General features: G+C 39.4%; 46 protein-coding genes (2 of these 46 running past the window's edge). 29 read left to right on the forward strand and 17 right to left on the reverse strand.

Annotated elements, in window-relative coordinates:
• Both I6F42_RS00490 and I6F42_RS00495 read left to right on the forward strand, forming a co-directional pair.
• Window positions 1-535, forward strand: the 3' portion of a protein-coding gene (locus tag I6F42_RS00490) for an HlyD family secretion protein (RefSeq protein WP_121953524.1). It extends 530 nt beyond the left edge of the window; only the last 535 of its 1,065 coding nucleotides appear in the window; its start codon lies off the left edge, out of view; it ends in the stop codon at window positions 533-535.
• A gap of 10 nt (window positions 536-545) precedes the next feature.
• Window positions 546-1,595, forward strand: coding sequence for a DUF2955 domain-containing protein (locus tag I6F42_RS00495; protein ID WP_197149909.1), 1,050 nt, complete (start codon window positions 546-548; stop codon window positions 1,593-1,595).
• Between the two features lie 137 nt (window positions 1,596-1,732).
• Here the strand turns inward: I6F42_RS00495 and I6F42_RS00500 are convergent, their stop codons facing one another.
• On the reverse strand, window positions 1,733-2,890 hold the full coding sequence (locus I6F42_RS00500; RefSeq protein ID WP_197149919.1) for a benzoate/H(+) symporter BenE family transporter: 1,158 nt from the start codon (window positions 2,888-2,890) through the stop codon (window positions 1,733-1,735).
• A 379-nt stretch (window positions 2,891-3,269) separates the two neighbouring features.
• On the opposite strand from I6F42_RS00500, the gene I6F42_RS00505 reads away from it, so the two are divergent.
• Together I6F42_RS00505 and I6F42_RS00510 are read left to right on the forward strand one after the other, a co-directional pair.
• On the forward strand, window positions 3,270-3,974 hold the full coding sequence (locus I6F42_RS00505; RefSeq protein WP_182692382.1) for a hypothetical protein: 705 nt from the start codon (window positions 3,270-3,272) through the stop codon (window positions 3,972-3,974).
• Between the two features lie 127 nt (window positions 3,975-4,101).
• Window positions 4,102-4,845, forward strand: a complete 744-nt coding sequence (locus I6F42_RS00510) for a zinc-dependent metalloprotease family protein (protein WP_197149923.1) — start codon at window positions 4,102-4,104, stop codon at window positions 4,843-4,845.
• A 91-nt stretch (window positions 4,846-4,936) separates the two neighbouring features.
• Here the strand turns inward: I6F42_RS00510 and I6F42_RS00515 are convergent, their stop codons facing one another.
• The gene (locus tag I6F42_RS00515; protein ID WP_007583578.1) at window positions 4,937-6,157 is read right to left on the reverse strand and encodes an alkaline phosphatase family protein; all 1,221 of its coding nucleotides are present in this window, start codon (window positions 6,155-6,157) and stop codon (window positions 4,937-4,939) included.
• A gap of 163 nt (window positions 6,158-6,320) precedes the next feature.
• Between I6F42_RS00515 and dgt the strand changes: the two genes are divergently transcribed.
• On the forward strand, window positions 6,321-7,787 hold the full coding sequence (gene dgt, locus I6F42_RS00520; protein ID WP_007583580.1) for a dGTPase: 1,467 nt from the start codon (window positions 6,321-6,323) through the stop codon (window positions 7,785-7,787).
• Window positions 7,788-7,859: 72 nt separating this feature from the next.
• The gene (locus I6F42_RS00525; protein WP_197149926.1) at window positions 7,860-9,497 is read left to right on the forward strand and encodes a cell surface protein; all 1,638 of its coding nucleotides are present in this window, start codon (window positions 7,860-7,862) and stop codon (window positions 9,495-9,497) included.
• Window positions 9,498-9,817: 320 nt separating this feature from the next.
• Here the strand turns inward: I6F42_RS00525 and I6F42_RS00530 are convergent, their stop codons facing one another.
• The 3 genes from I6F42_RS00530 to I6F42_RS00540 all read right to left on the reverse strand — a co-directional run bounded on the left by I6F42_RS00530 (window position 9,818) and on the right by I6F42_RS00540 (window position 11,871).
• Entirely contained in the window at window positions 9,818-10,696 is an 879-nt protein-coding gene (locus I6F42_RS00530; RefSeq protein WP_024591551.1) for a bile acid:sodium symporter family protein, read from the reverse strand.
• An 86-nt stretch (window positions 10,697-10,782) separates the two neighbouring features.
• Window positions 10,783-11,364: a uracil-DNA glycosylase family protein gene (locus I6F42_RS00535; RefSeq protein ID WP_197149928.1), complete on the reverse strand. Its 582-nt coding sequence runs from the start codon at window positions 11,362-11,364 to the stop codon at window positions 10,783-10,785.
• A 150-nt stretch (window positions 11,365-11,514) separates the two neighbouring features.
• Window positions 11,515-11,871: a VOC family protein gene (locus tag I6F42_RS00540; RefSeq protein ID WP_007583589.1), complete on the reverse strand. Its 357-nt coding sequence runs from the start codon at window positions 11,869-11,871 to the stop codon at window positions 11,515-11,517.
• Between the two features lie 232 nt (window positions 11,872-12,103).
• Here I6F42_RS00540 and I6F42_RS00545 point away from each other — a divergent pair, with 232 nt between their 5' ends.
• Genes I6F42_RS00545 through I6F42_RS00555 form a run of 3 tightly spaced genes read left to right on the forward strand, consistent with a single transcriptional unit; the run spans window position 12,104 to window position 14,375 of the window.
• Window positions 12,104-12,445 (forward strand): hypothetical protein, encoded by a 342-nt coding sequence (locus I6F42_RS00545; protein WP_007583591.1) that lies wholly within the window; start codon window positions 12,104-12,106, stop codon window positions 12,443-12,445.
• Complete coding sequence (locus I6F42_RS00550; RefSeq protein ID WP_197149931.1) at window positions 12,442-14,043, forward strand: PepSY domain-containing protein; 1,602 nt, start codon at window positions 12,442-12,444, stop codon at window positions 14,041-14,043. Before I6F42_RS00545 ends, I6F42_RS00550 begins: the two co-directional genes overlap by 4 nt.
• Complete coding sequence (locus tag I6F42_RS00555; RefSeq protein ID WP_007583595.1) at window positions 14,040-14,375, forward strand: DUF3325 domain-containing protein; 336 nt, start codon at window positions 14,040-14,042, stop codon at window positions 14,373-14,375. The genes I6F42_RS00550 and I6F42_RS00555 overlap by 4 nt, the downstream gene beginning before the upstream one ends.
• Window positions 14,376-14,584: 209 nt before the next feature.
• Here the strand turns inward: I6F42_RS00555 and I6F42_RS00560 are convergent, their stop codons facing one another.
• Entirely contained in the window at window positions 14,585-15,106 is a 522-nt protein-coding gene (locus I6F42_RS00560) for a lipocalin family protein (protein ID WP_007583597.1), read from the reverse strand.
• Window positions 15,107-15,236: 130 nt separating this feature from the next.
• Here I6F42_RS00560 and I6F42_RS00565 point away from each other — a divergent pair, with 130 nt between their 5' ends.
• From I6F42_RS00565 to I6F42_RS00580, 4 genes are all read left to right on the forward strand, one after another.
• Window positions 15,237-15,692 carry a YaiI/YqxD family protein gene (locus I6F42_RS00565; RefSeq protein ID WP_007376692.1) on the forward strand — a complete coding sequence of 152 codons (456 nt, stop codon included), beginning with the start codon at window positions 15,237-15,239 and terminating at the stop codon, window positions 15,690-15,692.
• A gap of 1 nt (window position 15,693) precedes the next feature.
• Window positions 15,694-16,257, forward strand: coding sequence for a DUF6942 family protein (locus I6F42_RS00570; RefSeq protein WP_024591556.1), 564 nt, complete (start codon window positions 15,694-15,696; stop codon window positions 16,255-16,257).
• A gap of 218 nt (window positions 16,258-16,475) precedes the next feature.
• On the forward strand, window positions 16,476-16,868 hold the full coding sequence (locus I6F42_RS00575) for an ACT domain-containing protein (RefSeq protein ID WP_197149935.1): 393 nt from the start codon (window positions 16,476-16,478) through the stop codon (window positions 16,866-16,868).
• A gap of 122 nt (window positions 16,869-16,990) precedes the next feature.
• The gene (locus I6F42_RS00580; protein ID WP_197149938.1) at window positions 16,991-17,803 is read left to right on the forward strand and encodes a TIR domain-containing protein; all 813 of its coding nucleotides are present in this window, start codon (window positions 16,991-16,993) and stop codon (window positions 17,801-17,803) included.
• A 176-nt stretch (window positions 17,804-17,979) separates the two neighbouring features.
• On the opposite strand, the gene I6F42_RS00585 is transcribed toward I6F42_RS00580, so the two are convergent.
• The 4 genes from I6F42_RS00585 to I6F42_RS00600 all read right to left on the reverse strand — a co-directional run bounded on the left by I6F42_RS00585 (window position 17,980) and on the right by I6F42_RS00600 (window position 23,874).
• Window positions 17,980-18,636, reverse strand: coding sequence for a class I SAM-dependent methyltransferase (locus tag I6F42_RS00585; protein ID WP_197149941.1), 657 nt, complete (start codon window positions 18,634-18,636; stop codon window positions 17,980-17,982).
• 28 nt (window positions 18,637-18,664) lie between these two features.
• Window positions 18,665-22,315 carry an SbcC/MukB-like Walker B domain-containing protein gene (locus tag I6F42_RS00590; RefSeq protein ID WP_197149957.1) on the reverse strand — a complete coding sequence of 1,217 codons (3,651 nt, stop codon included), beginning with the start codon at window positions 22,313-22,315 and terminating at the stop codon, window positions 18,665-18,667.
• Complete coding sequence (locus tag I6F42_RS00595; RefSeq protein ID WP_197149961.1) at window positions 22,312-23,559, reverse strand: exonuclease SbcCD subunit D C-terminal domain-containing protein; 1,248 nt, start codon at window positions 23,557-23,559, stop codon at window positions 22,312-22,314. The genes I6F42_RS00590 and I6F42_RS00595 overlap by 4 nt, the downstream gene beginning before the upstream one ends.
• A gap of 78 nt (window positions 23,560-23,637) precedes the next feature.
• Complete coding sequence (locus I6F42_RS00600) at window positions 23,638-23,874, reverse strand: hypothetical protein (RefSeq protein WP_002959190.1); 237 nt, start codon at window positions 23,872-23,874, stop codon at window positions 23,638-23,640.
• Window positions 23,875-24,453: 579 nt separating this feature from the next.
• Between I6F42_RS00600 and I6F42_RS00605 the strand changes: the two genes are divergently transcribed.
• From I6F42_RS00605 to I6F42_RS00620, 4 genes are all read left to right on the forward strand, one after another.
• Window positions 24,454-26,901, forward strand: coding sequence for a M1 family metallopeptidase (locus I6F42_RS00605; RefSeq protein WP_024592705.1), 2,448 nt, complete (start codon window positions 24,454-24,456; stop codon window positions 26,899-26,901).
• The gene (locus tag I6F42_RS00610; protein WP_007583614.1) at window positions 26,901-27,395 is read left to right on the forward strand and encodes a DUF6702 family protein; all 495 of its coding nucleotides are present in this window, start codon (window positions 26,901-26,903) and stop codon (window positions 27,393-27,395) included. Before I6F42_RS00605 ends, I6F42_RS00610 begins: the two co-directional genes overlap by 1 nt.
• 319 nt (window positions 27,396-27,714) lie before the next feature.
• Window positions 27,715-28,332 (forward strand): HAD family hydrolase, encoded by a 618-nt coding sequence (locus I6F42_RS00615; RefSeq protein ID WP_007583617.1) that lies wholly within the window; start codon window positions 27,715-27,717, stop codon window positions 28,330-28,332.
• Window positions 28,333-28,465: 133 nt separating this feature from the next.
• Window positions 28,466-29,191, forward strand: coding sequence for a YebC/PmpR family DNA-binding transcriptional regulator (locus I6F42_RS00620; RefSeq protein ID WP_007583619.1), 726 nt, complete (start codon window positions 28,466-28,468; stop codon window positions 29,189-29,191).
• Between the two features lie 199 nt (window positions 29,192-29,390).
• On the opposite strand, the gene I6F42_RS00625 is transcribed toward I6F42_RS00620, so the two are convergent.
• Window positions 29,391-31,580: a malate synthase G gene (locus I6F42_RS00625; RefSeq protein WP_197149965.1), complete on the reverse strand. Its 2,190-nt coding sequence runs from the start codon at window positions 31,578-31,580 to the stop codon at window positions 29,391-29,393.
• Between the two features lie 403 nt (window positions 31,581-31,983).
• Between I6F42_RS00625 and I6F42_RS00630 the strand changes: the two genes are divergently transcribed.
• Complete coding sequence (locus tag I6F42_RS00630; protein WP_007583624.1) at window positions 31,984-33,585, forward strand: isocitrate lyase; 1,602 nt, start codon at window positions 31,984-31,986, stop codon at window positions 33,583-33,585.
• Between the two features lie 816 nt (window positions 33,586-34,401).
• Here I6F42_RS00630 and I6F42_RS00635 read toward each other — a convergent pair.
• From I6F42_RS00635 to I6F42_RS00645, 3 genes are all read right to left on the reverse strand, one after another.
• A complete protein-coding gene (locus tag I6F42_RS00635) occupies window positions 34,402-36,420 on the reverse strand; it encodes a S9 family peptidase (protein WP_197149967.1) in 2,019 nt (672 codons plus the stop codon).
• Window positions 36,421-36,572: 152 nt separating this feature from the next.
• Window positions 36,573-37,307: a 5-oxoprolinase subunit PxpA gene (locus tag I6F42_RS00640; protein ID WP_197149969.1), complete on the reverse strand. Its 735-nt coding sequence runs from the start codon at window positions 37,305-37,307 to the stop codon at window positions 36,573-36,575.
• A gap of 1 nt (window position 37,308) precedes the next feature.
• Window positions 37,309-39,120 (reverse strand): glycoside hydrolase family 3 protein, encoded by a 1,812-nt coding sequence (locus tag I6F42_RS00645; protein ID WP_197149972.1) that lies wholly within the window; start codon window positions 39,118-39,120, stop codon window positions 37,309-37,311.
• Window positions 39,121-40,049: 929 nt separating this feature from the next.
• Between I6F42_RS00645 and I6F42_RS20355 the strand changes: the two genes are divergently transcribed.
• The gene (locus I6F42_RS20355; protein WP_197149976.1) at window positions 40,050-43,895 is read left to right on the forward strand and encodes a S8 family serine peptidase; all 3,846 of its coding nucleotides are present in this window, start codon (window positions 40,050-40,052) and stop codon (window positions 43,893-43,895) included.
• A gap of 275 nt (window positions 43,896-44,170) precedes the next feature.
• The gene (locus I6F42_RS00655; protein WP_197149979.1) at window positions 44,171-45,694 is read left to right on the forward strand and encodes a sensor domain-containing diguanylate cyclase; all 1,524 of its coding nucleotides are present in this window, start codon (window positions 44,171-44,173) and stop codon (window positions 45,692-45,694) included.
• Between the two features lie 582 nt (window positions 45,695-46,276).
• Here I6F42_RS00655 and I6F42_RS00660 read toward each other — a convergent pair.
• The gene (locus tag I6F42_RS00660) at window positions 46,277-48,358 is read right to left on the reverse strand and encodes a TonB-dependent hemoglobin/transferrin/lactoferrin family receptor (protein ID WP_197149982.1); all 2,082 of its coding nucleotides are present in this window, start codon (window positions 48,356-48,358) and stop codon (window positions 46,277-46,279) included.
• 140 nt (window positions 48,359-48,498) lie between these two features.
• On the opposite strand from I6F42_RS00660, the gene I6F42_RS00665 reads away from it, so the two are divergent.
• The 6 genes from I6F42_RS00665 to azu all read left to right on the forward strand — a co-directional run bounded on the left by I6F42_RS00665 (window position 48,499) and on the right by azu (window position 52,594).
• Entirely contained in the window at window positions 48,499-49,308 is an 810-nt protein-coding gene (locus tag I6F42_RS00665) for an ABC transporter substrate-binding protein (RefSeq protein WP_197149985.1), read from the forward strand.
• Window positions 49,305-50,357 carry an iron ABC transporter permease gene (locus I6F42_RS00670; RefSeq protein ID WP_197149988.1) on the forward strand — a complete coding sequence of 351 codons (1,053 nt, stop codon included), beginning with the start codon at window positions 49,305-49,307 and terminating at the stop codon, window positions 50,355-50,357. Before I6F42_RS00665 ends, I6F42_RS00670 begins: the two co-directional genes overlap by 4 nt.
• Window positions 50,354-51,142, forward strand: a complete 789-nt coding sequence (locus I6F42_RS00675; RefSeq protein ID WP_182694848.1) for a heme ABC transporter ATP-binding protein — start codon at window positions 50,354-50,356, stop codon at window positions 51,140-51,142. Before I6F42_RS00670 ends, I6F42_RS00675 begins: the two co-directional genes overlap by 4 nt.
• A complete protein-coding gene (locus tag I6F42_RS00680) occupies window positions 51,139-51,882 on the forward strand; it encodes a HugZ family protein (RefSeq protein ID WP_197149995.1) in 744 nt (247 codons plus the stop codon). Before I6F42_RS00675 ends, I6F42_RS00680 begins: the two co-directional genes overlap by 4 nt.
• Window positions 51,879-52,052 carry a hypothetical protein gene (locus I6F42_RS00685; RefSeq protein WP_231616277.1) on the forward strand — a complete coding sequence of 58 codons (174 nt, stop codon included), beginning with the start codon at window positions 51,879-51,881 and terminating at the stop codon, window positions 52,050-52,052. The genes I6F42_RS00680 and I6F42_RS00685 overlap by 4 nt, the downstream gene beginning before the upstream one ends.
• Before the next feature lie 197 nt (window positions 52,053-52,249).
• Window positions 52,250-52,594 (forward strand): azurin, encoded by a 345-nt coding sequence (gene azu, locus I6F42_RS00695; RefSeq protein ID WP_231616278.1) that lies wholly within the window; start codon window positions 52,250-52,252, stop codon window positions 52,592-52,594.
• Window positions 52,595-52,641: 47 nt separating this feature from the next.
• Here the strand turns inward: azu and I6F42_RS00700 are convergent, their stop codons facing one another.
• Entirely contained in the window at window positions 52,642-53,574 is a 933-nt protein-coding gene (locus tag I6F42_RS00700) for a ChaN family lipoprotein (RefSeq protein WP_197149997.1), read from the reverse strand.
• A 392-nt stretch (window positions 53,575-53,966) separates the two neighbouring features.
• On the opposite strand from I6F42_RS00700, the gene I6F42_RS00705 reads away from it, so the two are divergent.
• Window positions 53,967-54,140, forward strand: a complete 174-nt coding sequence (locus tag I6F42_RS00705) for a hypothetical protein (RefSeq protein ID WP_197149999.1) — start codon at window positions 53,967-53,969, stop codon at window positions 54,138-54,140.
• Window positions 54,141-54,673: 533 nt separating this feature from the next.
• Window positions 54,674-56,035 carry a S41 family peptidase gene (locus I6F42_RS00710; protein WP_197150002.1) on the forward strand — a complete coding sequence of 454 codons (1,362 nt, stop codon included), beginning with the start codon at window positions 54,674-54,676 and terminating at the stop codon, window positions 56,033-56,035.
• A gap of 444 nt (window positions 56,036-56,479) precedes the next feature.
• Here the strand turns inward: I6F42_RS00710 and I6F42_RS00715 are convergent, their stop codons facing one another.
• On the reverse strand, window positions 56,480-56,980 hold the full coding sequence (locus I6F42_RS00715; protein ID WP_007583656.1) for a lactoylglutathione lyase family protein: 501 nt from the start codon (window positions 56,978-56,980) through the stop codon (window positions 56,480-56,482).
• A gap of 114 nt (window positions 56,981-57,094) precedes the next feature.
• Between I6F42_RS00715 and I6F42_RS00720 the strand changes: the two genes are divergently transcribed.
• Window positions 57,095-57,671, forward strand: partial view of a LysR family transcriptional regulator gene (locus tag I6F42_RS00720; protein ID WP_197150005.1) — the 5' portion only. It continues 299 nt past the right edge of the window; 577 of the gene's 876 nt are visible here — the first part of the coding sequence; the start codon lies at window positions 57,095-57,097; the stop codon falls past the right edge of the window.

Raw genomic sequence — 57,671 nt, forward strand, 5'->3', positions numbered from 1 at the left:
AAACTTAGCTATGCGTCATGCTGCTAACCAGTTAGCGCAGGCTGAGTTAAATTTATCCTACACGCAAGTACGTGCACTAAGTGACGGCGTAGTTGCTAACTTACAATTATTAGACGGCGCATACGCAGTTGCAGGTAGCCCATTATTAGCTATTGTCGCTAAAAAAGCCGACTTAGTTGCCGACTTTAGAGAAAAGTCACTCTCAAATATGAAGCAAGGCACTCAAGCGCGCGTCGTATTTGATAGCCGCCCAGGTGAAGTTTACGACGCAATACTAGAAACATTTGAAGCAGGTGTTAGCAACGGTCAACTTAGTGCAAATGGTTTACTAAGTACAACAGAAACCAGCAATCGTTGGGTACGCGATGCACAGCGTCAACGTATTCATTTAAAGCTCGTAAATCATCAAGACTTAATAGCGAACATGCCAAGCGGGTCACGTGCAACAGTACAATTATTGCCCGAATCGACAATTGGGCAATGGTTTGGCTCTGCACAAATTAGATTTATTAGCTGGTTACACTACATTTATTAATGGAGGCTTTATGACTCAAATTGTTAGCCAAGGCCCACAATTAGACTCTAATGGCCTTCGCCAAGCACTACGCATTGCAGGTGGATGCACCCTTGGCTTTACTATTAGTAAATTAATGAACTGGCCTAATGGTATATTTTTTACCGTTTATCCTATGTTGATATTGGGCATGGTACCTACGTTAAGTCGTGGGCTTATAAATCAATTTATAGCATCTGCTGCATTTAGCGCGCTTATAGTGCTGATAATGCAGGGATTGTTTTCTCACTTACCAGTCGTTATGACATTATTAGTGTTTGGTGTTTTTTGCTTTTTATTTTACCAAATGAGTAGCGGTAGTGCCTTTTTATTTGGCGCTTTAGGCGTGATAAGCCTTTCTATTCAGCTACATTTTTCGAGCTATGTTGATGAAGGAAATAGTATTTATCCGTTAATTTTAACTAATGGTTTGGCTATATTTTTAACCGTTGTTATTGGAGCATTAATGCATGGCCTATTTCCTGATGTAACCGCAAGGCCCGGGCGAGTAATGCCAGCTAAAGCAAAAGAAAGTATTCGCCATGAGGTATTGTTATGCTCAACCGTGGCTACGCTCTCTTTTGTGGTTTTTCAGGTTCTTGATTTACAAGACTCAATATCTGCGCAGGCAGCTTCTGTGCTTATTTTGTTTTCATTGTGCTGGAAAGCCGCAGGTATGGCTGGTTGGCAGCGAGCAATTGGAACGCTTATAGGGTGTAATGCAGCGTTACTATCGCAACTATTTTTGTATAGTCACTCTGATTTTTTACTTTTTCCGATGGCTATTTTATGGATACTTTCGTTTCTTTTTGCGCGTTTTCATATTTTAGGCGGAGGCATACCTGGTATTGGTTTTGGTGTGTTGACTACGTTTGGTATTTTATTTGGGAACTCACTCGGGCCAGGCCAAGATCTTGTTTATAGCGCAATGTACCGGTTTAGCTCGGTATCGGTGGCTATAATATTAAGTTTGTGCGTTGTGTATATTATGCACCATATACTTAATCGGTTTAGTGTAACTCGCCATCATACTTTTGATTAGGTAAATCTTGTTTTATAAAACTAAAGGCTGCAATTGCAGCCTTTTTTATAAGCTTAGTTAAGCTATTTTAATGATATAAATAAACTATAATTTTGTTTTAAATACTCACCAGCAGCTCTTTGTACACAATAAAGTTTTTAGTCTTTTTGGGTGATAAGGAGCGTAAGCACACCCGCTATAATTCCCCAAAAAGCAGACCCCACTGAGAGTAATGTTAAGTTAGATGCTGTTACTAAAAAAGTAACAATTGCGGCCTCCGTATATTTAGTACTACTAAGGGCTTGCTGCAAACTATTAGCAATGGTGCCAAATAGCGCAATGCCCGCCAAAGCTAAAATAAGTGCCTGCGGTAAACTTGCCACCAACCCGACTAATGTAGCCGCGCACAGCGCCATTAAAATATAAAATGCGCCCGCCGCTATACTCGCCCAATAACGTTTATCAGGATTTTCATCCGCTTCATCACTCATACAAATAGCAGCAGTAATAGCGGCTAAATTAATAGAATAAGCTCCAAACGGGGCACTAAGCATATTTACAAAACCAGTAACATTAAGAGACGCAGATATAGGCGCTTTATATTTATGCGCTTTTAAAACAGCAATACCCGGTAAATTTTGCGAGGTCATGGTAACTATATAAAGTGGTAAACCTATGCTAATGCATGCTTGCAAGTGAAAAACGGGTTCAATATAAGCAAATTCGCTCATTTTCCAGTGCAGTGCGCTGGTATCAATATGGCCCATTTGCCAAGCGAGTAATACACCTATAATAAGCACGCTTAACATAGCAAAGCGGGCAAAAAAGCGTTTACCAATAAAGTACATAACAACCATTAAGCCAATCACTAAAGGCATGTCGTTCATAAAATTAAAAACATCAATACCAAAGGTAACAAGTACGCCGGCCAACATGGCGCACGCAAGCTCACTTGGAATACGGTTCATTATTTTTTCAAACCAGCCCGTCACCCCCGACAAAAAAACGAGCAATGCACTGAGCATAAACGCGCCAATAGCCTCGTTTAAGTTATACCCTTGTGCACTTGAGATCAGTAATGCAGCCCCGGTGGTAGACCACGCAATTAAAACAGGCACTTTGTAATAGTACGACAAACCTATTGACGTTGTACCCATCACTAAACCAAGCATTAAAATCCAACTAGCTACTAAATCGGGCGTGCCTCCAAGGGTTATCACCACCTGATAAATCAATGCAATAGAACTCGAAAAACCAATAATTACAGCCACAAGTCCTGCTGTAATTCGGTTAAGCAACTGATCAGACACCTTCATAAATCCCTCGTAATGCCATTTATGCAGCACACAACATACGTGCCCGATAAATGCATTGCAATTAGCGATTAGTTTACAAAGAGTGAAAAAAATTCACTTTTTATTTTTCATTGTAATTAACGTCAAAAAGTCACTTTTAACCATTGTATTTAACTAAACAAACAAGTACCCACAAACGCGCCAAAGGCCGCATAAACCCTACAAAAAACCAATACTAAAAAGAGTGAAAAACATACCAAAAATAAATATCCCTATATTTTATAATGAATTATAAAATATAGAATTAATTCTTTTCGGTTACATTTATTATCTTGATCTAATCCATTTAATAATATAAAACGTAACAAACGGTTAACCAAAAACACTAAAAGAGAAACAAATGAAGAGATCTGTCGTCTTACTAATTGCTATACCATTATCGGCATTTGCAGTTTATGGGCTATTTTTTAATGCAGATGAAACGGGCGAACCTATCGCGCCTGTTGCTATTGATTTTGTTCCTATTGATTTACAAAAAACGCGCAATACACATCCCCCTGCACCTATTGATATGAGTAAAGATCCAATTACCGTTAAACCCATTGTTGCCCCTGACAACAATTTACCGTTTGAAGAATTTGATGCCGTAAATCGCCTATCCGACAAAGCAAAGCAAGTGCTTATAAACGCAAAAGTTTTACCTACCGACTTACATAACGAAGCCTACATTGAGTTTGATTTAAATTCTTTACAGGCGTTAGAAACTGGCGAAAATTTTGATTTAGCTATTCCGCAAACAGCCGAAACATTCACCGCAGAAGTGACTAATGTGGTTGAGTCTGAAAATGGCGATAAGAGCATATTTGGCAAAATAGTGGGTGTTGATGGCCGTATGCATAATACCGTTTTAACGGTAGGTAAAGATGCCGTGTATGGTCAATTTACTGCGCCTTCTGGCAACTATGTATTCGAAAGTAAAGGTAAGTACGGATGGATTGCAGCAAAACGCGATTTATATAAAAGCCACATAGAGCATGAAGTAACCGCACCAAAACCCAAATCAGATAAAAGCATTGATATATTTGCACCAAAAATTGATGGCTAACCAATAATCAAAATATAAAAAAACAACTAAAGCCGCACTATAAGGCAGCTTTAGTGTGTCTGCTTTTTATGAGCTCAACCAAGTTAAAAACAAGTTCCAACCACAACAAGAGTAAGGAAATACAATAATGAAAAAAGTAATCACAACAACCGCACTGGCTGCGGCATTATGTGCAGCAAGTGTTGCACAAGCAGAAACAATCGATATCGGTATTTTATATACCGACCAATCAGCTGCTGCAACTAGCAATATTGACACTAAAATAAATCAACTAATTGCTTTTAGTAATCAGGTATATAGCCAAAATGGCGTTGATATAACACTACGCTTAGCTGGCAAACAAAACTTAGGTGACTATGCAGTAACGCCGTCTGAGGATTGGTTAGATTCGGTTACAAATAGCAGCTACGTAGATGGTTTACGCAGCGATTGGAAAGCCGACATGATTGCCGTATTAGGTACTGGTCAAAGTGCTGGCAATGGGCTTATTTCATGTGGTTTAGCATGGGTTGGCCAAGGCACTAATGGCAATCTATACAGCTCAATGAGCAGCCGTATGTACTCAATCACTGCAATTGATTGTGGTGCAACTACATTTGTACACGAACTTGGTCATAACCAAGGTTTAGCGCATTCACGCAAACAAGGTGATACGTCTGGCGGTGTATATGTAGATGGCATGGGTCACGGCGTACAAAACGAGTTTGCAAGTATAATGGCTTACCCGCACGTTTACGGTAGCGCAACTCAGTACGATTACTTCTCTAACCCTGGCTGGAGCGTAAACGGTATTGCATTTGGTATCACAAACCAAGCGCATGCAATTCGCACAGTTACTGCTACAAAAGCAAGTATTGCTAACTTTAAATAAGCTGCCCAATAAAAAAGTGGGCTAAATAGCCCACTTTATAGTTTTAACATGTTCTTCCCTGCAGAGCGCTTACGCGCTCTTTTAGATTAGGCTAATGCACAACGATTTTTTGCTTAATTGCTGGCATTAATGTTTTACCATTGCCATCTACTTTGTTTAACAATTTAAGTCCCATCACTTTTGCAAGTACTGGGTAAATATCAAGGTTATTTACTTCTTTAAGGCTTACACCTTGTTTAAATGCAGGGCCTACAGCAATAAATGATGCTGCCATATCCTCGGTATATGCATAACCGTGAGTCCCTAAATAGGTTGGTTTTTTACCATTGGTAAATACCGCTGGCGCTGTAGTTTGCACCACAATATCGCCTACGCGAGTGCCTTTATTGTAATGATACGCTGCTAATTGTTCGTCAGTTAATACTGTATAACGACCGCTTGACGCATCTCGTAAACGTGCTTTGTAACCTTCAATATCAGCGTTTTTAGCATCCGGTTGGGTATAAATAAGTAAACGTGGGCCAGTATTTTTAACTAAAAAGTTTTCATCTTGAGGCAGTGTGGTTACATCAATGCTTTTATCTGGATCTATACTCGTCATACCATGATCCGACACAATAACTAAGTTTACCTCTTGCTCTAATTTACTTAAGCGAGCTTGTAATTGCCCCATTAATTCATCAAGCTGTTTAACTGCATCACGCGTTTGTGGTGCGTCTGGCCCAAATTCATGGCCCATGCTATCAACTAGCGAAAAGTAACTCGCAATAAAACGTGGGCGCTGTGCTTTTGGTAAGCTTAACCACTGAATAATTTGATCAACACGGCTTTGGTAATCGCTGTATTTAGAATAGTGATAAAAGTAATCTGGTGTCATGCCGTTAAATAATGCATCTGACTCAGGCCAAAAATAAGTAGCCGATTTAAGTCCCTGCATTTTGGCTAAATTCCAAAGCGGAATACCCTTTACCCATGTGCTATCGCCCAATGCTTTGCCCATGCTGTAACAGTCGTTTTTACGCGCTTTATCACAAAAGCTATTATCAACAATGCCATGGTTTACTGGCAGTAAGCCCGTAATAATAGAAATATGGTTAGGAAACGTTTTAGTTGGATAAACAGGTATTAGTTTTTGTGCGCGAACACCGCGCTCGGCCATTGCTTTTAAATTTGGCGCGCCGTGTTTTTCAATATAATCCCAACGCAGGCCATCAATTGATACAAGCACCACAGTTTGCTCTTTTGCAGCAAATGCGCTGTTCATTCCTAACATTAGGCAAATTGATACTGCCTTTAAAATCCACTGTTTCATTATAAACACCTATAAATGCACAACAATTACTCAAAAAATTATTTTAAAGCAAGTTGTTACTTTATGATACAAACTGATAGATTAAACCCTGTATATTAAAGACAAATGACTATGTGCTAAAAACTATGCCAGTCATCAATTGTAAAAAAGGACAAGTATAAAGATGACCATAGATTTTAGTAAAAAAATAACGCCAGCACGAATGTACCGCACAACCTCTAACTTACAGATGGCGCTAGAAAGCGACCGTGGACGTATTATTAACAGTGCCGCTATTCGCAGGCTGCAGCAAAAAACACAAGTGTTTCCGCTTGAGCGCAACGCAGCTGTACGCTCTCGCCTTACCCACTCGCTTGAAGTTCAACAAGTTGGTCGTTTTATAGTGCAACGTATTTTTGCTAATTTAAGCTACCAACAGCAAAAAGATTACGGCTTAACCGACCTAGAACGCCCGCTAGAAAGTTTAGTAGAAATGGCCTGCCTAATGCACGACATAGGCAACCCACCGTTTGGGCATTTTGGCGAAGCGGCTATTAACCACTGGTTTAATAACAACTTGGCAAGCGTAACACCCGAGCGCTGTAAAGAACCAAACACCGGTATAGGTGTTGTTTTTAAACACCTTGCGCTTGATATTTGTAACTTTGAGGGCAACGCTCAAGGCATACGTATAATTCATTCTTTGCAAACGCTTAATTTAACCTACAGCCAAAGTGCTGGTATTTTAAAATACACTCGCCCTGCTGGGCTTGATGTAAAAGACATACCCCAAAATAAAAACTACTTAATGAAAAAAGTGGGTTACTACTACAGCGAAAAAAACTTTGTTGAAGCGCTACAAAAAGAGCTCACTATTGAGCCTTACTGCCGCCATCCTGCAAGTTACATAATGGAAGCCGCCGACGACATTTCGTATTGCCTAGCCGACATAGAAGACGCCGTAGAAAAAGACATAATAAGCACTGAGTTGCTGTGCGAAAAACTTAAAAGTAGTTACAAAAAAGTATTAATAAACCTGTTAATCGACGACGCTCAACATCAAAATTTTGTAGACAAAGCCGTAGACTACGCACTAGAGCGTGCACAAGCACAACCCTATAATTTTAATAGTGAATTTTTTATATACTTGCGGGTTGCATTGCTACATCCGCTAGTAAATCACGCCGCAAAACGCTTTATCGAAAATATAGAACCTATTTATCATGGCGATTTTAACCAAGCGCTTTTAGAAGATAGAAGCCATCTACATGCAGTAACTAAAACACTAAAGCAGGTAGCGCTTGAGCATGTATTTTCAAACAAAGAAGTCGAAAAATTAGAGCTACAAGGGTATCGCATAATTAATGGTTTGCTCGATTGCTATAAACCATTACTGCTACTAAACAAGGATGACTTTAAGCGTGCACTAAATGGCGATTCACGTTTATTAATAGAGTCGCGACTTGTTAAAAAGCTCTCTAAAAAGCACTTAAATAGTTACCAACACGCAATAGATGCGATGCAAGAAGAGCCCGATCACTTTGCGGCATACGAGTTTTATTATCGTTGTAGATTAATCCAAGATTATATAAGCGGTATGACCGACCAATTTGCTTACGATGAATATCGCAGCCTTATGGTTATTGATTAGTTGTATTACTCTGGATAATTTTTAATTTTGCGCTTAAAATCAAACTATTAATATTTAAGCGCGCATAACTTCATGATATCAAAACTAATTAGATTTACCCTTTGCTTTGCCTTATTTTATAGTGCGCAAAGTGCTGCATACAACGAAGCTATGTGCATTTTAATTAAACAAGAAATGCAGCAAAATAGTAATAATAAAGCGAGTCAAAAATATCGTAAAGCTGCGCGTGATTACAAAAATAACTGTAATAAGCCAAAAGAAATTCAAGCACAACCTAAGCCCCAAATAATAGAGCCTGAGCCGACTATTATTACTCAGCCACAACCTAAAATTGTTGAACCTGCCCCTATAATTAAACCTACTGAAGAAGCTGTTAAAGAAAGCATCAACGAGCAAATCCTTAATTTAACTAATGATCAAAAACAACAAATAAACGATCAGCTAAATACCAACAGTAACGAAATAGTAATTGACGCAGAGCCAACAAAAGCAGCACCCGAGCAAGTAGTTACAGAGCAAAAAAACGAAGCTGTGATAGAGCAAGTAAAACCGGCGACGCCAGAGCAAAGCGTTCAACCTGCGTCTGAAAAGCCTGTACCTTTAAAATCAGCACCGGTGTTAACTAAACCAGCGCCTGTAATTGCGCCGCAACCTGTAGCACAAAGCCCAAGCTCGTTACTTTTACCCACTTTAATACTTGTTATAGTGGTACTTATTGGCGCTATGATAGTCGTGCGCCTGCGCCGTGCAAAACAAAGTAAAGCGATGGCAGAACCGACTATAGCGGCTCCACCTGAAGTTAAATCAGAAAAAATTGCTACGCCAGCTAAACCTGAAATTAAAGCAACAAAGCCAGTACAAACAACAAAAGAGCCAGAGATTGAGCCTGTCGTCATTAACGAAGCAACTCAAAATAATAAAGCAGTTGAGAGCAGCGTAGCGACAAATGAAGAGTCAGTGGAACCTACTAACACAGCGCAGATCTCAGATGAGCAAAACAACGTAGTTACTCCATCGCAAACAAGTGAAATTGAGTCTGCACAAATGGAGCCAGCAGATATTTTAGAGCAAACAAGTACCGCTACGTTTAACGAAGTAAAACAAAAACCAGAGCCTAATACCGCCGAGTTTGAAGCCGCCGCCAAAACAACCTTAGAGCGCATTAAAAATGCCAGCAGCTTTAATGAGCCAGAGGTACGCGATTTTGACCCAGATGCAAAGCCAGTAAAAAAACAACGTAAGCACTATACAGCGCAAGTAACGGAATCTGCGCCAATAGAAGCCGAACATAACACTGTAGAGCCGGTTATTACTACTCCTGAGCCAGTAACAGCGAGTGAGCCGGTTATAGATTTACACGCTCCAGAGCAAATATCTGACGCTCAATCGACTACGTATACAACCGAGCAAGACTTTAAAGAACCAGAAGTGCGTACATTTAACCCAGATGCACCATTACCTGGTGAAAAGCCGATGCCTAAAAAAGAAGACGCGATACCTGAGCAAGCACAAACAACACCGCTAGTTGATGAGCCAGTAATTGAGCCTAAAAAAGCAGACAGTAACAATCCATTTGCTAACTTGTCGTTAGACTCAAGCTGGGATCCTGACTCGGCTGAAAAGCCCAAAATAGAAGAGAAAAAACGCGCCCCTAAATCACAAGCATTAATAGATGCAGAAGAACGCGCTAAAAACATGCAAACCAAATAGTAAGTTTTAAAATAACGCTTCATATTGTGAGGCGCAGTTTTAGTAACCAAATAATTAACTGCTTTTTTACCCCATATTACTTACACTCTTATCCCATCCTAAAATGCGCCCTAGTAATTAGAAGCTTCACTCCTCGCGCAAACAAGCTCAGCGCCTAGTGCAATATTCAAGCTTGATAGTCTTTTGTGAGCCTACACTTGTTGACGCGATGGGTGCAGAGCATACATTTAACAGGTGGTATTTTTAGACTGGAGTTTACGGCTACGTTATCCGCAGCCATAAATTAAAGTAACTTGGTCAACATGCCCTAATTAAAAGTCCTAGTTAACAGCCCTAGCGGTACGTTTATTTTTAAGCTTTAACCCGCCAATTAATAGCAGTGGCCCTATAAACATAGCAAGGCCATACACGCCACCGGTAACCGCGTATTCTGGTTTATTCAAAAAGCTAATAGCAATTAAAATAGCTAACGATGCATTTTGAATTCCAACCTCAATTGAAAGCGTCAACGAATCAGTTAAATTTAATTTTGAGCACTTAGCAATTAACCAACCAACAACCATTGAACCAATATTAAGCGCTATGCACGCCCAAAATACATCGTTAAATGAGCTAACTAATAAATCGCGCTCTTTTATTACTAGTGCGGCAATCATCATAAGCATAAAAAACAACGAGAAGCGTCTAAAAAACGGCTCTGCTTTAATGGCAAAATCACTTTTAAAATGACGTAACCAAATGCCTATAGCAACTGGCACTAAGGTAATAAAAAATAGCCCTAATGAAGTAGTTAAAATAGAAAAAGTAGCATCGTCTGCTGGGGCAAACTGACTCATAGCAAAGCCAATAATAAACGGTGTGGTTATTATACTAATTGCGGTAGAGGCAGCGGTTAAACTTACCGAAAGCGCTAAATTAGCTTTAGCAAGCTGGCTTACTACATTTGACATAGTACCGCCGGGGCAGGCAGCTAATATCATTAAACCAATAGCGATAGGCGTTGGTAGGTTAAGTAAATAACACAGCCCTAATGCTAATAAAGGCATTGCTACAAGTTGGCCTATTAAACCCATAACAATGGCAAGCGGGCTTTTAAATAGACGAGTAAAATCGTTTGTTGTGAGCCCAAGACCCATACCAAACATAATAAGTGCAAGAGCGAGCGGAAGTATTACTTCAGTTAATATAGATGCATTCAAATTAGACAGCCTCGTTTGTTATTGTTTTTAATTGGAGTGTTAATTTTTAAGTTAACTGTAACGCCTCTTTGCAATAGCTAGAAGCATTACTTATTTAAAATAGTCGCAATGCGTTTACCCAGTTCTGGAAGTACATCTAGTTCAAACCATGGGTTCTTTTTAAGCCATATATTATTGCGCGGACTGGGGTGTGGAAGCACTAAATAATTTGGCCAATACTCACGCCACGATTTTACTAACTCCGTAAGTGGCATTTTTTTAGTCTCCGGTAAATGATACGCCTGCGCGTATTTACCTAATACTATTGTCAGCTCAATATTTGGTAGTGCAGCCAATAATTGCTCGCGCCATGCTGGGGCACATTCTTTTCTCGGTGGTAAATCACCCGACTTACCCCTACCCGGGTAGCAAAAGCCCATAGGTAAAATTGCTATATTATTAGCATCGTAAAATTCATCCCTTGTTAGCCCAAGCCATTCTCGTAGGCGGTTTCCGCTTGCATCGTTAAACGGCACGCCTGTTTCGTGAACTTTTATACCCGGTGCTTGGCCCGCGATTAAAATACGTGCGTTTGGGTTAAATTGTATTACAGGTCGAGCCCCTAAAGGTAAATGAGGGTCACAGATCACGCATTTACTAACTTGGTCTATTAATTGGTGACTATTCATGTTTATTTGGCCTTAAATGCTTAATTTTTATCCTAAATGGCCATTTAGGATAAATGAGTTGGTAAAAAATCGGTTTATTTTATCTAAAATGGCGATTAGTTAGTAAAATCCTGATCTTTAAGCCTAAATGCCCTACAGCCCTTATAGTATCTAGTGTTCTTTCGCCCATACCGCAAATTCGTTACCACTTGGTTCTGTAAAGTGAAACCGACAACCGCCAGGAAACTCAAAAATAGGTTTTAATATTACTCCGCCAAATGTCTCTACTTTTTTAAAGGTTGCGTGTATGTCGTCGCTATAAAAAATAAGTAATGCTGCCCCATGCTGAGTTAGTGATTTTAATGGAGCCTGAAAAATCCCACCATCTAACCCCTGCCCACTAAACGCCGTGTATTCTGGGCCGTAGTCAGTAAACTGCCAATTAAATACATGACTAAAAAAGGCCTTAGTTGCGGGTAAGTCGCATGCAGGAAACTCAACGTAATTTAGTTTTTCGTGATCGCTCATCGTTATTTCACTCTTTATTTTTACTCAGTTTATTAACCTTAAGCTTTACATACAGCCTGTGCAATATCATTAAACAATAACAGATCAGTATTTTACTAAGTAATTAAATAAGTAAGCATAATTTACTTAAAAGTTAGTGACTACAAATGAGAATAGCTATCTTTTGTATTTGTAACATATATAATAGCGCCTTTGTTTTATCCTCAGCTTTAAATAAAGGGATTAATTAACTATGCAGGCACCTTTGCACAGTGCGCCATTCGATAAGGTTAACGTAATTGCGCTTATAGTAAAAAGCGTAAGCAGTTATCGAGTTTTGGTATTTTTACGTTTTTTTATTGCCATAATTGGTGGCTATGCCTTTACCTCTGCAAGTACTGCGTTATTAAGTTTTGTATTGCCAATAGCTAAACAAGACGCTGTGCTTTTTAGTGTTTCAATAAGCATTTTAATTTATGCCGTTGTATTTATTTATGCCTTTAGCGTTAAATCATTAAGAAAAGTTTGGATCAGTATTTTGCTAAGTACAGGTGCGTTTATCGGATTGCTTGTATTACTAAAGGGTTGGGTATGAAAGACAGCTTTTTTAGATCGATGACTTGGTTACACACTTGGGTAGGGTTACTCGTTTGTTGGTTATTATATTTAATATTTTTTGCAGGAACACTTAGCTTTTTTAGAGACGAAATAACGCTGTGGAATCAACCTGCCATACATAATGTACAAGCCCAAACACAGCGTATAGAAGCGCAAAAACAACAAATAATTACAGGGTTTGATTACTTAGCTAACCATGGAGCTAACTCATCAAGCTGGCGTATTACATTACCTGAGCCGCGTATTCCTTATTTAATTTATGGTTATGCAAAGCCAAAAGAGCCAGACCAGCGCCGCAGCCAGTTTAAAAACACACAGTTAAACCCTAATACCATGAAAGAGCTTGAGCCCTTTGTAGATACTAAAGGTGGTAACTTTTTTTATCGGTTGCATTATGATTTACATTACATGGATGCAATAACCGCACGCTGGATTGTATGCTTTGCCAGCTTTTTTATGCTAATTGCCATTATATCGGGTGTGGTTATTCATAAGCGTATTTTTAAAGATATGTTTAGTTTTAGACGTAATAAAGGTAGCCGTACGTGGTTAGATGCCCACAATTTAAGCTCTGTGCTTGCCCTGCCTTTTCATTTAATGATTACTTACACGGGCATGATTACGCTCATATTTATGTTGTTTCCCTACCCTGCGCAAACGTCTTACGATGACGGCATGCGTGGCTTTTTTAACGATGTAACCCCTCGCAACACCATGACCGATAAAGCCCAAGGCGAATCATCAATGGTGCCGATTCAAAGCATTTTGGATCAGGTTTATACTAAGTGGCCTCATGCAGATATTACTCGCGTACAAGTTAACCAACCAAATATGGCAGCTTCAACAATTACCGTATTGGTAAGCGCAGGTAAAACACTGCGTGACCAAGCACCACGCTTAATATTTAGTGGTGCTACAGGGCAAATGGTTGCTAAAACTGATGACGAGCTAACTAGCAGCAAAGCGCTTTACGAGTCGCTTAATTCAATGCATACGGGGCGTTTAGCTACGTGGTTGTTGCGCTGGTTATACGTATTAGGCGGTATTGCAGGCTGTGTAATGATTGGCTCTGGCTGTATTATGTGGGCTAAGCGAATTCGCGAGCGAACTAAAAATAACGTTAAACCTTCGTTTGGTTTAAAACTAGTTAAAGGGTTAAACCTAGCCACTATTATGGGACTTCCACTGGCAACGTGTGCATTTTTTATTGCTAACAGACTACTTAGCCCAACTACCGCAGAGCGCGCCGATAAAGAAATACTCGCGTTCTTTTTAACATGGCTAGCGGTTGCTCTTTTAGCACTTATAAAGCGCGACACACTGCAATGGCGAGTTATGGCAGCTATAAATGCTGTTGCATGTTTAAGCGTACCGGTTATTAATGCACTTACAACTAACGGTAATATAGTTAGCTATTTGATGCACAAACAGTGGGCTTTATTTACTTTTGATGCACTGTTTTTGTTATTTAGTATATTATTTTTTATACAAACCGAAAAATTACGTACTGCTAAAAACAACTCAAAAATAATCAGCCCTAGTCAATCTAATAACCTTAAAAGGCAAAAACCATGATTGATTTACTTGGGTTCAGCCTATGTCTGCTCAGTTTTAACTGTTTTGCGCTGGCTAAGTATAATCATTTTAAAGATGTATTTAAAAAACGCCCTACAGAATCCCAACGTAAAAAGCTGCTATTAGCAGCTTGGATCAGTATTTTACTAAGCTTGGTGCTTTGTATAGTTACTCAAGGTGGATATGGAACATTACTATTTTGCGGTTTTATGAGCCTAAGTGTCTTAATTATAATGGTTTTTTATAATTTTTTAGTAGGCTACGTAAAGTGGTTTAGTGTTTTAAATAGCGTGTTAGTTGTACTAAGTGGGTTGTTTTTAGCATTAAACTAGCCTTAGTTAGTAAAAACGTGATCCGTTACTTTCCCATAGATTAGGCAAAAAAAATGGCAAGCTATATAGCTTGCCAACAATAGGGGATATTCAGTGTTTCCAATACTTGCTGTCTCACGGCAAGTACACACAATATAACCATAATATATTTAAGTTACTTTACAGTTAGGTGACTCTTTTATTACTACTGTAAAGGGGCTTTACATTGTTTATTGCTTAACCCAAATTATTTCATCGGTAGCAAAGCCCAACTCTTTAGCTTTAGTTAAAAAGTGTTCTTTAAGCTCTTTGCTAACCGTTGGTGTACGCGATAAAAACCACAAGTAATCTTTGTTGTAACTGGTTATAAATGCATATTGATAATCGGGTTGGTCAAGTTCAAAAATCACGTAAGCGCCATAAAATGGACCAAAAAACGAAACTTTAAAATGCCCGGTGTCAGTGCCCTCAACAAACTTGGCCAAGCCTTCGGCGTCATCCCATTTTTTATCATCCGTTAAATACCCTTTGTTAAGGACCTTTACTGTGCCGTCGTCGTTAATTGAATAAGTAGCGGTAACTTGCTCCATACCTTCTTCGAATGAGTGATTGAGCCGCGCTATTTCAAACCATTTGCCTTTATATTTTTGTATATCAAAGTTTTTAACGGGTGTTATTCCCTCAGGAGGGCTGGTGCAAGCACTAAGAAAAAATAGCCCTGTAATAAGTAAACCGTATTTAATAGCCTTCATGTAAGCTCCTTTTTAAATTACATAAATAGTACGTATTATCTAAATATAGATGGATATAAAGTTTGCTAGCCGATTAAAAAATTTTGCTATAGGATCATATTAATTCTAAAGCAATAAAAATGACCATAGCATGAAAATTTGGGTAGATGCAGACGCGTGTCCTGTTGTTATAAAAGAAATACTTTTTAGAGCTGCAGAGCGTATGAAAATCGAGACTATTTTAGTGGCTAATCACGCAATGCGTATTCCGCCGTCAAAATACATAAGCCGCGTTCAAGTATCGTCGGGGTTTGATGTAGCCGACGACGAAATAGTAAAACGTATTGAAAAAGGCGATTTAGTTATTACGGGCGATATTCCGCTAGCAAGTGAAGTAATTGATAACGGCGGGCAAGCACTCAACCCGCGTGGCGAGCTTTATACCACCGAGAATATCCGCTCAATACTTAACGTGCGAGACTTTATGGATACCATGCGCTCAAGTGGCGTAGAAATGAGTGGTGGGCCGCCGCCACTTAGCCAAACCGATCGCCAAAACTTTGCAAATAACCTCGACCGTATTTTAGCGCAAAACAAGGCTAACTAACTTGAATACCCAATTAGTTGGCTTAGGTGATACGCAATTTAGCGTGGCGGTATACGTAGCAAAAGCGCCGCCAATGCCGTTTTTTGAAACACTTGAATGCCTAGAACCGGTTATAAATGAGCAAATAAATACCATAAACCAGCACTGTGGTAATGGTTGGCGCAAAGTGTTTAACGTGTACGCAAAAGTGCTATTTGCCCTGCCAAGTGAGCATTATTCATTTGCTAAACAAGCCCCTACTTGGCAACAATATCGCGATGAGTATTTACTGCAAAAAAATAGTAAAAACGCCCTGCTATTTAGCGCGCCCAACATTACTATTACGTGTGCAAATAAAGCTACTAGCAATAAAAACCAGTTACACATAATTGCCGGTCGTACGCACGCTAAAAACTTATTACAACAAGGTAAGTTACATGCACAATTTGATTGGCTCGACGACGAGTTTGCAATAGACACCAGTAACAACATTATTGTGTGCCCATATTTTGATTACAGGCAACTAAGTAATATAAAAATTGCGAGATTAAGCGAGCTAGTCGCGCAGCTAAAAATGACTAAATAACCTGAACTCTGGATAATAAATCTATCTCAAGCAGCTATTTTCAGCGCTAACTGCGTTGAATTTACTTGCAATAGGCCAGCTATTGACGCGTAAATTCGCCTTGCTTTCACTGAAAATCTCTGGCTAGAGAAAATAAATTTAAATATCAAAATAATTTAATATGTTAGTAAATATCTTAACCAGAGTTCAGGTTAAATAACACATTGTAGGGAACGACCATGGCCGGAATTTTAGAGTTAAACGAATTATTAAAATCAATGCAGCCAGCGCTTAAGCAAGGCGAGTATATTTTTTGTTGCTTAGCAGGCTCACTTGCTGATTATGTTCACTTAGAGCCACTTGCCACTTACGTTGAAGAAGAAGGGCTAACCCTTATTTTAAAAGCTGAAACCGCCGATAAAGCAGGTATTACTTACGAAGGTAAATATAATTTAATTACCCTTAATGTACATTCAAGCTTAGAGGCCGTTGGGCTAACTGCTGCAGTATCTGCAAAGCTCACTGAGCATAATATAAGTGCTAATGTGGTCGCTGCGTTTTATCACGACCATATTTTTGTACAAACAGACAAAGCACAAGCCGCGATGAAAGCGCTTGGAGAGATTGGTTAGGATTTTTGCTAGTATGGTAGCAAGCTAAACATTTTAGTATTAATGTAATAAGCAGATACTAAAAACATATAACTTTATTCTTATTGCTAAAAGAAAACTCAATTAAGTAAGGAGACAATAAGTTGAGAAAACCAAGACTATTTATAGCTTCTTCAGTTGAAAGCTTACCCGTAGCTGAAGCTGTAAATGTTAATTTAGACCATGAATTTGAAGTAACGCTATGGAAAAATGGTACTTTTAAACTCTCATCAACAGTGATCGATGATCTTGTTGAAAAGTCGTCATTTGTAGATTTTGCACTATTTATATTTGCTCCAGAAGATATCGCTACGATCCGAAATAGACAAGAACATGTCGTAAGAGATAATGTAATTTTTGAAATGGGATTATTCGTTGGAGCTATAGGTAAATCTAGATCATTTATCCTAAAGCCTCGCGATATTGAAATGCATCTACCAACCGATTTATTAGGAGTAACTCCTGCTGATTATGATTCTGGACGTTCTGATTATGATTTGGTTTCAGCGACTAACCGTGCTTGTACATTAATTAAAGCTGAAGCAGAAAGGCTAGGAGTGATCAATAATCAAAATAGCTCTGGGATAAAAAGAAATATTGCGAATCCATCAGTTTATAACCTTAAGGCACAAGATTATAAATTTTTAGCAGCTTGTCTACAAAGTTATACGTCTGACCCTGATGGTCTCCCATTTTATAGAATTTCTAATAACTTTAGTTCTACAGATGACTCTATTTTTCAAATATCGTTGATCAAGTTAGAAAGAATGGGATATTTAAGTAAAGCTATTGAAACAGATCAACAAAGTGAATGCGATTTTTATACTTATTCTATAACCGAGATGGGGATTGATATATTGCTGCAGAATGAAGACTTACTCCAACCTCAAGGCTATAAACCTGATATACAATTTTAAGTTTACATTACACTATGTGAGCTACCATTTAACTTCCCCGTCGGGTGGCGCTTCGCTTAACCGAGCTACGCTTAGAAAAACTTCGGAGTTTAGAGAGGTTATATTAAAACACCGAACTTGTTAGTTCGGTGTTTTTATTGGTGCTAAATAGCGGGTGCTTGTTTAGCTCGTAAAACTTAAACTACATATCCGCTAAAACCTAGAGCTTTAAAATACAGCTTCGGAATGCCAAATTTGCACTCATTTAGCAGTTCGCTAAAGCGCATTCTATCAAGCGGGTAAAACTCATTTTCTAAGTCGTGCCCTGTTTGTGTTTTACCTGTTTCGGTTAAACCCAATTGCGCGCACGTTGTAAGCTGGGCTTCGCGCTCAAATGAAGTTTCAGGGCGCATTAAATCTGCAATATAAAGGTTTGCGTCTTTTTTAAGGCTTCCTTTAATCGCTTTTAATAACTCTTTTTTATCGCCGTTATCTTGTACAAAATGCATTACCAATAAACATAAAACGGCATCGGCTTTAACCGATAATTTATCAACTGGGCCATTATGAATATTAACGCGGCTTACTATGCCTTGCTCATCAAATTGCTGCTTCGCGATAGCAAGCATATCGGCTGATGTATCTTGCGCGGTAAATTGCCATGTAGGGTTTAGTGCAGCCAGTGCAAGCACTTCTTTGCCTGTGCCTGCCCCTACTACTAAAATATGCGCATTATCGCTTAGCGTTGCTTTTAGCTGCGCGTTAGTGAGCTGATGTAATAATTCATAACCAGGAACTAAACGGGTTATACGGCTATCGTATTGTGTTGCTTGCTCGCCTGTAAACGTTGGCATTGTATCTCCTTGTTTTCAGTAATGTTGCTTATAAAACTTCAACTGTGGAATATCCACCTGGCTTTTTGGCTACATGCACTTGAGTGGCTACACGCTCGCTCATTTGTGTTACGTGCGATATAACGCCTACTTTTCTGCCTTGTGCTTGCAAAGAATCCAAAGCGTCCATTGCAATGCTTAGGGTTTCGCTGTCTAACGTACCAAACCCTTCGTCAATAAACAAAGAATTGATTTGTACTTTGTTTGACGAAAGCGATGCTAAACCAAGTGCAAGCGCGAGCGATACTAAAAATGACTCACCGCCCGAGAGTGTATTAACAGAGCGTTGCTCGTCGGCCATGTCGCGGTCGATAATCGCAATGTCGAGCGTTTGCGCTATGGCGGTTAATTCGTAGCGTTTGTTGAGTGTTTTTAAATGGCTGTTGGCATAGTGCAGTAATATTTTTAACGTTTGTGTTTGCGCTAAGTTACGCATGGTTTTACCCGTTGCATCACCCAATACTTTATTAAGCAAGTGCCATTGTTCAACCTGCGTTTTAAGCGTAGTTAACTCAGCTTGTTTGCCTTCAAGCGCTTTCGCATTTTGGTTATGTTGCTCAATAGCGGTATTAGTTGCTAGTAATGAATTTTGCAGCTGCGTTTGTTGCTCGTTTAAGCTGCTTAGTTGCGTACTTAAAGCCTCTGCACTTTGCGTTGGTTTATCGCTACTGTTGTGTTTTTCAAGCGTAAGTTGCTGCTGTTTTAATGCGGCGTTTGCATCTGTTACCGCTTGAGTTAACTGCTCGTGCTGAGTTAAATGCGCTTTAATAGTCTCGCTACTAAGCGTTAGTAAAATTTTGACCTGTTCGTGCGTTGCATTGCTGTATTGCGCTTTAAAGTCAGTAAACCACTGGTTATAACGTGCCTCAAGCGTTGCTAGCTCTTGGCTGTTTTCAAGTAAGCGTTGCTCTACATTTTTAAGCGTTATGGCGTGCTCATCTCGTTGTTTTATAGCGTCGTCATATGCTTTTTGACTCGCTTGAACCTGCGATTGCAGTTGCTCTTGCGCACTTGTAAGTTTTGCTTGGTAGTCGTCTGCACTTATTTGCTCGTTATTAAATAAAGCTAAGCGCTCACTTTGTACAGTGCTTAGTAAATTTTTAGCTTTTACAAGCTCTTCATTAAGTGCTTTTAACGACTGCTCGTTGTTACTTATAAGCGGTGTGAGCTGCTTTATTTGTTCATTAGCTGTGTCTTGACGTTTTTGGCTTTGCTCAAGTTGCGTTTGAGTTTGCTGATACTGCGTAACCTGCTCGTGCAGCTCGCTAAGTTCAAGCGTATTGGCTTGTAGTTGCTGCCAAAAATCACTATTTTCAAATTGGCTATTGAGCGTTGTACCGAGCTCGTTAATTTGCGCACTTAGCTCGCTATGCTTACTCGTTAACTGGTTTTGCTGGTGTGTAAGCTCAAGATGTTTATTACTCAGTTGATGCTGTACTTGCTGCTCTGCTTTAAGTGCTGCTTGTAGCTCATTTACTTTAGTTTGCAGTGTACGTTGGCGTTTTTGCTGCTCAAAGTATTGCGCTTTTTGCTCCGTTAACTGCTTATAAGTCACTTCAAGCTGATCAGGCGTTAAGTCGTTAAGCTCGGTGCGTGCGCCTTGCATAATATTTTTAATGTCGAGCTGTTTAGCTTTTGCTGTTTGTATTACTTGCTCAAGTTGTCCGTGTTCAGCAGTTAATACGGCGTGTTGAGTTTGGTGCTTATGCAGCTCGCTTTGTGCATGGTCAAATTGCTTTTTAGCTATATTAAAAGCATTTTCAAAATCAGTAATTAAGTTATTTAATTGCTGATTTTGATTTACCGCATACGGGTGCTCAGTTGCGCCGCACACTAAACAAGGCTCATTAGGGCGAAGCTCAGTGCGTAAATGTTCTACGTTTTCGCTGGCTCTTAAGCGCGCTTGGTTAAGTGCGTACTCGTTGCCTTTAAGCGCTTGCTCGCTGGTTATTAAATGCTGATTAAGTAAAGCATGGGCTTGCTGGCTTTCATTTAACTGCTGATTAAGTACTTGTTGGCGTTGAGTACTTTGTTTTAGTTCTGCGTTAAATTGCCCGTAGCGCTCTCGCTGCTCTTTTAAGTAATCAATACTTTTTAACTGCGCGTCGCAGTGCTCTGCATTAAACTCATTAAGCTGAGTATTTAATGCCTGTAAAGTTGATTGCTCACCACTAAGTGCCACCTCGCACTGCTGCACTTTATTATTTTGCGCATTTAAAAGATCGCTCTGACTTGCAAGCTCGCTATTAAGAGTTTGGCTTTGTGCAAGGTTTGCGGTTAATTGCTGCTGTGCATTTAAGTAAGTATTAAAGCTTTGCTGATAGTAGCTCCAGTCTTTTGCTAAAACATGCAGCTGTGCATGCTCATTAAGCCATTGCTGGCTTTTAGTTGATTCGGTATTAGCGAGTTCAAGCTCGCTATTGCTTTGTTTAAGCTGCTGTGTGAACTCATCTAATTGAGATTGCTCTTTGGTTATTTGCGACTCAGTACCTTTTACAGCTTGAGTTTGCAAGGCAATGTTACTGTCGAGCTCTCGCGCTTTGGCTATAACGGGCGCTGCATTTTGCTTTTGCTCATTGGCGTTATTAAGCAGCTCGGTATGCTTAGCTAGCGCGGTATTACGCTCGTTAATTACCGCTAAATGATCAACACTTTTAAGCGATGAAATTTGCTGGTTTTGCGCCGTATTTTGATCGGTTAATTGAGTAAAACGACTGCGGTTATCTTTTATTTCAAGCGCTTGTTTAGCTTGTTTTGCCTGCTCGCTTTGCTCAACGATACTTTCAAGCGCTGAGCTTGCTTGTTGCTGGGTTTGCTGTGCTTGCAGTAAGTTTTGCTCAAGTACTGTAGCTTGCTGATACCAGTTAAGTGCTTTTTCGGCTTTGGATAGCTCTTTTTTAGTGTGTTCGGTTTGCGCTTTTAAATCGGTTAACTTGGTTTGTTGTAGCTCAAGTTCTTCTGGTGCTAGCAAAGTATAGCTTTCAAGGCCTGCTTTAAGCGCTTCAAGCTTTGCTACTTGCTCTTTATGGCGCTCAAAAATACGCACGCCAATACGGCTAAATTTATCGGTGCCCGTTAAGCACTCTAAAAGTTGCGCTCGCTCATCGCCAGTGGCTTTTAAAAACGCAGCAAACTCATGTTGTGCTAAAAGTACGGCACGGGAGAACTGCTCAAAGTTAAGCCCTATTTTACTCTCGACTTCTTTTATTGTGTGGCTTTTGTCAGCTATAAGGGTTTCGTCTGGCAGGGTTACTAAAGTGTGCTCTGCTACTTTAAGTTTGCCTGTTACTTTTTTATGGGTCCGTGCAATTGTATAGCGCGCACGATAAAGCTGTTTATCTTGTCCTAAAAAGTCGACCTCGGCGTAGCCTTCCCATGTACCTCTGCGTAGCAAGTTTCGCGCATCATTAAGCTTAATGCTGTCGCCGTTAAACTCAATTAAGTTACCTTTATCACCGCGCAGCCTCGCTGTTTTTGTATAAAGGGCTAAACAAATGGCATCTAAAAAGGTACTTTTACCAGCGCCAGTATCGCCAGTAATGGCAAATAGACCTGCGTCTTTTAATGGGGCTTTAGTAAAATCTATTTCAGCGTCAACTATTGAGGCTAAATTATGAATACGAACTGCGGTTATTTTCATAGTTGTTCCTGCTCCGTTAGCTCGTTTATCACGTCACTTAAAAGTGCTTTTAGCTCATCGGGTACGCTTTGCCCTGCCATGTCTTTATCGTTTGCGAATGCTTGTTCTAATAGGTTTAGTGGATTGAGCATTTCAACTTCGCTTAAATCTTCAAATACGGTGTTGTCGTCATTTTGCGCTGATTGCTCACGTACACGTTCAATACCACAAAATTTAATATGCTTACCTTCAAGTGCTTGTTCTATTTGTTCTCTGAAGGTGGTGTCGGTATCGCTTGATTTAAGCTTTACACGTAAATAAGGCGCTATTATATTTTGTGCGGTGTCGAGCGCTTTAATTTGCTCGCATAGTTCGCTTAATGGTACACACTCCCCTTTTGGTAAAATAATCACATCGGCAGAGCGCGGAATGTAAAGGGGGTTTACAGTTGTACTAATATGTTGTTTTTCATCAATAATAAACTCAACAACATTTACTTGGTGCGTATAGTTACGTTCTGAAAACGACATAGGGATAGGTGTGCCGCTGTATCGAATAACATCACTTTTAGCGACTTGTTGCGCTTTGTGTAAGTGCCCAAGAGCGACGTAGTTGGCTTGTTTACCAAATACATTAGCAGAAATAGACTCTTCACCACCTATTACTAAGTTACGCTCAGAATCACTTGAAATATCCCCGCCTTTTGCGTGTAAATGCCCCATAACTATTAATGGTGAGTTTTGCTCGTTTATATTAGTAGCTTGCTCTAGTGCAAGTTCGTAAGCTTTTGAAACGCCTTGAGCATAACTAGGACCGCTTTCAGTTTGGCTAAGTAAGCTGACATCACTTGCGCGTAAAAATGGCATAGCGACAATTACAGCGCGTTTACCATTGGTATTTATGGTAATAACAGTTTCATCGGGTGTTGCGACATCAAAGCGCCCTACTACGTGAGTATCAAACTGTGCAAGTAATGGCTGAGCTGCCAAAATACGATTTGCAGAGTCGTGGTTACCCGCAATAATCACTACGTGTAATAGTGGGCATGCTTTTTTGGCGTCTTTAATAAATTGATAAAGCTGATTTTCAGCGCTAGCACTTGGAGTCGCTGTATGATAAATGTCGCCAGCAACTAAAAGTAAGTCTATTTGTTGTTCAACAAGAGTGGCTAATAACCATGTAAAAAAAGCTTGATGTTCAACACGGCGATCGTGTTCGTAAAATTGTTGGCCAAGGTGCCAATCTGAGGTGTGGAGGACTTTCATGTCGCGCTCTTAATAAAACCGTAAGAGCGCCAATATACCCAAGGCTGTTAAAGATGCAAGCCTAAGGCATGCATTACGTTAGGTTAAACTGTACCAAGCTGAAAAAACAACCGGTAATGCTAAAAGTGCCATTAATAATGGAATTTTTAACGTTTTAGTTTGTTTTGCGTGTAGCGCCTTTAGTGCATTAGTTTCGTTGCACGCTGCTACTTTATCGATATAAAAATAACCCGAATCGAGATACTGCTTACAGTTATTCTCACTTGCTGGAATCGCAATTAGTTCTTGTTGTTTTTTTAGGATGTAAAAATCCATAAGCCCACCGCATTTCTTGCTAGTAATCGATATTAATTTGAGGATAAATGTGACGAATTTATTTGCCTCAAATAAAAAGGTTGGCGATTTTAAATATAAACAGCACTAAAGATCAACCTAAAATTACACTATTTGTCATTTATCGTACAAATAGCGAATATTAATGAAGTTCGGCAATATTTAAGCCAATTATTTACTCGTTTCACTGTGTTTTTGTTCAGTAGAAAGGGCTTTTAGGCCATTTTACTTGTTGCGAATTAGTAATACTTATACGTAGGATTAATGGTTTACCTGGTAATGCCAAAGCAATACTTTTTTAGCAATATATATAAAGTGAATGATATTTTTTTAAGTTCTGGGACTTTGTGTTTAACCGATCAAAACCATTATTAAAACCCAATTTTGTAAACCCCCTTTACAGTTTTTATCTATTCGTATTTTGTTACAAAATAATTGTATTTTCCAATCTAAAAAACTAAGTGAACATCACCCTAAAAATACGGTACTTGGTCGCTAATTTATTGAAGCTAACTGGTATATTTGTCAAAGTACGCTCACAAAATTATATTAGGACTAACAATGAAAAAAATAGGTCTTACGCTAAGTGCTTTTGTATTGCCGTTCGCAATATCGAGTGCAGCTATGGCGTCTTCGGTTGAGCAAACAAAAGGTTCTTTTGTTGATAAATTTCGTCAATTAGACGAAGCACTTCCTACACCCAATGTTTATCGTAGTGCCGCTGGCGAACCAGGTGAAAAATACTGGCAGCAACGTGTAAATTACGATATTGATGTGAAGCTAGATGAAAAAAAGCACCGCATTACCGGTAGCCAAAGCATTGAATATAAAAATAACTCACCACATACGCTTAAATATTTATGGTTACAGTTAGATCAAAATATTTTTAAAAGTGACTCTATTGCCGAAACAACAAAAACATTTAAAAGCACTTTAGAAAGCCTACCAGCTCAAAAGCCCGCTAAATTAAGTTTAGGTGAATTACGTCGCCAGCAATTTATGAGCGACAACGAACTGGGTTATACAATCAGTGGCGTAAAAGATGACGATGGTAAAGAGCTACGCGTAACTGTAGTTGATACCTTAATGCGCATCGATTTAAACGAGCCATTAAAACCAGGTAAAGAAGTAGAATTTAGCATGAACTTTGCCTTCAACATTGTTGAAGAAGATGCAGTGGGTGCACGTTCTGGTTACGAGCACTTTGAAGAAGACGGCAACGACATATTCTTAATTGCTCAGTGGTTTCCTCGTTTAGCGGCTTATACCGATTACGAAGCATGGACAAACAAACCGTTTTTAGGCTCTGGTGAGTTTACGCTTGAGTTTGGTGATTACGATGTTGAGATTACTGTTCCGGCAGATCACATTGTATCGGCAACAGGTAAACTTGATAACGCGAGCAAAGTACTTACAAGTACTCAGCGTAAACGTTTAAAGCAAGCCGAAACATCTAAGCGTCCTGTGTTTATTGTTAACGCAGAAGAAGCGCTAGAAAACGAAAAAGAAGGCACCGACAAAACTAAAACGTGGCACTTTAAAGCGCAAAACGTACGTGACTTTGCTTGGGCGTCGTCTCGTAAGTTTATGTGGGATGCAAAGGGTTATCAGCAAGGTGGTGACGTTCAGCCTTTAGTTATGGCAATGTCGTTCTTCCCTAAAGAAGGTGGTGACTTATGGGAGAAGTACTCAACTGAAGCGGTAGTACACACAATGGAAGTGTACTCTAAGTATTCTTTTGACTACCCATACCCAACTGCGCAATCGGTAAATGGCCCTGTTGGCGGTATGGAATACCCAATGATTACCTTTAACGGCCCGCGTACTAAGTTACAAGATGATGGTACACGTACTTATTCTCAAGCTGAAAAGCGCTTTTTACTTGGCGTAGTTATTCATGAAGTGGGTCATATTTACTTTCCAATGATTGTTAACTCAGATGAGCGCCAATGGACGTGGATGGATGAAGGCTTAAATAGCTTTTTAGATGGCGTTGCTGGTCGTGAATGGGATCCTACTATTCCTTGGGGTGTTGAGCCTCGCGATATAGTGAGCTACATGAAGTCTGAAAACCAAGTACCTGTTATGACTCAGTCAGACAGTGTATTACGCTTAGGTCCTAATGCTTATACTAAACCTGCAGCAGCCCTTAATATTTTACGTGAAGTAATTTTAGGCCGTGACTTATTCGACTTCGCATTTAAAGAGTATGCTCAGCGCTGGAAATACAAGCGCCCTACTCCAGCTGATTTTTTCCGTACAATGGAAGAAGCCTCTGGTGTTGATTTAGATTGGTTTTGGCGTGGCTGGTTTTACACCACAGACCATGTAGATATCTCTTTAGATAAAGTATATCAACTACGTTTAGACACTAAAAACCCTGATATTGATTACAGCCGTTTACGTGATATTGAAGCAGACAAACCTACTTCATTATTTGTTGAGCGTAACCGCGCACAAGGTAAAAAAACATGGGTTGAGAAAAACTCTGATGTTACCGATTTTTATGACGAAAACGACCGTTTTACTGTAACCAATAAAGAACGTAACTCGTACAATAAGTTTTTAAAAGGCTTAGAGCCGTGGGAGCGTAAAACGCTTGAGCGTGCTTTAGAAGAAGATAAAAACTATTACGTTATGGAATTTTCAAACCTTGGTGGTTTGGTAATGCCTATTTTATTAGAGCTAACATATGAAGATGGCACTAAAGAAGAGCGCTATATTCCTGCTGAAATTTGGCGTCGTAATTATAAAAACGTTCAAAAGCTGATTGTTACCGATAAAAACAAACCGCTTGTATCAGTTACTGTTGACCCAGGCTGGGAAACAGCTGACGTAGATGTTGAAAACAATAACTACCCTCGTCGTATTATTCCTTCACGTATTGAAGTGTTTAAAAAGGAAAAGAGTAAAGCTAAAGTAAGTCGCGATATCATGCAAGATATTAAAACTGAGCTTAAAACTGATGAGAAGAAAGACGAAAAGGATGACGGTGAGGAGCAGCAATAATGCGCTTTTTGCTTATTATTGTTTGCCTTTTAGTTGCTGCGCCAAGTATGGCGCATCAACTAAAATCGTCAGTTACAACCGTGCTTTTTAATAAACGAACGCATAATGTTGAATTAATGCATCGCTTTTATTTACATGATACCGAACACGCCGTAGGAACATTGTTTAAAGGCAAAATTGATATTATTAGTAATAAAGCCGACCAACAACGTTTTGCTAAGTATGTTGAATCGCATGTTGCTCTACAAACGTTAAGTGGTGAACCTTTACCACTTAACTTTGTGGGAGCACAAGTTGATGGTAAGTTTTTTTGGGTTTACCAAGAAGCACCAATTCCTGAAAACATTGAAGGAATTAAAATGAGTAATGGCGCACTTCGTGATTTATGGCCATCTCAGGTAAATATGGTAAACGTTGAGGGCAAAGGTAAGATTAAAACTTTAAACTTTGCTCAAGATGATACTTGGCTCGAAGCCCGCTTTGAGCAAAATTAATATTTAAAACTTCCCCAACCGACGCGCACAGTTGTTTATGTGCGCGTTTTCTTCATGCGTTTAAACTGCGTTCATGTTTGATCTGTTATTTGTAAATTTACGTAAAATTTGTGAGTTCAATTTGTATATTTACCTTTTTTTGCGCATGATATATCAAGCACTTAAATTACTTTGTTATCAATAGATTGATAATGGTGCGTATTAATATTTAAATATAGTTAGTTTCATTTATCCCTTTGTATTTACCGGCCTAGGGCATAAGCAGTAGAGAATTTTATGTTTAAATTTCATTTAGTAATAACTAAATTCAGGGAATGATATGACTACTCAGGTTGAGGCTATTTTTGGAGTGATTTTTGATTTAGATGGAACATTGGTTTCATCAGAATTAGATTTTGCATTAATAAAGGCCCAAATAGGTTGCCCTTGCGAGCAAGACTTACTTGATTACATTGCTCAGTTGCCCTCACCGTATATGCGTGAAGAGGCAATGAATATAGTTCACCAACACGAATTAATAGATGCACAACATGCCAGTATATTACCTGGTGTGAGTGAAGCTATTCATGCTTTAAAGTCTAAAAATATTCCGATGGCGATTGTTACTCGCAATTTTGATAAAGCAGCGGCAATTAAATTACAAAATAATCCACTCCCTATCAGCACAGTTTTAACGCGAAGCGATGCCCCAGCAAAGCCAGATCCCAGCGCTTTAAATGCCATTGCTACACTTTGGAACATTAACGCCAGAAATTTACTTTATGTAGGCGATTACCTTTACGACATTCAAGCTGCGCACAATGCAAATATGCGCGCGTGTTTATACGCTCCAGAGTCAACGCCTGCTTATGCCGATCAGGCAGATTACGTTTTACATGACTTTGTTGAATTAGTGACATTAGTTGAGAGTTATTCTGAAAAAATAGAGTTATGTTAAATAGCGTACTATTAAATTTATTTAAGAATAAGTGCTACGTTATTTAAATTACAAAATAACGTTTGTTCCTAGCCCAATACGTTTTGAATTGGTAAAATACCGCAAAACGTAACGTATTCATTAGGGGCACAAAATGGGCAGAGCATTTGTAGTTCGTCAAAGTTCTATGATCAAAACAGCTAATGCAAAAACAAAAGTAAACTCAAAGTATGGTAAAGAGATTTACGTTGCAGCAAAAAGTGGCGATCCCGATCCCGAAGTAAATCAAACACTACGCCGTCTAATCGAAAAAGCTAAAAAAGACCAAGTACCCGCGCACGTTATTGAAAAAGCAATTGAAAAAGCAGCCGGTGGCGCAGGGGAAGATTACTCTGTTGCCCGTTACGAAGGCTATGGTCCTGGTAATTGCATGGTTATAGTTGACTGTTTAACTGACAATCCGAACCGTACAATTAAAGATGTACGCTTACCGTTTACTAAAACAGACTCAAAAATTGGTACTCCTGGCTGCGTAGCACATATGTTTGATCATTATGCGGTACTTGGCTTTGCGGGTGATGACGACGAAATAGTATTAGAAGCATTAATGATGGCTGATGTTGATGTTAGCGATGTTGAAGCCGAGGACGGTAAAATATCGGTATTTGCACCGCCAACAGAATACTTTAAAGCTAAAACCGCCCTTGAAGACGCATTTGAAGGCATTAACTTTGAAGTAGACGAAATTACGTTTATTCCTCAAGTTAATATTGAAATTGAAGACGAAGAAGTTATTGCTAACTTTGATAAGTTTATAAATATGCTTGAAGATTGTGACGATGTACAAAATATTTATCACAATGCCATTGTAAAAAATTAGATTTAATTAGCTAAAGCTTTAAAAAGCGTGTTTTGTGTATGCAAAACACGCTTTTTTACGTTTGAATAAATGTTAGATATTCATGTGTATTATCTATATACCTTTAAAATGCATTAAAAGTGATGTTATTCTAATTTTAGGCGATAAAAAACCAGCTTAAAAGCTGGTTTAGCACTTAATCTGAACTTTGCTTAAGCGGTTAAAGCGTATTCGTTTTTTGTGCTTTATATTTTATACGGTAGCTATGTAGCAGTGGTTCAGTGTAACCACTAGGTTGTGTTACACCCTCCAAAACCAGTGCAAGTGCAGCTTGAAACGCAATGCTGTTATTAAGGGTTTCTTCGTTTATTGCCATGGGTGTATACGCAGTGTCGTGCTCGTTTTGACCATCAACCACTTTGGCCATTTTAGCCATTGTTGATTTTATTTGCGCCTTTGAGCACACGCCATTTAGCAACCAATTAGCCATATGCTGGCTTGAAATACGCAGTGTTGCTCTGTCTTCCATTAGCCCGATATGGTTAATGTCGGGTACTTTTGAGCAGCCAACGCCTTGATCAATCCAACGTACAACGTAACCTAAAATGCCTTGTGCGTTGTTTTCAAGCTCGCTTTGAATATCTTCTTTTGAAAGCGTTTTAGGGTCTGTCATTAGCGGCGGTGTAAGCAGATCATTAAGGCTCGCAATAGTACGTTTAGCTATACTTTGCTGCTCAGTAAATACGTTTATATCGTGATAATGCATTGCATGTAGGGTAGCGGCTGTAGGGGAGGGCACCCATGCTGTATTAGCGCCTGATTTAGGGTGAGCTTGTTTTTGCTCCATCATTAATGCCATTTTATCTGGCATTGGCCACATGCCTTTACCTATTTGTGCTTTATGACTTAAGCCACAAGCAAGGCCAATATCGACGTTGCGATCCTCATAAGCTTGTATCCATGGTTGCTGCTTAATCTGTGCTTTTGGAAGTACAACACCCGCTTGCATAGAGGTATGAATTTCATCGCCTGTTCTGTCTAAAAATCCAGTATTTATAAATACAACACGCTCTTTGGCTGCATAAATACAGGCTTTTAGGTTTACAGAAGTACGGCGTTCTTCATCCATAATACCCATTTTAAGCGTGTTTTTAGGTAAGCTTAGCGCTTCCTCTACTAAGCTAAATAAAGTGTTAGTAAACGCTACCTCTTCAGGGCCATGCATTTTTGGTTTTACTATATTAATACTTTGCGCGCTTGAATTTTTTATACCTGTTTTTTTATTTAGGTCGTGCAGGGCAGCGGTGGCAGTAAACATCGCATCCATAATGCCTTCAAATACCGGTTGATTGTACACATCGGTAATCGCAGGATTCGTCATTAAATGGCCAACGTTTCTTACAAACATCATGCTACGGCCTTTTAAAGTAACGGTGCCGCCATCGAGTGCGGTGTATGTTTTATCACTTTGCAGAGTGCGCTCTACAGTTTTATCGCCTTTTTTAAACGATTCAACTAAGTTACCTTGCATCAACCCAAGCCAATTTTTATAAACTTGTACTTTATCTTCTGCATCTACCGCAGCTACTGAATCTTCACAATCCATAATGGTGGTAAGCGCGGCCTCTAACACTACATCTTTTAAGCCTGCTTTATCTGCTTGGCCAATAATGTGGTGGTGATCGATATGGAGCTCTATGTGTAAATCATTGTTTTTTAATAACACTACGGTTGGGTTTTGTGCTTCACCTTGATAGCCAATAAGCTGAGATGGGTCAGCTAATGTGGTTTGAGAGCTATCACGTAACGTAATTAAAAGTGCGCCATCTACTACTGAATAATTAGTGCTTTCTATATGCGAGCCATTAGTGAGCGGCAATGCTTTATCTAAAAACTGGCGAGCGTAGGCCATTACCTTAAAACCACGAACAGGATTGTAGGTATTGCCTTTTTCGGCTCCATCGTCTTCGCTTAACACATCTGTACCGTATAAAGCGTCGTATAACGAACCCCAACGTGCGTTAGCGGCATTAAGTGCAAAGCGTGCGTTACTTACAGGCACAACCAACTGAGGGCCTGCTGTAAGGGCTACTTCGGGTTCTACATTTTGGGTTTCAATTTCAAAGTTTGTAGGCTCTTTAACTAAATAGCCAATATCTTGCAAAAAGGCATGGTACTTAACGCTATCCCACGTTTTATTAGCAAGATGGTAGTCATCTATTTGCTGTTGAAGCAATTCTCGTTTTTCAAGCAGTGCCTTATTTGTAGGGGTAAGTGTTTGAACGATATGTGCAAAGCTTTGCCAAAATTGATGCTCACTTAAGTGAGTGCCTGGTAGTAATTGATTTTTAACAAAATCAGCGAGTTGTGTGTCTACGCTGAGTCCTGAATGTGTGAGAGTGTGGGACATAATTGCCTTCCTTAAACGGTCGCGATGTTGTTGTGTGCTTGTGCGTTAAGGCAACAATAACTCAAAAAGGCAATGTTGAGTGCTTTTTAGCCATTCACAAAATGTATAGCCACAATAACAACTATAAATTTACTAAATTTAGAAAAGGAGCCTAATGTTGAATCAAGCGAAACGGAGCACACACTCCTAGCCACTCTCACAACATTAAAATAATTTATACCAATCTGCTTATATATGGGGTCTATTTAACGTTAAGAAAATTACGCTAGAGCTAGGCAAAAATTTTTGTATCTAGTTATTCTAAATAAAAAATTTTTAACGACGTTATAGTGCAATTTAATTCGTTAAATTGATCAAAGATTTATGCAGGTTGGTATTACACACTCGTTCGAAGGATTTTATTATGACAACATATCAACGCGAAACAGACACACTCTCTACTCTTTGCCAATCACAAGGCAGCGCATGGAAAGCTATTAACCCTGAATACGCAAGCCGTATGCGTTTACAAAACCGTTTTCGTACAGGGATTGAAATTGCGCAATACACAGCAGACGTTATGCGTGAAGATATGGCTGCATATGACGCCGACACAAGCCTGTACACCCAATCTTTAGGGTGTTGGCATGGCTTTACTGCCCAACAAATGATGATGGCTATTAAGCGCCATCAAAAAACAACTAAACGCAGCTATGTATACTTAAGTGGCTGGATGGTTGCAGCACTTCGCTCTGCATTTGGTCCGCTGCCAGATCAAAGCATGCACGAAAAAACATCGGTACCTGCATTAATTGAAGAAATTTACACATTTTTAAAGCAAGCTGATGCACGTGAACTAGACCACTTGTTTAACGATCTAGATGCAGCAAAAGCGAATGGCGGCGATGTTCAAGCTGTTATTGATAAAATAGACAACTTTGAAACTCATGTTGTGCCAATTATTGCTGATATTGACGCAGGTTTTGGTAACGAAGAAGCAACTTACTTACTGGCTAAAAAAATGATTGAAGCCGGTGCGTGTGCCATTCAAATAGAAAACCAAGTATCTGACGCCAAACAATGTGGTCACCAAGCGGGTAAAGTGACCGTTCCACACGAAGACTTTTTAGCAAAGATTAACGCAGTACGTTACGCCTTTTTAGAACTTGGTATTGATAACGGTATTATTGTGGCACGTACAGATTCATTAGGTGCAAGCCTTACTCAAAAAGTACCTGTGTCGCAAACACCAGGTGACTTAGCAAGCCAATACAATGCATTTTTAGAAACGACGCCAATTAACGGTGTTGATGACTTAAATGAAGGCGACACAGCAATGAAAATTAATGGCCAGTTATGTAAACCAACTCGCCTAGATAACGGTTTATTTCAATTTCGCGAAGGCACTGAAAAAGACCGCGTAGTACTAGATTGTATTACGAGCTTGCAGTCGGGCGCTGATTTACTGTGGATTGAAACAGAAAAACCTCATGTTAAGCAAATTGCAGAACTGGTAAATCGTGTAAAAGAACACGTGCCAAATGCAAAACTGGTATACAACAACTCGCCTTCGTTTAACTGGACGCTTAAGTTTCGTGAGCAAGTGTATCAAGAGTGGGAAGAAGCAGGCCGTGACCTTAGTGCTTACCCAAGCCTTGGCGACAATAAAGGCCTTATGGCACCAGAAATGGATGCAACAGAGCTTGCACAAGCAGCCGATTTACTAGTGCAAAACTTCCAGCGCGATGGCGCACGTGAAGCAGGTATTTTCCATCACTTAATTACTCTGCCTACGTACCATACAGCTGCGCTGAGCACTGATATTTTATCAGAAGGTTATTTTGGCGATATGGGTATGCTGGCTTATGTACGTGATGTACAACGCCAAGAAATTCGCCGTGAGCAAGCTTCTGTTAAGCACCAAGACCTAGCAGGGTCTAACATGGGCGATACACACAAAGAATACTTCTCTGGTGATAACGCGCTAAAAGCCGGTGGTGAAGACAACACCATGAACCAGTTTTAATTTCTAACTAGATAGTGTTACTCAAGGGCCAATAGGCCCTTTTTTATTGCTTTAAGTAAAATTAGAACATTGAAGCATAATTACAGATCAGACTTTAACTAGGGCGTGTTGATCTTTGTGGATTGAAATTTGTTCAATCTAGGGGCGATTAAATCGCGGCGCGAGGTTTGTAACCTAGTGGGCTAAGTAAAAACCGAGCAACAAAGAGTTTATCGTCCCTAGAAAGAACCCAAAGGGCAGCGCATGTTTGGTATTTATGCTACGTTATCGCCTATTCATGGGGAATAACCACACTACATAAGCTCCGCCTTGCCTAAAAACCAAACATACTGCTGCAAATTAACCCACCAAAGTTCAACACGCCTTTGCCAAATCATGTTGGATCACTATTTAACTACCTGAGTGAATTTACAGATCAGAGTTTAACTAACCTTTCATAAAACAGCATATTTGGGGTGATTTTGCTGTAAAAAACGTTTACAACAACTTTAAAAGGCAGGTAAGTGACTGATTTTTGCTTTAATAGGCAAACTTAGCGAATTTATAAACCGATTTTTTACTAACTTCTCTGTGCTATAAAACAAAATTTTACTAACTGATAGGCTATAAACAGTGACTCAAACCGATTTTTTACCAACTCAAGTTACAAAAAATGCTATAAACCGAAATTTTACTAACTGAAGTTTTAGCTAAGTCCGATATTTAACTGTCACAGAAGTGTAAAGGGGGTTTACAGTTTGAATACTAAGGCGGTAAATACAAAAGCCACTTATTTAAAGTGGCTTTTATTTGAGCTATAAATTTATTACCCAGAGTTTATTTAGTGTGTTTATCAAACCACCATTGAATATAAGCTACTTTAGTCATTAAGTTTGATGGGCGAGCTGTAATACCATGCGATGCATTAGGAATGCGCACCATTGCAGTATCAACGCCTTGTAGTTTTAATGCCTGATAAAACTGCTCAGTTTCTGATATTGGTGTACGGTAGTCAGATTCGCCAGTGAGCAACATAGTAGGAGTTTTAACGTTTCCAACATAACTAATAGGCGAGCGCTTCATGTAATGCTCGATGTGATCCCACGGTTTACCCGGAAACCAGTAATCAGCAAAAAACGGGTAAAAATCGGCAGTTAGTACAAAGCTGATCCAATTAATAACAGGTTTAGCAACAACAGCTGCAGCAAAGCGATCGGTATGACCTACAATCCAAGCTGTTAATACACCGCCGCCAGAGCCACCGGTTACAAACAATTTAGACTCATCAATAAAACCTTTCGCTATTAGCGCATCAACGCCTGTCATTAAGTCATCAAAATCGTTACTTGGATAATTATGATGAATAGTTTGTGCAAACTCTTTACCGTATGAATCACTGCCACGTGGGTTCATGTATAAAACCACATTTCCTTTGGCTGCAAACAGCTGAATTTCAGCGCTAAAGTGTGGACCGTAATTAGCTACTGGACCGCCATGTATTTCTAGTATTAGCGGGTATTTTTTACTGCTATCAAATTTTGGCGGGTAGGCAATCCAACCTTGAATAGGTAGCTCATCATGGCTTGATTTAATCCATATTTCTTCAACTTTGGCGAGTTGCTTACTACCTAGTGCATCTTTATTAAGCGTAGTTAAGCGTTGCGTTTTACCGCGTTTAATTGTTGCTATATCAGCAGGGCGCTGAGTATCGGCAAGGGTAAAGGCTACTTCGCCATCTTCGCTTACATCAAAGTCGCCACCAGAATAAGGACGACCAAAGGCAACACTGCCAATTTGCTTCGTTATTATTTTACGTTTACCACTGCGTGGTTGATACGCAAGGGCGGTTTGCCCTTTATCTGCGTAGCTAAAGTACACGCCTTTTGAGTTTGCACTCCATTTTATTTGTCCTACGCTACGGTCAAAACTAGGCGTTAAACTTGTTGTGTTGCCTGTTTTTAAATCACGAATATAAAGCTGAGTGTTTTCGTAGTTAGTGCGTTTATCATCGTAACCTGTGTAAGCTAAGTAACGACCATCGGGAGATACTTTAGGTTGTTCGTCAGGTCCGTTTCGGTCTGTAACTTTAGTTATATTTTGTGTGGCTAACTCGAGCTGATAGATTTCACTGTTTGTGGGTTTTAGCTGGTTGTTTGTGTGCCTGTTTGCAGAAAAATAAAGCGATTTACCATCGTTGCTAAAACTTACATCGCCTGCATTATCAAATTCATCATTAGTTAGTTGTGTGGCATTGCCACCATTAGCATCAATCGAAAATAATTGGCTAAAGCCCTTTTGTGTGTAACCGCCACCATCTGAACGGTAGTAAACATCATCAATAAATTTAGCAGGCTCTGCCCATGTGGCACCTTTTGGTTTGCCTGGCAAGCTCACTGGTGCTGAAGTAGCACTTGGAACAAACATGCTAAATATTAATTGGTTAGAATCAGGGCTCCATGTAATCGCTCGTGGGCTACTCGTTAAGTTACTAATTTTTGCCATAGCACCTGTTTTAAGCCATTTTATATATATTTGGCTGCTACCATCGCGAGTTGATATAAACGCAATACGTTGACCATCAGGAGAGAGTACTGGCGAATAATCCATATGCACGCCAGAGGTTAGCGGCTGCATTTGTTTGGTTTTGTAATCAACAGACCAAATGTTACCTACTTTGCGATCTGTTTTTATATCCATACGATTACGCACAAAGTAAACGGTTTTACCGTCTTCGGTTATATCTATCTGATTCGCATATTCTAAATTAAACACATCTTGCAGCTGTAGAGTATTTGTTTCAGCGTAGGCTAAATTGCTACAACCTAAAACGAGGCTAAGTGTTAAAAGCTTTTTCATTTTTATCCCTGTTGTTATTTTTTAATTTGCTAAGTAGTTATATGTTAGGGATTATTAAATTAACAGTAGGATGCGATGAAGCTCTTATTTAACTCTATGAGTTAAAGCTGTAAAGGGGGTTTACAGCTTATATTAAGGATTGTGATAAAAGCCTAATTTACTGATTCACAAAGTGCTTTTATATCTTTTATAAGTGCTATGCCATCGGCGTTATCGCCATGTACACATAAGCTATGTGCATTGAGCGTTAGTTTTTTTCCAGTTTGCGTTGTCACGCTACCATCAGATAAAAGCTGAGTAACTTGCTCTAGTAATGCCGCTTTGTTATGAACGCTGCCCTCAATTTTTCGTGAAACTAAATGCCCGTCGTCGGTGTACTGTCTATCGGCAAATGCCTCGAGTATTAGATCAACTCCTGAATCTTTAGCTATTTTAATGTGCTTATTGGCATTTTTAGTCGCTAAAACCATTAGTTTTAAATCTGTTGGGTAGCTGGCAATTGCATTTATAACGGTTTGTAATATTTGCTCATCAGCCATCATGTCGTTATAAAGTGCGCCGTGCGGTTTAACATAGCTAAGTGTTGAACCTTGCACTTTTGCCATGCCTTCAATAGCGGCTATTTGATAATGTAGGCAGTTTGTAAGCTCTTTTTCGCTAAGTGCCATTGAGCGCCTACCAAAGCCTTGCTTATCTGGGTAGCTTGGGTGAGCACCAATTTGTACGTTATGTTGCTTGGCAAGTACAAGAGTGTTTGCCATTACGTCGGCGTCACCTGCATGAAACCCACACGCAATATTAGCCATATCAATATGTGGCATAACGTCATCGTCTAGCCCCATTTTCCACGCGCCAAAGCTTTCGCCTAAATCACAATTGAGTTTCATATTAGTGCGCCTTTTGCGGTTTTATTGTGACAGGTAATACGCCGTGAGCCGGTGCTTCTCCTAATAACACTTTTGCAAGTGCGGTAAAAGCAGGACCAGATACAATATCGTTTTTATCTACATCAATATTATATGCGTAAGATGCAAGTACAGCATTTGCATAATCGCCAAATTTAGCAATGTCGTAAGGGGCTCTCAGGCTTATAAAAACAGTGCTTTTGTTTTCCTCTTTTGCCATATTTAATAATGACTCAAGTGCTTTTGGTTGCTCTGCATTATTAAGTGCAAAATTAGGATCGTCTTTTAAATCATCCATACCGCCAATTTCTACCGCACTTTGATTAGGCGTTGCATTGCCGGCTATAACTACATCAGCAGCGTGTATTTGTGTTTTAGCTTGTGCAGGGTTAAACCCTTGTAGGCTGCTACAGCTATAGTTTAGTTTTTGCTGGCTGATAGCTTCAATCGCTTGCTGCATTGCCATACATTTACGCGTGTCGGGCATAATAATATGAACATTACTTCCTGCTTTTAAATTAAGCGGCAAAGTACTGTTATTATTTTTAACCTGCGTTATTGCCTCTACAGCAAGCTGCGCTTCTATTTCGCGATGTGCTGCACTGCCGATTGTTTGCTTTGCATTTATGAGCGCGGTAATAGGGTCAAAATTAGTGCTTAACCTAAATTTATTTTTAAGCGTAATTATACGCATCGCTGATTGTGCTACTTCTTGCTCGTCAAGTTGGTTTGATTTAACCGCTGCAACAAGCTCTTTAATAAGGTCATCGAGCTTGTTTAAATCATCCGGCGTTCTAATTTCAACGGGCATTAGGGCAATGTCAGCCCCAGCCGCAAACGTATTTATTACCGCTTGAGTTGGTGTGAAAAAGTTACTAATGCCAGCCATATCAAGCGCATCAGTTACTACAACACCTTGGTAATTAAGCTCACCACGTAAAATATCAGTAATTATTGCACGCGACATTGTTGCCGGTTTTATCATAGTTTGGCCATTAACACTTATGAACGTTGTGCTATCGAGGGCAGGGTATTGAATATGCGCCGTCATTATCATGCCTGGGTTTTGCTTGGCGATAATGTGCTTAAACGGTGCTAAGTCTTGCTCGTAAATAACTTCTTTTGCATGGTTTACTTTAGGCAAACCTGTATGGCTATCTACATTTGTATCGCCGTGGCCTGGAAAGTGCTTTAACGAGGTAATAACACCGTTGTTCTCAAATCCTGCAACCTGTGCGGCGCCTAATTTACTCACTAATGCTGGGTTTTCACCAAACGAACGTACGTTAATAACGGGGTTATCGGGGTTCATGTTTACATCAACCGTGGGCGCGTAATTTACATTGATACCCAGCGAATTTAGCTCTTTAGCTATAACAGTTGCTGTTTTTGTCGCAAAGCTCGTACCGTGTTTTTTGTAGGTTGCGCCAATCGACATATTACCGGTAAATGATGTAGCAACATCGCGTGGTAACCGTGCTACACGTCCGCCTTCTTGATCTATAGATATAAATAGAGGCAGCTTACTACTGGACTTACTTGCAGCTGTTTGCAATTGGCTATTAAGCGTAATTGTTTGTTCTATTGATTGAGTGTTTTCAGAAAATAAAATAACTCCACCAATATCGTATTTAGCAATAGCGGTAGCGAGCTCATTAGGTAACTCGGTCATTGGAGTTCGGCATTTATTACTTGCTCCTTGCTGGCAAAAGTAGCGAAAGTCGAGTATTAACTTTTGCCCAAGTTGTTGTTCAAGAGAAAGCACGGGTTTAGCAAGCGAGGATTGTAATGGCATTAAACACCCAGATAAAAAAACGATAGACGGTACAATATACTTATTTAGCAAAACACACTCCAAGGCTAAATAAAATAGATAAGTTTATGCAGCTTAACTACTTTTCAGTGCAACTGCAAAGCCATACGCTAAGTGTTTTTACTAATTTAATAGGTGCTTAAGATTTATATTTATTAGTAACTTATTTATACATAAGCACATAATTTCAAGTCAATCAAACCTGAGCATTATAAGTTATAGATACATAATTATAGTGGTTTTTATAAATGCAAAGTAGAAGCTTTAAAAATGACTTGTTCTATAGTGGTTGACTCCTTATTACCCATAACAAATACATAGTGCAAGGTATTAGCAGCAGTAATCGAGATAACTAAATTATAGTTCTCGCTTCACTATTTAAGTGCATCAAGCATTATACATACTTTAACCCTAAATGTTTGTAGACACTGTTGAATCACCCCAGCATTAACATATGCAGTTTTCATGAATAAAATATCAAATTTATTTATGTAAATTGTTACATGCATTAGATTAAATCAAATATTAAAAATATGTATGTAAACGAATGTAAAGCTAAACTCATTCAATAAAAACAATGGTACCAACAATTAATTTTGCGTGATTATTTATTTTAAAAAACTAAAAACCAGTTAAAAATGCATATAAATCAACAAATAAAAACATAACCGCAAGTAATACTTATTTTTTAAACTTTTTTTTAAACCTATTTACCGCTTCACTTTTTCGCTGCGAAATTTACATTGACTATAAATCGCCATCAAAAACCAAACACACTATATTTACATTTAAATGACACATGTTATCTTTTGAATCTACTTTATTTATTTTTAATTTAAATCCACTTTAATTTTTTAAATAAATCATCAAAAACAATAATTACATGCGCACAAAAGCGCAAGGAGTGTTCAGTGAAGACCCAAGTAGCATTAGCTGTTTCAGCAGCATTATTAACAGTATCACTAAGTTCTGTAGCCGGTGGAAATAGCATCCATCAACAAATAGTACTTTCAAAATCTGCAGTAGACAAAACAAAAACATCATCTACCCGTGTAACTAAACTAGCAAAGAAAATTGTGGTTGAGCCTAGTTTAGCGCCTGGCGAATATACTTATATTGTACGCCTCGCAGATCTTCCTTTAGCAACTTACGATGGTAGTGTTGTTGGCTTTGCCGCTACAAGCCCTAAAATAGCTAAAAAAGAACTTTTTTCAAAGTTAGCTAATAGCAAAATGAGTTCGCAACAAGTACGTAATGAATTACGCTTAGATGTTAACTCTACTGATGCAGTTCAATACACCAACTACCTTGAAGATAAACAACAAAGCTTCCTTTCTCAAGCTAGCCGTTCATTAGGTAAACAAGCAAACGTTGTATATAAATATAAAAATGCATTCAACGGTGTTGCTATGCGTTTAACTCAAGAGCAAGCTGTAAAATTAGCTACTTTAGATGGCGTTGAATATGTTGAACGTGAACGTATGGAAACAATGGATACTGATACTGGCCCTATCCATATTGGCGCGACCGAAGTATGGCAAGGCGAAGGGAATTCAGCCACTAACATGGGTGAAGGCGTTATTATTGGTGTAATCGATAGTGGTGTAAACACAGACCATGACTCATTTGCAGATATTGGTGGTGATGGCTACGACCATACTAATCCTTGGGGCGCAGGTAATTATGTAGGCGACTGTGCTGCTGATTTTGTTGAACTATGTAACGACAAATTAATCGGTGTACGTTCATACGCAAGTGTTACTGATGACTACGATGATTTAGACGTATTTGGTCCTACACCGCCAGCTAAAAATGGTGAAGATTATGGCGGTCACGGCTCTCACACAGCAAGTACTGCAGGTGGTAACATTTTAAAAAATGTACCTTTAGTGACTGGCGATTCTGGAAAGCTTGAAAGTGATGGCATTGTTAACGAAGCATTTTCGTTTGAGCAAATTTCGGGGGTAGCACCTCATGCCAATATTGTTGCATATCAAATTTGTAGCCCGGGTAATAAGGGTGATAAGTACACTGGTTGTCCTGGCGCAGCTATTGTTGCCGCTTTAGATGATGCAGTTGCTGATGGCGTTGATGTTTTAAACTATTCAATTAGTGGTGGTGGTAATCCTTGGGCGAGTTCAACAGAACTTGGTTTCTTAGCCGCGCAAGAAGCAGGTATATTCTCTGCTGTATCAGCTGGTAACGACGGTCCTGAAGCTTATACCACATCAAAAAATGCACCTTGGTACACTGTAGTAGGTGCTTCTACGCATGGTAGAACTTTAGATAGCTTTGTTAAGTTTAATGATGAAACGTTTGCATTTTCAAATGGCACAGGTCCTGTATTTTCTGAAGTTGTAACCGCTTTACCTATTACAGCAATGTCTGTTGATGCAAGTAATTTTGAAGGCTGTAATGCATTTGCTGCTGATTCGTTTAAAGATGCTGTTGCTGTAATCAGTCGTGGTGCATGTGCATTCTCAGATAAAGTAACAAATGCTGCTGATGCGGGTGCAACTGCTGTTATTGTTTATAACAACACGGATGGCGATGTACGCCTTACTATGTCAGGATTAGAAGCGACAACTATTCCATCTGTTTCGATCTCTGAAAATTCTGGTAAAGATTTACTAGCTGAATTAGCTTCAACTTCAGATACTACAATTTCTATTGACCCTGCAATCACTTTAGTTGTTGGTCAAGCTGACGACATGGCTGACTTCTCATCTCGCGGTCCCAACAGCACTACCGCAGATATAATGACACCTTCTGTAACTGCACCAGGTGTATCGATTTATGCGGCTTACAATGACCAAGATTTTGGTAACGACGTAACGGCAACTTCTCCTGCTGATTTTGCCTTTTTACAAGGTACATCAATGTCAGCACCTCATACATCAGGTGCTGGTGCAGTATTAAAATCTGCACATCCTACATGGACACCAGATAACATTCGTTCAGCATTAATGATGACGGCAACGACTGATGTACGTAAAGAAGATGGTGCAACGCCAGCTGACGTATTCGATATGGGCTCAGGTAGTATTCGCGTTAATTTAGCAACTAATACCGGTCTAATCATGGATGAAACGTTTGGTAACTACATGAAGGCAAACCCAGCTACGGGTGGCGTTCCTTTATCATTAAACATTCCTTCAATGACAAATACACAATGTATTGATACGTGTACTTGGACTCGTACATTTACTGCAACTAAAGATGCTAACTGGACTGCAACGTCAGTATCAACATCTAACAATATGGCGTTAACTGTTTCACCAACTAGCTTTGATATTAAAGCGGGCGAAACGCAGACACTAACTGTAACTGCTGATGTAAGTGCATCTGCTGCAAATGTATGGAACTTTGGTAGCCTTGAACTAACTTCACCCGGTTTACCAGATGCTCATTTGCCTATTTTAGTGCAAGTAGCTGAAAGCAACTTACCAGAAGCATTATCTGTAGCGGCATCTCGTTCAAGCGGTACTTACACATTTACTAATTTGATGTCTAAAAGTTTGAATAATATTAAAGTTGGTGTATTTGATAAAAGCACTGACTTAGTTGAACCACAAACAGTAGAAGTTGAAGATGAAGGTTTCGGCTTTATAACACTTACTTTTAATGAAGTTGTACCAAATGTTGTGTTTAGCACTTCATCAGTAACAGCGCCGGATATCGACTTACGAGTTTTAGATGGCGAGTTTAAAAAGATTGGTAGCAGTGGTGGCCCTAACTCAAACGAGTCAGTTACTTTCCTGAATTTGCCAGCTGATACTTACTATATTGTAGCTGACAGTTATACTGCATCAGCACTAGGTGCAACGGATGAAGTGGTAATTAGTGCATCATCAATCTTAACAGATGAAGACTCTATGAGTGACACTGTTAGCGCTAGCGTTGCAGAGAGTAATGGTTCATTTGACTTAACAGTTAAATGGTCTGATAACGTAAGCAGCAGCTCATTACTATCACTAAAATCAGGTGATGACTCTACAGAGGTACAAATCCCATTAACAGTATCGTTCGCAGATGATGAAATAACTGAAGTGGTTTCTTCTGACTTAGAAACAGCGAGCCAAACTATGACTCCTGGAATAGCTCAAGCTGTTAGCTTTGATATTGAACCAAACTTTACCAATTCAGATAAAGTTTATACATTAAAAGCAATGGTTACAGAAGGGCAAGAAATAGCAAATGCTGATAACGATGGTGTTATTACTGACAACATAGTTGAGTGGACTATTACTCGCGTAGCGGGTGAATCAACGAAAACAATGTCTGTGGGCTTTGATTTAATTCCTAGACAATCGGGAACTGATAAAGAGCTAGTATTAACTAATACGATTGACGGCAATGCAGTTGAATCTACTTATAACTTTGGCGTTATTCAAGTTGCTCCTGTAGCTTCTGTATCGGATGTATCAAGTGCAAGAGAAGGCACAACTGTAACTATGGATGCTTCTGGCTCTAGCGATGCTAATAATGATGAATTAACTTACTCTTGGAAACAGTTATCAGGAAGTACTGTTAGCTTAACGGGTACTGGTTCATCAGCCACCTTTGAAGCACCAAAAGTATCTGCTGATGAAGTAATCTCTTTCCAATTAGAAGTAAATGATGGAAATGGAAATTCGGACATGACAGTAGCAACCGCAAACATTACAAAAAATAAAGGTAGTAGTGGTTCATTTGGTTGGTTAATGGCCTTGCTTACGCCATTATTGTTCGTACGTCGTAGAAAAAATAATTCGTAAGATTAAATACGTACTATAAATAAAAACCATTAGTTTCATTTGAAGCTAATGGTTTTTTTTATTACTTTCTGGAGAACAAGAATTACAACGCTGTAATTATTATTTATCACGCCATACCCTAACGCATAGTCGCTAAATTGAACAAACCAACTAAATTAAAAACACTTAAACGGGTATAATACTTAACTTCGTATAATACGCGCTGAATTTGAGTGCTTTGGAATGCAGCTTTGCTATATAAATTACTACCCGCTTTAAATTTAAGATTTCTTATATTGCTACTCGCATTCTCTGCAGCACTGAGCACATTGGTAGGGAGTTTTTATTCTACCTATCAGGTTCAAAAAGAGCAGTTAACATCATATACGCTAAAAAGTAATTTAGCCTATGCACAAAAATTAGCCTCCGCAACTGATAACTTTTTAAAGTCTGCGCTTCAGCAGCTTGAATACTCAGCTAAAATTATTGAGCAATCACCAAATAACTCCAAATTATTAAACGATGAAGCCATTCGTTTAAATCATCAAACGGATAGCTTTAACTCTGTTGTGATTAATTTACATGGTGTAGTTGCAGCGACGTCGCCTCACTTTGAAAGTTTAATAGGCCAACAAATACAGTCTCCAGGAGCAATAGAAGCACTAAAAGAAAAACGCCCATTAATTAGTGAGCCTTATTTATCGGCAGCTGATAATTTAATTGTTTTTATATCGCACCCGCTATTTGATTCTGAAGATAAGTATTTAGGTTATATTGGGGGCTCTCTTTATTTAAAAGAGAAAAATATTTTAAATGCGCTTTTAGAACAACATTACTACAAAGGTGGTTCGTACCTTTATGTTGTTAGCTCAAATAAGCGCATTTTATATCACCCAGAACCTGCCAGAATCGGCAACGTTATTGCTAACAATGCTGTGATTGACGCTGTTATAGGTGGCGAAATAGGCACTTCAACGGTTATTAATAGCTTAAATAAGCCGATGCTCGCAGGCTACGCACCCATTACTTTATCTAAATGGGGAATAGTGGCGCAAAGACCATTAGAATCAACGCTCTCTTCGCTAGATACATTAACTATTGAAGTCATTGAACAAACAATACCTATGGCATTAGTCACATTTATTTTTATTGGTTTATTCGCACACTTTATAGCAAGGCCGCTAAAGCGATTAGCCGATAACGCAAATACACTCGATGATCCAAAAAGCTTAGAAAAACTTAAAAGCGTGAAGTCGTGGTATTTTGAAAGTCAAAAACTGAAGTTAGCGATGTTAAGAGAGGTTACTTTATTACAAGCACAAATAGGTGTGCTACGCCATGACTCACAAACAGATCCCTTAACAGATGCGCACAACAGAAGAAGCTTAAACGGCCTACTTAACCAGCTTATGCTAAAGCAAACCCCATTCGCTATATTAGAAATTGATATCGACTTTTTTAAACGTGTTAACGATACTTTTGGACATGATAAAGGCGACGAAACTTTAGTTTCGCTAACAAATATAATTAAAAAACTATCAAGAAGAGACGACATAGTATCAAGAATCGGCGGTGAAGAATTTGTTCTTGTGCTACCAAATGAAAACAGCCAAAGTGCCTATAAAATAGCAGAGCGTTTACGTAAAACAGTAGAATCGACAGAAATGGACACCATTGGAACAATCACTGTTTCTATAGGTATTGCGACCTGGCCTAAGCATAGTACTGATATTGCCCAAGTATATAAATGTGCCGATAAGGCGCTATATCATGCTAAAGAGCACGGTCGTAACCGATGCGTAGTGGCCGATATTAGCTAACCACAGCTTTGTTAAGTAATACTCTGTATTACCTTAAATTGATAAATACTTTACACAGAGTGCATGAGTTTATTAAGCCAGCCATCTGCTTTAGATGGCTTGTAAATCATTGCTATGCCTTTGCTATAGTGACTGTTAACCCCCTTTACAGTTATTTTTGTAAGCGCTAAGTCATCAATCACAAAATTTGGTAAATACGCTAATCCCAAAGCAGTTTTACTACCAAACTAACCTTTTAAAATCCGTTATATGTTGAAAAGCTAACGACAAATAAGACACAAAAAATGCATTTTCATTAGTAAAACTAACGCAGCAACAAGGCTTGGTAATTCATAAAATACAAAGTAATCGTTAAGCTTAGTGCCGCTTACTAGGGGGAAGTATAACGGGGAATTAGAATGCGACAGCGCAATAAATACAACGCTTGCAAGTAAACTAACGGCATGTTTTAAAAACGCCCTCAGCTATTTAAAAACCCTTTACCTGAATATACTCACCATTAAGTAATTTGACTTGAGTAAATATGTGGCAGGCAAACGCTGCATACTCATGCAGCGCCCCTTGTCATTTGTTAAGCGCTAATTAAAACTGATAGCTTATTTTTGCTGAAAAGTTACGCCCAGGTTGAGTGTATTGGCTAAAATCAGCACTTTGCGATTGACCTGCAATTAGCTCAAAAGGTACATATTCTTTATCGAGCAAGTTAAGTACTCCTACATTTAGCTGCCACGCTTGCCATTCGTAGTTTGCGTATAAATCAACAACGCCGTAGCCATGCCCTTGCGTAGTTTTATCATCGTTTGCATCAAGTACTACATCAGATTGCGATTTAGCTAAACGCAACGCAGCGGTCCAGTTAATATTACCCAGTTCTGTGCTTAACAATATTGAGCCGTTTAACGGGCTAATGCTGGTAAGTGGCTGATCAGTTTCTTTGTTTTCACCATCAACGTAGGCCACGTTTGCCTCTAGTAGTATACTTTCAGCGACATACATGGCAATTCCTGCTTCTACACCGCTTATTTGTGTTTCGCTAATATTTTGATATTGATACAAAGTTTTATTTACATTAGGAATGTACGTTGGCTCAACGCCCGCTACTGCAGTTTCAATAAAGTCATCGAATGCTGCATAAAAAGCACTTAAATTTACGCTAATATCGCTGCTGGCGTAGCGTAATCCAAGCTCAAACGAGTCACTGCTTTCTGGGTCTAAATCGGCGTTTGGTAATATTTGATAAAACGGCTCTACACCGTGGCTTTGATAGGCTTGGTCGTGTGGTGGTATTTTAAAGCCTCGTACGTATTGCCCGTACCACGATAAGTTATCATCCACTTGGTATATAACACCTAGCTTAGGCGAAAAAGCAGACTCGGTAATATCATCAAGCTGCGCATCAGCGTATAACTCATCACTTTTAGCCTCTAGGGTGTAGTAATCGTATCGCACACCTGCAATAACCGACCACGCGCTGTTTTTAAACGAAATACTGTCTTGTACATAAGCGCCAATTAAAGAGGTGTCAGCCCCCGGAAACGCTTTTTGTTTTTGATCTGTAAAATCAACGGTGCCATCAGCTAAAGTACGCATTTTAAAACGTGGGCGGGTGGTGTCGTATAAATCGATATCAATCCCGTATACCACTTCATGATCGGTGGTTTCTCCTTTAAGCCCTTTATTAAATACCGCTTTTAAACCTAAAATATTTTGCTCAAAGCGATAATCGTTATAATCGGTGTAGGTGCTTGCGCCACTAATTGCGTCACTTTGCTGCTCGTAACTACTATAAGACACTTGCCCGTACCATTTATCAAACGCAGCTGTAGCTACTTCTGAATGATAATCTAGCGCCAGTGACCAACTCGTGTCGTCTTCCTCGGTTTCTTGAACTGCGGGGGTTATTACTTGCTCAGTCGTTTGATTAAAATAATCAAGGGTGTATTTAAGTGTGCGTTTTTCATCAAGCTGTTGCTCAAATTTAACTATTAAAGCGTCCGACTTTGCATCATAACCGGGTAAGTTTTCGTCGTAATTTTGTACTTCTTCGCTGTCGCGATGGCTATAAACTGCGCTTACTGCAAAGTCGCCTAAGTCTTTTGCACCGGTAATATCAGCGGCAATTTGGTTACTTTGACCTTGATACCCCAGTGCCATTTTTACATAGCTGCTGTTATCTTTTAGATAATCGCTTGGATCTTTAGTGGTTATAACCACAATGCCACCGAGTGCGTCAGAGCCATATAAAGACGATGCAGCACCTTTGGCTACTTCTACTTGTTTTACGCCTGCTACATCAAAGTAATTGCGGCCAACTAAATAGCCCCCTCCGCCTGCATAACCATCGTTGGTGCGTCGGCCATCTTTTATAAATACAACACGGTTACCACCAACACCACGTACAGTAAGTGTTTGCGCGCCTGCACCACTGCCTGTGGTTGCAATGCTTGAATCGTATTTAAACATGGTTTGTAAATCTACAGCTAGCTGGCGCTCTATATCTTGCTCGGTAATAACAGTTACTGAGCCTGTTACATCTTTAAGCTTTTGTTCAAAGCGCGAGCCACTCACAACAATATGATCGTCAATTATGTTTTCGGCAAATGCAGTGCCAGATCCGAGTAATAAGGTTGCTATAGCAGTAAATTTAAATGTAGAGGGGTTCACTTTAACTCCAAATGATAATAGTTATTATTTATGGCGAGGATATTACAACTAAGTCAAATTAAGATCAATTAATTATGATAATCATTTTCATTTAGATTTAACTGGTTATAATAGCCGAAAAATAAAAGCCGGAGTTTGTAATGAAATACCTATTTATATTGTTTGCTTTAGTCGCTCAACCTGCACTTGCACAGGAGCGCGTTATTAGTGCTGGCGGCACCCTTACAGAAATAATTTATGCGCTGGGCAAACAAAGTACCCTCGTAGCGGTTGATCAATCTAGTATGTACCCGCAGCAAGCTACGCAATTACCACAAGTAGGTTATTACCGCGATTTAGCGGCAGAAGGCGTGCTTTCTATGCGCCCAACCACCTTATTAGCGCTTGAAGGCGCAGGGCGAAGCCAAGCACTTAAACAAATTGAGGCAACAGGGGTTAAGCTAATTCATTATAAAAAGCCTACCTCAGTTAATGAGCTACTTGAGCTAATTAAACGCCTTGGTACCGACTTAAACGCCAAGCAAAAAGCGCAATCACTTATTACGCACATTACAGACTCATTACCTGAAAAAGCAAAAGCGCAGACACACAGCGCGCTATTTTTACTCTCAGCTAATGAGCGCGGGCTTGTTGCCGCAGGGCAAGAAACCGTCCCTAATTTATTATTTAGCTATGCGGGCATTACTAATATAGGCGCTACACATTCAGGCTTTAAAGTAATTAATACCGAAGTACTTGCTGTAAATCAGCCTGACTTTTTAGTTGCGCCAAAGCATGTTGTACAAAGCATTGGCGGCAAGCAGGCTTTTTGTAAGCAACCGAACCTACGCTTATTAAAAGCTGCGCAAAGCTGTAACTTACTTGTAATGGATAGCCTGCTTTCGCTTGGCATGTCGCCGCGTATTGCCACAGCAATTAATGAGCTTAACGAGTATAAAGCCCGCTTATGAACACCCTAACATTGAGCCGCTTTGTGCCTATAACACTTAGCCAAACTCATAAATGGATGCTATTAGCCTCTGTTTGTATTTTTACTTTGGCGCTACTAAGCATTGGGTACGGCCCTGCAGGATGGGATTGGCGTTTAGCTATTGCCTGGCTTGCACCCGAGTACTTTAATCAGTTTGATGCGCTGCAAATTAATGTAGTAATGCAAATACGTTTGCCGCGTTTTGTGCTTGCTGTATTAGTAGGGTTGGTACTGGCCCAAACAGGGGCGGCAACCCAAGCGCTTTGCCGTAACCCGCTGGCAGATCCATCTATTATTGGCATTAGTGCAGGTGCGGCAATGGTTGCAGTGGCGTTTATTGCACTTAGCGCGCAGTTTAATTTTAACGCTCAGTTGTATTTACCTTATGCGTCGTTTTTAGGGGCGCTTGGTGTTACCTCGCTGGTATATTTTATTGCCAAGCAGCAGGGGCAAATTAATATCACCACGCTTATATTGGTAGGAGTCGCTATTAACGCGTTAGCATTCGCTGTTATTGGGCTACTGAGTTTTTTTGCCGACGATAGCGCGCTACGATTAATAAATTATTGGACCATGGGCTCATTAGGCGGAGCAAGCTGGAGCACGATTATTCAAGCTGCGCCGTTACTGTTTATTAGCCTAGTTGGCCTGTGGCGGTTAAAAAAACCCATGAACTTACTCCTTATTGGCGAGTCACAAGCTCAGTACCTAGGAGTAGATACCAATAAGCTTAAATTGTATGTCATTATACTCGTTGCATTAGGGGTAGGTGCGGTTGTAGCGCTTACCGGTTTAATAGGGTTTGTTGGCTTGGTAGTCCCGCATATTGCCCGCTTAATGGTGGGGCCGCATTTACGTAATATGCTGCCGCTTTGTATGCTAATTGGCGTGGTGGTATTGCTACTTTCTGACTGGCTAGCACGCATTGTGATCATGCCATCAGAGCTACCTATTGGCATTATTACCGCGCTATTGGGTGCGCCATTGTTTATTTATTTAATAGTGAAAAATAAGCGAGGTTGGTCATGATCACGTTTAACAACCTAAGCGTTGGCTTTGATAATCACAGCGTTTTAAACGCTATTAATGGCAGCGCTAAACAAGGGCAACTTGTAGCACTACTTGGTGAAAATGGCGCAGGTAAATCTACCTTGCTGCATACCTTAGCAGGTATGCACTCCTTTACAGGCAGTGTACTTTTTAATGCTAAGCCGCTGGCCTCTCACGCTAAAAAACGCCTTGCAACACAGCGCGCAGTCATGATGCAAGCTAACCACGTAGGGTTTGATTTTAATGTATTTGAGCTTATTGCAATGGGTCGCTATCCGTATGTAGAGTCATTAAAAATGCAAAGCGAAAAAGTACATAAATATGCCGCTATTATGGATTTAAACCAGTATTTAACTCGCCGCGTAAGTGCGCTTTCGGGCGGAGAGCAACAACGTGTTCATATGGCGCGTACTTTAGCGCAGCTCGATGCCTTTACACAATCGGCTGAGCCAAAACTAATGCTGCTCGACGAGCCTACATCAGCACTTGATATGCGCCACCAACATGCTTTGCTCAGCTGCGTTAAAACCTTTGTAGAGCAGGGCAACAGCGCCATTATTGCAATACACGATCTAAATTTAGCCAGCCTTTATGCAACCGACGCTATTTTACTGCACAACAAAAAAGTGTTGCAAAGTGGGCCTATAAACACCGTATTAACAGAACAAAACTTACAACAAATGTACGCCATGAAACTGCACGTAAACCCTCATCCTTATAACGATGCACCCATGGTTTTTTCTCAACGTCAGGAGTTTTTATGAGAGAGCAAGCATTAAACGATGCACGCACCTTGGTTTACAAAACCAATGCAGGTGTCATGTCGACTATTTCTAATAATTTACGTGGCTACCCGTTTGGCTCAGTAACCCCCTATATGTGCGACGAACAAGGCCGTGTTTACTTTTTTATTAGCGATATAGCCCAGCACACTAAAAATCTAAAGCACGACTCACGTATGAGCCTTACCGTATTTGATGCCGCCGACTACGGCGATCAAAACGAGCATGGGCGAGTAACGCTGGTAGGCGATGGCTCTATTGTGCCAAGTGAGCAAGCACACACTTTACTTGATAACTATATTGCCCTATACCCCGAAGCCGCTAGCTATCGCAATGCACACGACTTTCAATTATGGCAATTAGACGTAGTACGTGTGCGCTACATTGGCGGTTTTGGCAAAATATTTTGGCTTGAGCAAAACGAATGGCAATACGAGGCAAAAAACTGGGACGAAAGCCAACAGCAAAGCATGATAAGTCACATGAACGACGACCATCAAGATGCTATGTCGCTCATATTAATGCAGCACTACAGCGTAGCTGATAACACCCCAATAATGAGCGGCTTATTACCCACTGGCTTTTATATACAAAGCCAAAAGCGTAATTACTTTATTAACTTTAAAACCCAGTGCAACAGCCCGCTAGAGGTTCGTAAAGCGCTGGTTGCGCTAACCAATCAAGCACGCAATAACTTAGCTAATACAGAGGAAACAGTATGAAAAAATTAACACTCTTACTAAGCACTGCACTACTACTTAGTGCCAATGCGGCATATGCAGACGAATGCACACTCAGCCTTGATGCAAACGACATGATGCAGTTTTCAACTAAAACATTAAGCGCCCCTAAAAGCTGTAAAAAAGTAACCGTAAAGCTTGGGGCGTGTTGAGCTTTGCGGATTGAAATTTGTTCAATCTAGGGGCGATTAAATCGCGGCGCGAGGTTTGTAACCTAGTGGGCTAAGTAAAAATCGAGCAACAAAGAGTTTATCGCCCCTAGGCAGAACCCGAAGGGCAGCGCATGTTTGGCATTTATGCTGCATTATCGCCTATTTATGTGAAATAACCACACTTCATAGGCTCTGCCTTGCCTAAAAACCAAACACACTGCTGCAAATTCAACCATCAAAGAACAACACGCCCTATCCATGTAGGTAAATTACCCGCCAATGTAATGGGTCATAACTGGGTGCTTGCTAGCGAGCAAAACATGCAAGCTATAATAACCGATGGCAACGCAGCAGGGCTTAGCAACCACTACTTAAAGCCTAACGATACACGCGTGCTTGCAGCTACAGACATTATTGGCGGTGGTAAATCAACGCAAGTTACCTTTAACACCAGCGGCCTAACCGCTGGGACTAATTACACGTACTTTTGCTCTTTCCCTGGGCATTACGCCATGATGAAAGGCACATTTACGCTTAACTAAATATCAAAGGTGTATTGCACTAACGCAGTGTAATACACCCTATTTTATTATTGGCAATGCGTTTGCTCGCCTCGTTTAGCTAAAGCTTTAAAAGCGGCTTGTTGATGTCCTTTTTGTACATAACGGGGTGGCAAAGGGTTAACCTGCAACTGATACCCACTTTGATTAGCTTGCACATTCGTTACCGGCGATATCCACACAACATTTAGCTCTGGCGCTAAACGCTTAATAATACGCGCTATTCCTTCGCCATTTTTCACATGAAAATCGCCCGCTATATGCATTACCTGCGCATCTTTATGATTATTTAAATAGTTAACGATAGACTCCCCCATGGTTTCATCCCAGGTAACTTGCGCAGCATAATAATTTTCGTTTTGACTTGGCGTGCCATGGTGCATTGAGGTCATAAAACGTTGTTTATAATCACTTGCTGAGGTATCCATAGTGGCTGCAATGAAGCTCTGCTGTGTTTCATCAAGTTTATTTACATAACTTATGCCTTGCCTGCCAATACAGGTAACAATATTTTTAGGGGCATTTGCAGCTATTACATCGCTATTGTTCGTTTTTGCCAGCTCTACCAGCGCACGGTAGTCACTTTTGTAGTTAGGCCACGCTTGGGTGTTATCAATTAAGTATTGCTCGCCAATTTCACCCTTAACGTACTGGTTTAAAGTAAGCTGATCGGCGCGGCTAAATTGCTCAAGCGACAGGACTGAGCGTTTATTACTTTTGCTTAATTGCTCAAATAACTCAGCCTGAAATAAATGCACGCCCGGGTGCGTATGCCATTCACCCACTAAAATCACATCGGCATTTAATAACATAGGCTCTAATAATACAGAGCTAACAGGCTTTGCTTGTGCATTGTAAAGTGCTGAGTAATATAACGATGAGCTTTTATCAGGCACCATGGCTGTTGTGCTACAACCACTCAAACCCATAACTAACGCCAGAGTTAACATAGACTTTTTCATACACACCTTCAAAACCCTTTAATGCAAATAATTATCAATATCATATACTTGTAATACCTATTAAGCCAGCCAAAAACAGTACAAAATAAATAAGCAAAAACGATTAAATAACTTATTGTAGAGTGCAATTGATAGGCAGTTATGTGCAGTAAGCGGTCATTGAAAAATTAAATTTATTCCTACTTCTTTGAGTAGGAACCTAATTTTGTCCGATAACATTATTAAATGCCGTGTTGGGGCAAAATAACATGCTTAATTCCTAGCTTTTTCAACCACTTGTTTACAAAGGTAATTATTGGTGAAATTATCTATGTGATATACGCCGTTTTGGTGTGTTATAAACCACTAAAATGGTGTTTAATAAGCTGCTAGCATTCAAAGGAGTTTACCGCATGGAATGGCTTTCAATCGCCTCAAGTATTTTAAGCTTTATTACATTAGCTATTTTAGGTTGGTTTGGTAAATCTTATTTCCCAAATTACCTAAAGGTAAAGTCTAAAAATAAAGCTACGAAAGAAGATATTGAAGAAATTACGACACTAGTAGAGTCAGTAAAAAAAATCTAACTCTATTGAAATAGAAAAAATCAAATCTAAAATTTCAAATGACGACAAAGTTCTTGAAAAAAGGCGTGAAGTTTATGAAGAAATTGTTTCATCTCTAAAGATATTTATTTCAGGTCACGTTGCTACAGAAGAACACAAAAATGAATTTCATGCTGCATGCTCTAAAGCATGGCTTTGGGCTCCCGATACAGTATTAGTAGCATTAAATAAATTTCTAGATGCGCAAATATTATTAGCAAAAAGAACAGGCGAAGTAGATCAAGTTACAGCAAAGCAGTTATATGAAAATGTAGTAGTAGCAATGCGTAAAGATGTTGGCTTTTCAACAACATCTGAAGAAAAATTTCGTTTTGTCACATTTAACTAGAATGCTAACAACACGCCCTGAGGTGGACGACTAGTAAAATTTAGCTATTAATTGCAAATTTTAAAAATGGTGAGCCTCACTTAATTCAGCCAACAGTAATTTTCCGCTTAAGACAGCGTTCTACGCTTAGCCTAGTTTGGTTGTGATTCACTATTAGGAGTAAACTTTGAATAAAGGGATTTTGTTATTTCTACTCACCCTACTTTGTACCATTAATTCTGCGATCTCCGCAGAGACAACTTGGAAAACCCAAGGTTATGGTTACGTTTTCCATACTGTAGACAATAAAACAACAGCCTTTGATTTAACAACTAAGCATTGTTTGGAAAACCACTTTATCACCGATGAGCTTGAACAAATCTCGTTTATTGAAGAAACACAAAAAGTGAATAAAGATACTCGCTTACTTAACTTTGGTGGTTTGTTTCCGTTAAAGCTAACGAAATTGGACAATTTACCTGCTCAATGCCAATCCAAAAAAATTGTTAGTATAAAAGACAAAAACTATGAATTTAATGCCAGTATTGTTCTTAACGTTCTAATGAATAATTTTGAAGAGCACTATGCATTTTCAAAAGATAAAAATATTAATTGGGTTGAGCAGAGAAAACTTTGGCAAAAAAGAATAACCTCAAAAACTACGCAAGATGAGCTATTTAGTGTCATAGATGACTTCCTTAAAGAATTACGCGACGGTCATGCCATATTACTCGATCAAGAACTTGATAGGCTTTCACATTACTCACCAAGAAAGTGGTCATTTTGGGATGAATTAAAAGCGCACTCAGTAAATTACCCTGAATACTCAACTTACTGGGAATTACATACCGCATTAATTGAAAAGTCTCAGGAAAACATTAATAATTACATTGATAAAAAATATTCCACTCTTCAATATCACGATAATTTTACCTTAGCAAAAACGCCTCAAAATATTGCCTATTTAAAAATAAGTAACTTTGATGATTTCTCAAATAATGACGTAAAAGCAACAAAAGAGGTTATGGAGATATTTACGCCTATCATCAAACAAAGCAATGGTTTAATTATTGACTTACGTTTTAGTATGGGTGGAAGTGACTTAGTGGCATTTTCTATTTTATCTTACTTAATAGATTCAGAATTAGCCTTGGGGGGGAAACAGTTTAAAACATCGACAGGTTACAGTGAACTTCAAAAAATTGTTGTCGCTCCATCAAAAATTAATAATTACACAGGAAGCATTGTTGTTCTAACTAGTCAAAAAACACCTAGTGCGGCTGAAATATTTCTTTTAGGTTTACAAGCAAGGGGCAATGTTACTTTTATTGGTGAAAGAAGCTACGGAGCTTTTAGCGATGCGTTAACAAAAGCTTTGCCTAATGGTTGGGGGATCACATTATCAAATGAAAGGTATCTCAATTCTCATGGGGAAAATTATGAAAACATTGGATTGCCTGTAGATCATGAATTTGTATTTCTTAATGTGAACAATATTGAAAGCGGAAAAGATGTGCAGCTTAATGAGGCAATTAAAGCTTTTAGATAGGTGTATTCAGCGCATAATGAGGCATCACTAATGTCCGCAGCTGGCACTGAGCCGAACTTCGGAAAAGAGCGAATAGCGGACGTAATAGTATTGTCCGCTTTGTAAAAGTTTATGAAATTTGGTAGATAGCTTTCCCTATTTCTATGGATCTGAAGGTGCCACTTTTACCTATTAGGCTACATTCATGGCTACTATCAACTATTGTAAATTTGCTTGATGCAATCCCACTCTCAAATTCTCCATCATGCTTTAATGTGAGTACAACTTTGTGTAATTAGTAAGCTATCAGTGTATGTGCCAATAATCAATTAAATGAAGAGATTGATTTTTATACACTCTTAAATTAGCCTAAATAATGACCTACACACCTATTTAAAATAAAAAGGCCACAGTAATAAATACTGCGGCCTTTGTTTTTAACTAAGTGCTTTAAACTAGGTACGTTTAGTAAGCGCCTGCGCTGTAAATAAGCTCGTAGCTGTGGCTGTAAATTTCAAGGATGTTACCGAACGGGTCTTCCATGTAGATCATGCGGTACGGCTTTTCACCCGGGTAGTAATAACGAGGGGCTTGCATACGTTTTTTACCGCCAGCTTCTACAATACGTTCAGCTAAACCTTCTACATCTGGGTCTTGAACACAAAAATGAAAGATGCCTGTTTTCCAATATTCAAAATTGTCTTTTGGGTTTTCTTGATTTTTAAATTCGAAAATTTCGACACCAATACGATCCCCTGTAGATAGGTGTGCTATTTTGAATTTTTCCCACTTTTCGCCAAATACTTCTGTGCACATTTCGCCAATTGGGCTTTTGTCTTCGGTAATTAAAGTCGGTTCCATTATTGTGTACCAACCCATAACCTTAGTGTAAAACTCGACTGCTTTTTCAACGTCGGGAACCGAAATACCAATGTGCGAAAAACTACGTGGATATGTATGACTCATAATACTTCCTCTTTAACTTGTGACTTATCTTGTGACTAGTTGATGGAGTTAGTTTACGAATCGACCAACATTAAGTAAAATTATCATTAATCATCATTTTGAGTACGTTTTGTAATGATAAATCCAACATGGTTAAATACGTTTTGTACTTTGGTTGAGGTAAATCATTTTACCCAAACAGCTGAGCGCCTTTATATGACCCAATCTGGTGTAAGCCAGCACATTAAAAAGCTAGAGCAACAAGTTAACTGCGCTTTACTTGAGCGCCATGGTAAGCAGTTTTCGCTTACCCCTCAGGGCCAAAATTTATATCAGCAGGGCAGCCTACTTCTTAAAGATTGGCAGTTTTTAGAACAACAATTAAAAGATGATTCGCCGTACAGCGGAGCGGTAAAGATTCAATCTCCGGGCAGTTGTGGTTTAAAGTTTTATAATCAATTATTAGCACTGCAATCTGAGCATAAAGAACTAATTATTGATTACCGCTTTGCGCCCAATGTAAGTGTTGAACAAGCTGTAGCAAACCATAGTTCCGACATTGGGTTTTTAACTCAAGCTCCAACATTTAGCGAACTAACCAGCCATAAAATAAGCCAAGAGCCACTACTACTTGTAACGCCTGCAGGTATAAACATGCCTAATTGGCAAACCCTGTGTGAGCTAGGGTTTATTGCTCATCCCGATGCAAGCC

Origin of the sequence: Pseudoalteromonas sp. SWYJZ12 (genome assembly GCF_015864395.1) — a bacterium.
Taxonomy (GTDB): Bacteria; Pseudomonadota; Gammaproteobacteria; order Enterobacterales; family Alteromonadaceae; genus Pseudoalteromonas; species Pseudoalteromonas arctica.

Bases quoted from the DNA above. Each gene is read 5' to 3' on its own strand.
- I6F42_RS00605 (WP_024592705.1), top strand. From the start codon at position 24,454: ATGAAAAAAATAGGTCTTACGCTAAGTGCTTTTGTATTGCCGTTCGCA.
- I6F42_RS00560 (WP_007583597.1), bottom strand. From the start codon at position 15,106: ATGAAGGCTATTAAATACGGTTTACTTATTACAGGGCTATTTTTTCTT.
- I6F42_RS00565 (WP_007376692.1), top strand. From the start codon at position 15,237: ATGAAAATTTGGGTAGATGCAGACGCGTGTCCTGTTGTTATAAAAGAA.
- I6F42_RS00685 (WP_231616277.1), top strand. From the start codon at position 51,879: ATGAAAAAATTAACACTCTTACTAAGCACTGCACTACTACTTAGTGCC.
- I6F42_RS00700 (WP_197149997.1), bottom strand. From the start codon at position 53,574: ATGAAAAAGTCTATGTTAACTCTGGCGTTAGTTATGGGTTTGAGTGGT.
- I6F42_RS00540 (WP_007583589.1), bottom strand. From the start codon at position 11,871: ATGAGCGATCACGAAAAACTAAATTACGTTGAGTTTCCTGCATGCGAC.
- I6F42_RS00670 (WP_197149988.1), top strand. From the start codon at position 49,305: ATGAACACCCTAACATTGAGCCGCTTTGTGCCTATAACACTTAGCCAA.
- I6F42_RS00505 (WP_182692382.1), top strand. From the start codon at position 3,270: ATGAAGAGATCTGTCGTCTTACTAATTGCTATACCATTATCGGCATTT.
- I6F42_RS00590 (WP_197149957.1), bottom strand. From the start codon at position 22,315: ATGAAAATAACCGCAGTTCGTATTCATAATTTAGCCTCAATAGTTGAC.
- I6F42_RS00555 (WP_007583595.1), top strand. From the start codon at position 14,040: ATGATTGATTTACTTGGGTTCAGCCTATGTCTGCTCAGTTTTAACTGT.
- I6F42_RS00615 (WP_007583617.1), top strand. From the start codon at position 27,715: ATGACTACTCAGGTTGAGGCTATTTTTGGAGTGATTTTTGATTTAGAT.
- I6F42_RS00680 (WP_197149995.1), top strand. From the start codon at position 51,139: ATGAGAGAGCAAGCATTAAACGATGCACGCACCTTGGTTTACAAAACC.
- I6F42_RS00600 (WP_002959190.1), bottom strand. From the start codon at position 23,874: ATGGATTTTTACATCCTAAAAAAACAACAAGAACTAATTGCGATTCCA.
- I6F42_RS00635 (WP_197149967.1), bottom strand. From the start codon at position 36,420: ATGAAAAAGCTTTTAACACTTAGCCTCGTTTTAGGTTGTAGCAATTTA.
- I6F42_RS00705 (WP_197149999.1), top strand. From the start codon at position 53,967: ATGGAATGGCTTTCAATCGCCTCAAGTATTTTAAGCTTTATTACATTA.
- I6F42_RS00510 (WP_197149923.1), top strand. From the start codon at position 4,102: ATGAAAAAAGTAATCACAACAACCGCACTGGCTGCGGCATTATGTGCA.
- I6F42_RS00500 (WP_197149919.1), bottom strand. From the start codon at position 2,890: ATGAAGGTGTCTGATCAGTTGCTTAACCGAATTACAGCAGGACTTGTG.
- I6F42_RS00640 (WP_197149969.1), bottom strand. From the start codon at position 37,307: ATGAAACTCAATTGTGATTTAGGCGAAAGCTTTGGCGCGTGGAAAATG.
- I6F42_RS00595 (WP_197149961.1), bottom strand. From the start codon at position 23,559: ATGAAAGTCCTCCACACCTCAGATTGGCACCTTGGCCAACAATTTTAC.
- I6F42_RS00625 (WP_197149965.1), bottom strand. From the start codon at position 31,580: ATGTCCCACACTCTCACACATTCAGGACTCAGCGTAGACACACAACTC.
- I6F42_RS00585 (WP_197149941.1), bottom strand. From the start codon at position 18,636: ATGCCAACGTTTACAGGCGAGCAAGCAACACAATACGATAGCCGTATA.
- I6F42_RS00620 (WP_007583619.1), top strand. From the start codon at position 28,466: ATGGGCAGAGCATTTGTAGTTCGTCAAAGTTCTATGATCAAAACAGCT.
- I6F42_RS00545 (WP_007583591.1), top strand. From the start codon at position 12,104: ATGCAGGCACCTTTGCACAGTGCGCCATTCGATAAGGTTAACGTAATT.
- I6F42_RS00495 (WP_197149909.1), top strand. From the start codon at position 546: ATGACTCAAATTGTTAGCCAAGGCCCACAATTAGACTCTAATGGCCTT.
- I6F42_RS00715 (WP_007583656.1), bottom strand. From the start codon at position 56,980: ATGAGTCATACATATCCACGTAGTTTTTCGCACATTGGTATTTCGGTT.
- I6F42_RS00630 (WP_007583624.1), top strand. From the start codon at position 31,984: ATGACAACATATCAACGCGAAACAGACACACTCTCTACTCTTTGCCAA.
- dgt (WP_007583580.1), top strand. From the start codon at position 6,321: ATGACCATAGATTTTAGTAAAAAAATAACGCCAGCACGAATGTACCGC.
- I6F42_RS00665 (WP_197149985.1), top strand. From the start codon at position 48,499: ATGAAATACCTATTTATATTGTTTGCTTTAGTCGCTCAACCTGCACTT.
- I6F42_RS00525 (WP_197149926.1), top strand. From the start codon at position 7,860: ATGATATCAAAACTAATTAGATTTACCCTTTGCTTTGCCTTATTTTAT.
- I6F42_RS00535 (WP_197149928.1), bottom strand. From the start codon at position 11,364: ATGAATAGTCACCAATTAATAGACCAAGTTAGTAAATGCGTGATCTGT.
- I6F42_RS00675 (WP_182694848.1), top strand. From the start codon at position 50,354: ATGATCACGTTTAACAACCTAAGCGTTGGCTTTGATAATCACAGCGTT.
- I6F42_RS00550 (WP_197149931.1), top strand. From the start codon at position 12,442: ATGAAAGACAGCTTTTTTAGATCGATGACTTGGTTACACACTTGGGTA.
- I6F42_RS00610 (WP_007583614.1), top strand. From the start codon at position 26,901: ATGCGCTTTTTGCTTATTATTGTTTGCCTTTTAGTTGCTGCGCCAAGT.
- I6F42_RS00515 (WP_007583578.1), bottom strand. From the start codon at position 6,157: ATGAAACAGTGGATTTTAAAGGCAGTATCAATTTGCCTAATGTTAGGA.
- I6F42_RS00645 (WP_197149972.1), bottom strand. From the start codon at position 39,120: ATGCCATTACAATCCTCGCTTGCTAAACCCGTGCTTTCTCTTGAACAA.
- I6F42_RS00575 (WP_197149935.1), top strand. From the start codon at position 16,476: ATGGCCGGAATTTTAGAGTTAAACGAATTATTAAAATCAATGCAGCCA.